The 57,671-nt window shown below is 36.7% G+C and carries 48 protein-coding genes, 1 tRNA gene and 2 riboswitches (2 of these 51 only partly in view); of the genes, 17 read left to right on the forward strand and 32 right to left on the reverse strand.

From position 1 onward, the window contains the following. Positions 1 to 9: the 3' portion of an RNA polymerase sigma factor gene (locus F3J23_RS11895; RefSeq protein ID WP_167028854.1), read on the forward strand. It extends 1,233 nt beyond the left edge of the window; 9 of the gene's 1,242 nt are visible here — the last part of the coding sequence; its start codon lies beyond the left edge, outside the window; it ends in the stop codon at positions 7 to 9. Between the two features lie 75 nt (positions 10 to 84). On the opposite strand, the gene F3J23_RS11900 is transcribed toward F3J23_RS11895, so the two are convergent. Next, positions 85 to 696: a DUF1062 domain-containing protein gene (locus F3J23_RS11900; RefSeq protein WP_167028857.1), complete on the reverse strand. Its 612-nt coding sequence runs from the start codon at positions 694 to 696 to the stop codon at positions 85 to 87. A 457-nt stretch (positions 697 to 1,153) separates the two neighbouring features. Between F3J23_RS11900 and F3J23_RS11905 the strand changes: the two genes are divergently transcribed. Together F3J23_RS11905 and F3J23_RS11910 are read left to right on the forward strand one after the other, a co-directional pair. After that, positions 1,154 to 2,569 (forward strand): aldehyde dehydrogenase family protein, encoded by a 1,416-nt coding sequence (locus F3J23_RS11905; RefSeq protein ID WP_167028860.1) that lies wholly within the window; start codon positions 1,154 to 1,156, stop codon positions 2,567 to 2,569. Between the two features lie 104 nt (positions 2,570 to 2,673). Beyond that, complete coding sequence (locus tag F3J23_RS11910) at positions 2,674 to 3,471, forward strand: helix-turn-helix domain-containing protein (RefSeq protein WP_167028863.1); 798 nt, start codon at positions 2,674 to 2,676, stop codon at positions 3,469 to 3,471. 149 nt (positions 3,472 to 3,620) lie between these two features. Here F3J23_RS11910 and metE read toward each other — a convergent pair whose 3' ends face one another. Beyond that, positions 3,621 to 5,924 carry a 5-methyltetrahydropteroyltriglutamate--homocysteine S-methyltransferase gene (gene metE / locus F3J23_RS11915; RefSeq protein WP_167028866.1) on the reverse strand — a complete coding sequence of 768 codons (2,304 nt, stop codon included), beginning with the start codon at positions 5,922 to 5,924 and terminating at the stop codon, positions 3,621 to 3,623. 173 nt (positions 5,925 to 6,097) lie between these two features. Beyond that, a riboswitch (cobalamin riboswitch) is annotated at positions 6,098 to 6,284 on the reverse strand. A 195-nt stretch (positions 6,285 to 6,479) separates the two neighbouring features. On the opposite strand from metE, the gene F3J23_RS11920 reads away from it, so the two are divergent. After that, the gene (locus F3J23_RS11920) at positions 6,480 to 6,941 is read left to right on the forward strand and encodes an Lrp/AsnC family transcriptional regulator (protein ID WP_167028869.1); all 462 of its coding nucleotides are present in this window, start codon (positions 6,480 to 6,482) and stop codon (positions 6,939 to 6,941) included. A gap of 121 nt (positions 6,942 to 7,062) precedes the next feature. On the opposite strand, the gene F3J23_RS11925 is transcribed toward F3J23_RS11920, so the two are convergent. The 16 genes from F3J23_RS11925 to F3J23_RS12000 form a co-directional block, all read right to left on the reverse strand. Next, on the reverse strand, positions 7,063 to 7,845 hold the full coding sequence (locus F3J23_RS11925) for an enoyl-CoA hydratase/isomerase family protein (protein ID WP_167028872.1): 783 nt from the start codon (positions 7,843 to 7,845) through the stop codon (positions 7,063 to 7,065). A 65-nt stretch (positions 7,846 to 7,910) separates the two neighbouring features. Then, entirely contained in the window at positions 7,911 to 8,795 is an 885-nt protein-coding gene (gene mmsB / locus F3J23_RS11930) for a 3-hydroxyisobutyrate dehydrogenase (RefSeq protein ID WP_167028874.1), read from the reverse strand. Positions 8,796 to 8,910: 115 nt separating this feature from the next. Then, positions 8,911 to 9,999 carry an enoyl-CoA hydratase/isomerase family protein gene (locus F3J23_RS11935; RefSeq protein WP_167028877.1) on the reverse strand — a complete coding sequence of 363 codons (1,089 nt, stop codon included), beginning with the start codon at positions 9,997 to 9,999 and terminating at the stop codon, positions 8,911 to 8,913. A 74-nt stretch (positions 10,000 to 10,073) separates the two neighbouring features. Further along, on the reverse strand, positions 10,074 to 11,234 hold the full coding sequence (locus tag F3J23_RS11940) for an acyl-CoA dehydrogenase family protein (RefSeq protein WP_167028880.1): 1,161 nt from the start codon (positions 11,232 to 11,234) through the stop codon (positions 10,074 to 10,076). Positions 11,235 to 11,316: 82 nt separating this feature from the next. Beyond that, the gene (locus tag F3J23_RS11945; protein WP_167028883.1) at positions 11,317 to 12,813 is read right to left on the reverse strand and encodes a CoA-acylating methylmalonate-semialdehyde dehydrogenase; all 1,497 of its coding nucleotides are present in this window, start codon (positions 12,811 to 12,813) and stop codon (positions 11,317 to 11,319) included. A 105-nt stretch (positions 12,814 to 12,918) separates the two neighbouring features. Beyond that, positions 12,919 to 14,370, reverse strand: a complete 1,452-nt coding sequence (locus F3J23_RS11950; RefSeq protein WP_167028886.1) for a bifunctional 2-methylcitrate dehydratase/aconitate hydratase — start codon at positions 14,368 to 14,370, stop codon at positions 12,919 to 12,921. A 110-nt stretch (positions 14,371 to 14,480) separates the two neighbouring features. Then, positions 14,481 to 15,635, reverse strand: coding sequence for a 2-methylcitrate synthase (gene prpC / locus F3J23_RS11955; RefSeq protein ID WP_167028889.1), 1,155 nt, complete (start codon positions 15,633 to 15,635; stop codon positions 14,481 to 14,483). A 2-nt stretch (positions 15,636 to 15,637) separates the two neighbouring features. After that, entirely contained in the window at positions 15,638 to 16,534 is an 897-nt protein-coding gene (prpB, locus tag F3J23_RS11960) for a methylisocitrate lyase (RefSeq protein ID WP_167028892.1), read from the reverse strand. Between the two features lie 461 nt (positions 16,535 to 16,995). Beyond that, a riboswitch (cobalamin riboswitch) is annotated at positions 16,996 to 17,191 on the reverse strand. A gap of 300 nt (positions 17,192 to 17,491) precedes the next feature. Further along, on the reverse strand, positions 17,492 to 18,616 hold the full coding sequence (locus F3J23_RS11965; protein WP_167028896.1) for an ABC transporter permease: 1,125 nt from the start codon (positions 18,614 to 18,616) through the stop codon (positions 17,492 to 17,494). 23 nt (positions 18,617 to 18,639) lie between these two features. Continuing rightward, positions 18,640 to 19,773, reverse strand: coding sequence for an ABC transporter permease (locus F3J23_RS11970; RefSeq protein WP_167028899.1), 1,134 nt, complete (start codon positions 19,771 to 19,773; stop codon positions 18,640 to 18,642). Positions 19,774 to 19,796: 23 nt separating this feature from the next. Then, positions 19,797 to 20,573, reverse strand: coding sequence for an ABC transporter ATP-binding protein (locus F3J23_RS11975; protein ID WP_167028901.1), 777 nt, complete (start codon positions 20,571 to 20,573; stop codon positions 19,797 to 19,799). 1 nt (position 20,574) lies between these two features. Further along, positions 20,575 to 21,498 (reverse strand): ABC transporter ATP-binding protein, encoded by a 924-nt coding sequence (locus F3J23_RS11980; RefSeq protein WP_167028904.1) that lies wholly within the window; start codon positions 21,496 to 21,498, stop codon positions 20,575 to 20,577. Positions 21,499 to 21,571: 73 nt separating this feature from the next. Beyond that, positions 21,572 to 22,510, reverse strand: coding sequence for an HlyD family secretion protein (locus F3J23_RS11985; protein WP_167028906.1), 939 nt, complete (start codon positions 22,508 to 22,510; stop codon positions 21,572 to 21,574). Between the two features lie 13 nt (positions 22,511 to 22,523). Beyond that, positions 22,524 to 23,819 carry a TolC family protein gene (locus tag F3J23_RS11990; protein WP_228455327.1) on the reverse strand — a complete coding sequence of 432 codons (1,296 nt, stop codon included), beginning with the start codon at positions 23,817 to 23,819 and terminating at the stop codon, positions 22,524 to 22,526. Between the two features lie 89 nt (positions 23,820 to 23,908). Further along, complete coding sequence (locus F3J23_RS11995; protein ID WP_167028909.1) at positions 23,909 to 24,541, reverse strand: TetR/AcrR family transcriptional regulator; 633 nt, start codon at positions 24,539 to 24,541, stop codon at positions 23,909 to 23,911. A gap of 209 nt (positions 24,542 to 24,750) precedes the next feature. Then, complete coding sequence (locus F3J23_RS12000) at positions 24,751 to 25,311, reverse strand: YdeI/OmpD-associated family protein (protein ID WP_167028912.1); 561 nt, start codon at positions 25,309 to 25,311, stop codon at positions 24,751 to 24,753. A 229-nt stretch (positions 25,312 to 25,540) separates the two neighbouring features. Here F3J23_RS12000 and F3J23_RS12005 point away from each other — a divergent pair, with 229 nt between their 5' ends. After that, entirely contained in the window at positions 25,541 to 27,058 is a 1,518-nt protein-coding gene (locus F3J23_RS12005) for a hypothetical protein (protein ID WP_167028915.1), read from the forward strand. Here the strand turns inward: F3J23_RS12005 and F3J23_RS12010 are convergent, their stop codons facing one another. From F3J23_RS12010 to F3J23_RS12030, 5 genes are all read right to left on the reverse strand, one after another. Further along, positions 27,059 to 27,424, reverse strand: a complete 366-nt coding sequence (locus tag F3J23_RS12010; RefSeq protein ID WP_167028918.1) for a hypothetical protein — start codon at positions 27,422 to 27,424, stop codon at positions 27,059 to 27,061. It lies immediately after the preceding gene. A gap of 171 nt (positions 27,425 to 27,595) precedes the next feature. Next, on the reverse strand, positions 27,596 to 28,084 hold the full coding sequence (locus F3J23_RS12015; protein WP_167028921.1) for a hypothetical protein: 489 nt from the start codon (positions 28,082 to 28,084) through the stop codon (positions 27,596 to 27,598). Beyond that, complete coding sequence (locus F3J23_RS12020; protein WP_167028924.1) at positions 28,056 to 31,517, reverse strand: DUF6443 domain-containing protein; 3,462 nt, start codon at positions 31,515 to 31,517, stop codon at positions 28,056 to 28,058. Before F3J23_RS12020 ends, F3J23_RS12015 begins: the two co-directional genes overlap by 29 nt. A gap of 8 nt (positions 31,518 to 31,525) precedes the next feature. Next, on the reverse strand, positions 31,526 to 35,032 hold the full coding sequence (locus F3J23_RS12025; RefSeq protein ID WP_167028927.1) for a DUF5977 domain-containing protein: 3,507 nt from the start codon (positions 35,030 to 35,032) through the stop codon (positions 31,526 to 31,528). 4 nt (positions 35,033 to 35,036) lie between these two features. Beyond that, on the reverse strand, positions 35,037 to 36,644 hold the full coding sequence (locus tag F3J23_RS12030) for a T9SS type A sorting domain-containing protein (RefSeq protein WP_167028930.1): 1,608 nt from the start codon (positions 36,642 to 36,644) through the stop codon (positions 35,037 to 35,039). Between the two features lie 603 nt (positions 36,645 to 37,247). On the opposite strand from F3J23_RS12030, the gene F3J23_RS12035 reads away from it, so the two are divergent. From F3J23_RS12035 to F3J23_RS12045, 3 genes are read left to right on the forward strand one after another with little or no spacing between them, the layout of a single operon-like run. Further along, positions 37,248 to 38,357, forward strand: a complete 1,110-nt coding sequence (locus tag F3J23_RS12035) for a serine hydrolase domain-containing protein (protein ID WP_167028933.1) — start codon at positions 37,248 to 37,250, stop codon at positions 38,355 to 38,357. 38 nt (positions 38,358 to 38,395) lie between these two features. After that, entirely contained in the window at positions 38,396 to 39,022 is a 627-nt protein-coding gene (locus F3J23_RS12040) for a hypothetical protein (RefSeq protein ID WP_167028936.1), read from the forward strand. Positions 39,023 to 39,052: 30 nt separating this feature from the next. Further along, positions 39,053 to 39,823, forward strand: coding sequence for a leucine-rich repeat domain-containing protein (locus F3J23_RS12045; protein WP_167028939.1), 771 nt, complete (start codon positions 39,053 to 39,055; stop codon positions 39,821 to 39,823). 132 nt (positions 39,824 to 39,955) lie between these two features. Here F3J23_RS12045 and F3J23_RS12050 read toward each other — a convergent pair whose 3' ends face one another. Beyond that, the gene (locus F3J23_RS12050) at positions 39,956 to 40,744 is read right to left on the reverse strand and encodes a hypothetical protein (protein ID WP_167028942.1); all 789 of its coding nucleotides are present in this window, start codon (positions 40,742 to 40,744) and stop codon (positions 39,956 to 39,958) included. Positions 40,745 to 41,368: 624 nt separating this feature from the next. Here F3J23_RS12050 and F3J23_RS12055 point away from each other — a divergent pair. The 5 genes from F3J23_RS12055 to F3J23_RS12075 all read left to right on the forward strand — a co-directional run bounded on the left by F3J23_RS12055 (position 41,369) and on the right by F3J23_RS12075 (position 47,637). Then, a complete protein-coding gene (locus tag F3J23_RS12055) occupies positions 41,369 to 41,791 on the forward strand; it encodes a helix-turn-helix domain-containing protein (protein WP_194303852.1) in 423 nt (140 codons plus the stop codon). A gap of 105 nt (positions 41,792 to 41,896) precedes the next feature. Then, positions 41,897 to 42,271 (forward strand): helix-turn-helix domain-containing protein, encoded by a 375-nt coding sequence (locus tag F3J23_RS12060; RefSeq protein WP_167028945.1) that lies wholly within the window; start codon positions 41,897 to 41,899, stop codon positions 42,269 to 42,271. A 14-nt stretch (positions 42,272 to 42,285) separates the two neighbouring features. Then, positions 42,286 to 45,240, forward strand: a complete 2,955-nt coding sequence (locus tag F3J23_RS12065; RefSeq protein WP_167028948.1) for a discoidin domain-containing protein — start codon at positions 42,286 to 42,288, stop codon at positions 45,238 to 45,240. Between the two features lie 45 nt (positions 45,241 to 45,285). Further along, entirely contained in the window at positions 45,286 to 45,831 is a 546-nt protein-coding gene (locus F3J23_RS12070; protein WP_167028951.1) for a hypothetical protein, read from the forward strand. A 231-nt stretch (positions 45,832 to 46,062) separates the two neighbouring features. Beyond that, positions 46,063 to 47,637, forward strand: coding sequence for a Na+/H+ antiporter (locus F3J23_RS12075; protein ID WP_317167724.1), 1,575 nt, complete (start codon positions 46,063 to 46,065; stop codon positions 47,635 to 47,637). A gap of 199 nt (positions 47,638 to 47,836) precedes the next feature. Here the strand turns inward: F3J23_RS12075 and F3J23_RS12080 are convergent, their stop codons facing one another. Then, the gene (locus tag F3J23_RS12080) at positions 47,837 to 48,208 is read right to left on the reverse strand and encodes a winged helix-turn-helix transcriptional regulator (RefSeq protein ID WP_167028957.1); all 372 of its coding nucleotides are present in this window, start codon (positions 48,206 to 48,208) and stop codon (positions 47,837 to 47,839) included. Between the two features lie 93 nt (positions 48,209 to 48,301). On the opposite strand from F3J23_RS12080, the gene F3J23_RS12085 reads away from it, so the two are divergent. Both F3J23_RS12085 and F3J23_RS12090 read left to right on the forward strand, forming a co-directional pair. Then, entirely contained in the window at positions 48,302 to 49,162 is an 861-nt protein-coding gene (locus F3J23_RS12085; RefSeq protein ID WP_167028960.1) for an NAD-dependent epimerase/dehydratase family protein, read from the forward strand. Positions 49,163 to 49,188: 26 nt separating this feature from the next. After that, on the forward strand, positions 49,189 to 50,061 hold the full coding sequence (locus tag F3J23_RS12090; RefSeq protein WP_167028963.1) for a pirin family protein: 873 nt from the start codon (positions 49,189 to 49,191) through the stop codon (positions 50,059 to 50,061). Between the two features lie 237 nt (positions 50,062 to 50,298). Here the strand turns inward: F3J23_RS12090 and F3J23_RS12095 are convergent, their stop codons facing one another. From F3J23_RS12095 to F3J23_RS12115, 5 genes are all read right to left on the reverse strand, one after another. After that, the gene (locus F3J23_RS12095; RefSeq protein ID WP_167028966.1) at positions 50,299 to 51,123 is read right to left on the reverse strand and encodes a GLPGLI family protein; all 825 of its coding nucleotides are present in this window, start codon (positions 51,121 to 51,123) and stop codon (positions 50,299 to 50,301) included. A gap of 126 nt (positions 51,124 to 51,249) precedes the next feature. Further along, entirely contained in the window at positions 51,250 to 51,504 is a 255-nt protein-coding gene (locus F3J23_RS12100) for a hypothetical protein (RefSeq protein ID WP_167028969.1), read from the reverse strand. 566 nt (positions 51,505 to 52,070) lie between these two features. Further along, positions 52,071 to 52,155: transfer RNA gene (locus F3J23_RS12105), tRNA-Ser, on the reverse strand. A gap of 227 nt (positions 52,156 to 52,382) precedes the next feature. Beyond that, complete coding sequence (locus F3J23_RS12110) at positions 52,383 to 52,877, reverse strand: hypothetical protein (protein ID WP_167028972.1); 495 nt, start codon at positions 52,875 to 52,877, stop codon at positions 52,383 to 52,385. A 412-nt stretch (positions 52,878 to 53,289) separates the two neighbouring features. After that, entirely contained in the window at positions 53,290 to 53,793 is a 504-nt protein-coding gene (locus F3J23_RS12115; RefSeq protein ID WP_167028975.1) for a DinB family protein, read from the reverse strand. A 624-nt stretch (positions 53,794 to 54,417) separates the two neighbouring features. Between F3J23_RS12115 and F3J23_RS12120 the strand changes: the two genes are divergently transcribed. Next, positions 54,418 to 55,557, forward strand: a complete 1,140-nt coding sequence (locus tag F3J23_RS12120; protein WP_167028978.1) for a tetratricopeptide repeat protein — start codon at positions 54,418 to 54,420, stop codon at positions 55,555 to 55,557. A 287-nt stretch (positions 55,558 to 55,844) separates the two neighbouring features. Next, positions 55,845 to 56,183, forward strand: coding sequence for a YciI family protein (locus F3J23_RS12125; protein WP_167028981.1), 339 nt, complete (start codon positions 55,845 to 55,847; stop codon positions 56,181 to 56,183). Positions 56,184 to 56,253: 70 nt separating this feature from the next. Here the strand turns inward: F3J23_RS12125 and F3J23_RS12130 are convergent, their stop codons facing one another. After that, positions 56,254 to 56,814 (reverse strand): AAA family ATPase, encoded by a 561-nt coding sequence (locus F3J23_RS12130; RefSeq protein ID WP_167028984.1) that lies wholly within the window; start codon positions 56,812 to 56,814, stop codon positions 56,254 to 56,256. A gap of 64 nt (positions 56,815 to 56,878) precedes the next feature. Further along, positions 56,879 to 57,671, reverse strand: the 3' portion of a protein-coding gene (locus F3J23_RS12135) for an MsnO8 family LLM class oxidoreductase (protein WP_167028987.1). It continues 203 nt past the right edge of the window; only the last 793 of its 996 coding nucleotides appear in the window; its start codon lies beyond the right edge, outside the window; it ends in the stop codon at positions 56,879 to 56,881.

Raw genomic sequence — 57,671 nt, forward strand, 5'->3', positions numbered from 1 at the left:
TCAAAATAAGATGTAATCAAATACAAAAGCCTCCCAACCAATGATCCGGAGGCTTTCCTTTTATTGTTGATAAGATTTTCTATCTCAGTCAATAGGGTAAGTTTTGATCAGCTCTTGTCTTCTGATCTTAATAATATCACCATTTTTAATTTTATATTTCTTTTGTAATGGTTTTTCATTGTGATAAACCGCATCTGCTTCAAGTAACAAGCCCAATTTACATGACGAAAGCTGTAAACATGTCCGGATAACGGTTGAAACTCTTACATTAAAATCAAAAGGACACTGGATTTGGAACACAATCATTTCAGTGTCCGTATCCATCAGATCTTTTATTTGAAGTTCATTATGAAGAATCTCATATTCTACACTTTCCAGCTCTGCTTCTACGTTATTTTTCTTTCTTATTTCCCGGGAAAAAGCATATTCCCAGGCAACTTCCGTATTATTTTCTGAAAATTTATTGAAAAGCTCTTTGCTGATGGATTCGGTTCTGATTCTTGAAAAGACAGTCATATTATAGGTATTATTACATTTTACACATCTGTAAATTAACCATATATCAATATTCTTTTTTTGAGCATTCAGTCTGAATTTATCGCTGCAATGAAATCTCTCGCTGTTACAATGATTGCATTTCTTTTTTAGTAAGGGAGTATTTTTCGCTCTTATCTCCCATATATGTTGTGTACTCATTACTTATAATCGTGCTTAATTCTTTGTTGGATTTTTTCCATATTATTCACGCATTATAAAAGGGCTGACATACATCTGATCTTACCCCAAAGATTATTTCCTAAGGGATTTTTTGATAATAGCTATTGTCAAAACTAAAATAGAAGATACAATACCTTTTACAGGCAATGCAATAAATAATATGATGAAATGAAAACCTGTTCGGGCAGAATTACCCAAACGAAAGAACGATCAGTCTGTGGTTACTGAGACTGATACTAAGCTATAATAAGTTTAAGAGTTGTTCTCAAAACGAGTTATTTACTTGGTTATGGTAAAAGTAGTTAATTTAATCGAACAACAAAGCATTTTTTAATTTTAGTGTTAGAAATGAACCATACAACAAATAAAAATTGAACCATACAACAAACCTGCCTTTTCTGTTTCTGGCGAACTTTGCTGTATTAAAATCATCAAAATGATACAGATTAATAAAATTTACATCAACGGCGAATTTGTTTCGCCCCTTGGAACAGAAACTTTTGATCTTATAAATCCAACCACCAATCTGAAAACCGGAGAAGTGACATTGGGAAATGAAGAAGATACTCAAATGGCTATAGCAGCAGCAAAGAATGCTTTTAAAACTTTTTCAAAAACTACGAAAGAAGAACGCATTGCCTATCTTCAGAAGATGCATGAAGCCGTAAGTAAACGCGAAGAAGAACTGGTATCTGTTATGGTAGATGAATACGGAGGAACATTGCAGTTTTGCAGAATGAGTGTACAAAATGCAATTTCCGCCTTTACAACAACTATTACAATATTAAAATCTTATGATTTTGAAAAAACAGCAGGACATTCTAAAGTTCGTTTTGAGTCTTTAGGTGTGGTGGGAATTATCACTCCATGGAATGCAAGCAACAGTTTCATCTGCAACAAGCTGGCTACCGCTATTGCAGCAGGATGTACAGCCGTTATCAAACCGAGTGAAATGAGCGCCAGACAAACGCAGCTGATCGCAGAATGTTTTCATGAAGCGGGTCTACCAAAAGGAGTTTTTAATATTGTAAACGGCCTCGGAAATATCGTGGGAACAGAAATTACCCATCATCCTGATATTGCTAAAATCTCTTTCACAGGCTCTACTGTTACAGGAAAAGCCATTGCCAAAGGAGCTGTAGACACTATGAAACGGATAACACTTGAACTAGGCGGAAAATCCCCAAATATTATTCTCGAAGATGCAGATCTGAATAAAGCTATTCCCATGGCAGTTTTCGGTGCGTTTATGAATAACGGGCAGGCCTGTATTGCTCCTACCCGTCTGCTTGTCCCACAAAACAAACTAGAGGAGGTGAATGAACTGGCTAAAAAAGCTGCAGAACAGGTAAAAGTAGGAAATCCGGCTGAAGAAGACACACTTGTGGGTCCAATGGTAAGTGCTAAACAATATGACCGCGTACAAAGCTATATCCGATTGGGACAGGAAGAAGGTGCTACCCTGCTTAGCGGTGGTGAAGGAAAGCCCGCAGGTCTTGAAAATGGAAATTTTGTAAAAGCAACCGTATTTACCAATGTTCGTAACGATATGCGTATTGCCAGGGAGGAGATTTTCGGACCTGTCTTGTCTATTATTCCCTATGCCGATGAAGAGGAAGCCATCGCTATTGCCAACGATACTACTTATGGACTGGCCGCCTACATCAGTTCTTCTGATAGGGAGCGTGCAGAAAATATAGCCGCACAAATTGATGCAGGAAGAGTTTGTATCAACGGTTTCTCACATGATCCTTTCGCTCCTTTCGGAGGTTTTAAACAAAGCGGTATCGGGCGTGAGTATGGTGTTTTTGGATTGGAAGCTTATCTGGAACCCAAAGCTATTCTGGCATAATATGTTAATCCTCACAGCTGAATCAATGAATATCCGACTGTGAGGATTATCTTTTCTAAAAAGTTTGTAAGTTTGAATAAAACCCGGTAAAATAAGACTGAATTATGGATGATCATACCATTCCTTTTCCTATCAACTATTCCTGTCATTTTTCAGAATTCAGGGAAGGCGAACAATTTTCACAGGTTCATAGTCTGGGACTGATCCTTTCTGGTGAAATGGAGCTGAATGACGGAATTACAAAAACCGTATTCAAGGAAGGAGAACTTTATTCTTCAAGGAAAAACCGTTTGCTAAAGTTTGCAAAATATCCTCCTAAAAACGGAGAAATAAAAACAGTTTCCATTTATTTTGATGATTCTGTTCTGCATGATTTCAGCCGGGAATATGGATATCAGGCAGAAAAAAAAGAAAATATCCCTGCATTTATAAAACCGGATCATAAAGCGTTGGTTACTTTTATGCATTCTCTTATGGCCTATGAGGAACTTCCTGCTTCGGAGGAACTTCTTCGTATCAAACAAAAGGAAGCACTATTGCTTTTATTGAATTATGATCCTTCGCTTAAAGATGTTTTATTTGATTTTTCTGAGCCTTATAAAATAGATATTGAAACTTTTATGAACAGAAATTTTCATTTCAATGTGAATGTTGAACGCTTTGCTTATCTTACAGGGAGAAGTTTATCTGCATTCAAAAGGGATTTTCAGAAAACTTTTGGTTTACCGCCAAGACAATGGCTTCAGCTCCGAAGGCTGAAAGAAGCCCATTTTCTGCTTACTCAAAAAGGAAGATCAGTTTCTGATATCTATCTGGATCTGGGATTTGAGAACCTATCTCATTTTTCTTTTGCTTTCAAAAAACAGTTTGGTTATCCTCCCAGTACATTGCAGGCTAAATGATCTGTATAAAAAATAACAGGCCACAACTACAATTGTTATCACCACAATTTTGGTTACGAGATCATTTTTAAAGCAAATAAAAACAAACCGCGCTATGAATATCATAACACGGTCTGAACTTTATGGAAACTAATTATTTTTACATACTCTTACACAGCATATTCAATGGAAGCTTCTTTTGCTGCAGCTACCATCGCAATCAGTGCTTTTTCAGTTTCATCCCAATGTCTTGTTTTTAATCCACAGTCGGGATTTACCCAAAGCTGGTTTGCAGGAATTACATTCTGTGCTTTTCTCAACAGTTCAATCATTTCTTCTTTTGACGGAACTCTTGGTGAGTGAATATCATATACTCCGGGTCCTATCTCGTTCGGATATTTGAAATCTGCGAAAGCATTCAGAAGTTCCATTTGTGAACGGGAACATTCTATGGTAATTACATCAGCATCCATATCTGCAATATTTTCAATAATATCATTGAATTCGGAATAGCACATATGGGTATGGATCTGCGTTGCGTCTTCTACCCCGCTTGCTGAGATCCTGAAGGCTTCCACGGCCCATTTCAGGTAATTCTGCCAGTCTGTTTTTCTTAACGGAAGACCTTCTCTTATGGCCGGTTCATCAATCTGAATGATTCTGATTCCTGCTTTTTCAAGATCTACCACTTCATCACGAATTGCCAGCGCAATTTGTTTACAAGTCTCTGAACGAGGCTGGTCATCACGTACAAATGACCATTGCAAAATGGTAACAGGTCCTGTCAGCATCCCTTTTACCCACTTTTCAGTCTGGGATTGTGCGTATTGAGACCAATATACAGTCATCGGATCAGGGCGTGAAACATCACCGAAGATCACCGGAGGCTTTACACAACGGCTTCCGTAGCTTTGCACCCAGCCATTCTTCGTGAATACAAATCCTTTCAGCTGTTCTCCGAAATATTCCACCATATCGTTTCGTTCAAATTCTCCGTGAACCAAAACATCAATACCGATTTCTTCCTGCCAGCGGATCGTTCTTTGGGTCTCTTCTTTCAGTAGAATATCATATTGTTCTGCCGTAAGATCTCCTTTTTTAAATTTTGCTCTCCAGCTTCTTACTTCTGTAGTCTGTGGAAATGAGCCAATGGTTGTTGTCGGAAATAATGGGAGCTGCAATACCTGCTGCTGTTCTTCTTTACGGATTTTAAACGTATTTTTTCTTTGTGCATCTTCTTCTGTAACCGCATTGGCTCTTTGTTTCACTTCTTCATTATGAATAAGGGAAGATGTTTTTCTGCCAGCAACAGCTTTTTTGTTTTCCTCAAAATCAGCAAGGATATTTTCATCAGCGGTTCCGGCTGCAAGCTCTTTTAGATTCACAACTTCTTTTACTTTCTGTTTAGCAAAAGCCAGCCAGTTTTTAATTTCAGGATTAAGATGAGTTTCAAAATCAAGGTCGCATGGTGAGTGAAGCAATGAGCATGACGGAGCTATAAGAACTCTGTCTGATCCTAATTGAGCTGCTGCTTTTTTAATGAAGGAAAGAGATTTTTCATAATCATTTTTCCAGATATTCCTTCCGTCAATAAGCCCTAATGATAAACTCAGACCTTCAGGAACTGCATTCAATACCTCTTCCAGCTGCTCAGGATTTCTTACCAGATCAACATGTAATACATTGACAGGAAGTGAGGCTGCAAGAGATAAGTTATCTTTTAATCCTTCAAAATAAGTTGCAATAATGAACTTCAGTTTCGGGAATTTTTTTCTTATTTCGGAATAAATGTAGCCGTAAGTTTCTTTGGCTTTTTCCGTTAAATCCAGTGCTAAAAATGGTTCATCAAACTGAATCCATTCCGCACCCTGCTCCTGAAGCTTATTTAAAATATCAAAATAAACCGGAAGAAGATTTTGTGCCAGGTCCAATTTATCAAATCCTTCTTCTTTTTCCTTTCCTAACAGAAGATAAGAAACAAGGCCGATAATAACAGGTTTCGCATTAATTCCAGCTTGTTTTGCACCGGCAAATTCATTAAAAATTTTATCTGAACTCAGTTTAAACTGTTGGTTCTTGTAAAATTCGGGAACGATATAATGGTAATTGGTATCAAACCATTTTGTCATTTCCATTGCTGTAATATCCAATCCTTCTTTCTGATATCCTCTTGCCATTGCGAAATAAAGATCCAGTTCAGAGTTATTCTTTTTTAGAACTACTTCATGATAACGGGTCGGGATTGCCCCAACAATTAAGCTCATATCAAGTACCTGATCATAATAGGAGAAGTCATTACACGGAATAAGATCTATTCCAGCTTCTTTCTGAATATTCCAGTTTTGATTACAGATATTTCTTCCCGCAGTAAGAAGTTCTTCCAAAACAATTTTACCTGCCCAATACTGTTCGCAGGCTTTTTTAAGTTCTCTTTTGCTACCAATACGCGGATAGCCCAGAATGTGAGTTTGCATTTTTTTTAACTTTTTGATTAGACTTGATTCTAAAGCTCTTTGAAATGCTTCGTAATGTTCTACGGAAATAAGGTTCTGGAAATAGTGATATACCCGGCAGTACAATTTCCCTTCACGAGAAAATGCATGGAGAATATATCATCTGTATGACCCGAAGCTTCAGACCGCGAAAGCATTGTCAATTCAGTAAAGGCAGGTCTCCTGACTTGTAACGGTTTTCGTCATCCTTCCCGCTTTCGGCAGTGGATATGCAAGGACAAAAACCTTTGGTATGTTACTTACAGTTGCGCGACAGCTCGTGATTTTCACACGATTCCCTATTAATCTACCTTAAGTAAAACCTTTCCTGTTTGATGAAGTATCTATAAAGAACTGTACTTTTACGGGCATTCATTGTCTGCCATAAAAGATTTTAATTTTGTGTAAAATTAGCAATACAGAATAAAACAACAATAACTAATAAATAATTAAGCAAATTAAGCTTCAAAAACAATATAAAAAAGCATAAAATTCTTTATCTTTGATTGTTTTTATCATTTAAAAGAATAATATTCTGTGGAACAACTCGACGAAAAGGATGTACAGCTGCTAAGGCTTCTCCAGAAAAATGCAAAATTAACCGTAAAAGAACTCGCTAAAGAAGTAAACCTCTCTACCTCACCGGTTTTTGAAAGAGTAAAAAGACTGGAACAGGAAGGTTTTATTAAAAGATATGCCGCTGTTCTGGATGCTGAAAAGCTCAACCGCGGGTTTACCGTTTTCTGCCAGATCAAGCTGAAAATTCACGACAGATCTGTAGGCTATGATTTTGTAAAAGAAATTTTAGAAATTGAAGAAGTTGCCGAATGTTACAATATTTCCGGAGATTTTGATTTCCTTTTGAAAGTTCAGGTCCGGGATATGAAGCATTATCAGGATTTTGTATTCAATAAATTGGGATCTGTAGATTCCATAGGAAGTACACACAGCACATTTGTGATGGCTGAGGTAAAAAATAATCATGGACTGACCATTTAAATAATGGAAAATGGAAAACTTCAACAATGAAAGATGAAGAATCGGAAATTAAAAATGATATTCCGATAATCTAACTTTTGTATTAATAGACTCTGGCTTCAATTTTCCATTTTCCACTCAGTTAGTTTCCTTTAAAATCAGGACTTCGTTTTTCTATGAAGGCTCCAATTCCTTCGTTGTGATCTTCTGTTGTAAATAATTCCCCGAATAGAGCTGCTTCCTGCTTTAAACCATCTGTGATATGCAATTCAAATCCTGTATTTAAGGACTGCTTAGCTTTAGCAACGGCAACAGGGCCTCTGGAAGCAATTGTTATTGCTAGTTTCTGAGCTTCGTTCATTAATTCTTCCGGGGCAAAGACATGATTCACAAAACCAAAATCTTTGCAAGCTTCTGCGGAATAAAATTCTCCTGAGAAAACCATTTCTCTTGCTTTATATAAACCAATTGCTCTCGGTAACCGCTGGGTTCCACCAAAGCAAGGTAATAACCCCAGCGTGGTTTCCGGTAATCCGAATTTTGCTTTTCCGCTGGCCAGAATAATATCACATGACAAAGCCAGCTCACAGCCTCCTCCTAACGCAAATCCGTTGACCGCCGCAATGACGGCAAACGGTAATTCTTCAATAGCATTAAAAGCGGTTTGAGCTGCGATTGAAAACTCTTCGGCTTCTTTCGGGGTCATTTGCTGCATGGCTTTGATATCAGCTCCTGCAACAAAAGCTTTTTCTCCGGAACCTGTAATGATCAGTACCCGGATATTTTTATCTGATTTTATCTGATCTGCAAATGATTTCAGTTCTGTCAAAACCTGCTCATTTAATGCATTTAAGGCTTGCGGGCGGTTAATAGTCAATGTTCCGATATGACCATTCTGCTGATATATTAGTGTTTCGAAAATCATTATTTATTTGATTCTTTTAAGTTGATAACTGAGAATGAAAAATTTCCCATTCTTCATTTCTTATTTTATGCTTTTCCATTCAAGAATTGAATGATGCTCGAAAAGTCAATCTTCCCGTTTCCTGCTTCACTCCACATTCTGTATAAATTCAAAGCGGTATTTCCTAAAGGTGTAGATGTTTTGGTTTCCAATCCTGCTTCTGCGGCCAATCCCAGATCCTTTGTCATCAGATCAACAGCAAAACCACCAGAGTAATTTCGGGAAGCAGGGGCATTTTCCATCACTCCGGGATAAGGATTATACACTTCCAGAGACCAGTTTTTCCCTGAGCTTTTCTGCATAATTTCGCTTAAAACATCTGGATCAAGTCCGTGTCTCACCCCAAGGTTGATCGCTTCTGAGGTTCCGATCATATGAATGGCCAGCAGCATATTATTACAGATCTTTGCTACCTGTCCGGCACCGGATTCTCCGGCATGAAATATGTTCTGTCCCATACATTTCAGTATCGGGCGGGCTTTTTCGTAATCTTCCTGTTTACCTCCGACAATAAATGTAAGCGTTCCTGCCTGAGCACCGGCTGTACCGCCTGAAACGGGAGCATCTATCATTTTGCAGCCTTTTGAAACGGCAAGTTTTGCAACAGAACGGGCTGTAACAGCATCAATGGTACTGCTGTCGATCAATAATGTATTGGGTTTAAGGCTGTCAATAAATTCTTCAGAATACAGTTCTGCAACGTGTTTTCCTGAAGGCAGCATCGATATTACTACATCTGCTTCCTTAGCAGCAGACAAAGCAGATTCAGTAACCTGCCCTCCTGCAGCAGCCAATGTTTTTAATGCTTCTTCCGAAAGATCAAAACCTATTACGCTGTGACCTTTCTTTATGAGGTTTACGGCCATCGGACCACCCATATTTCCTAATCCTATGAATGCTATATTTGACATTTTTTAATTAAAAATTGATAGTTAAAATTTGAAAATCATTAATTATAATCACTAATTGGAAACCTTAACGAATTGAAAATTATCTGATAAATGGCTTATTTCCGATCTTCAGTTCTCAGTTTTCCATTATTAATTTTCCAGTTTTTAATGGAACAAAATAGGAGTCTACCCATGCTTCCGTAATCTCTTCCAAGGTTGCCGGAGACCATTTTGGAGACATATCTTTATCTACCAGTAATGCCCGCACTCCTTCTGCGAAATCCGGATGAATACAGCACTGGCAGGATAAATTCAGTTCGGATTGAAAAACTTCTTCCAGACTTAAATCTTTTCCTTCTTTCAACTGTCTGAAAATAATATGTGCAGAACTTGGGGAGCCGGCTTCAAAACTTTTCACCCCATTATTTATCCACTCATCTTTATCATTGTGACCGAGTAGTATTTCTCTGAATTCTTCCAGTGAACTAACTCCTTCAAATTTTCGGATGAATGATTCATGCAATGCTGCCTGGGAATCAGGAATATCATTTTGGGATACATTTTCCAGAATTTCTGAAACTATTTTATAAGGGTTCTCCTTCCAGTCTGCATGATGGAGGGCGTTGAGAATGGTTTCTTTTGAGGAAGATGCTGCATAATAATCTGCAAGACCTAAGAACTTACAGTCAGCACCGTCTAACCTTGCTCCTGTTAATCCCAAATAAATTCCGAATGCGGAAGGCATTTTATTCAAAAACCAGGTTCCGCCCACATCAGGGTACAACCCGATAGTGATTTCAGGCATTGCCAGTTTGCTTCTTTCAGTAACAATTCTGTGTGAAGCTCCTACCATCAGACCGATTCCACCACCCATTACAATTCCATGCCCCCAAACGATAACCGGTTTCGGGTAAGTGTGAATTGCATAATCTACCTGGTATTCTTTTGAAAAGAAATCAAAACAGTCCTGTGGAACCTGTGTTTTGTCAACTGAACGCTGCTCTATAATAGCATCATATAATTTTCTCACATCACCGCCGGCACATAATGCTTTTTCGCCGGCTCCCTGAAGAAATATACAGGCTATTTCGCTGGATGTTTTCCAGTCTTCCAAAACAGTTTTCAATTCTTCTATCATTTCTAATGACAACGAATTGAGTGTTTTTTCTGAATTCAGGGTAATGATTCCGACTTTATTTTTTATTTCTGTTAGCAGTACACTCATTTTTAAATTAGTTAAAAATTGAAACTTAAAATTTGAAAATGTATGATTACCATTTTCCGTCTTTCATGTATTGATTATCGTATTTGTAACGTAGCTCCTTCTTCTAATATTTTTCTTGAGATCACGAGTTTCATAATTTCGTTGGTTCCCTCAACTACCTGATGTACTCTTGCATCACGCATTAGTCTTTCTACTGGAAAATCCTGTGTACAACCGTAACCTCCTAATATCTGAAGCGCTTCATTGCATATATTGAAGCACATGTCCGTGGCCAGTCTTTTTGCCATAGCACAATAAGTTGTAGCATTTTTATCTTTAGAATCAAGCTTGAATGCAGCGAGTTGTACCATTTGACGGGCTGCAACCAGCTCAGTCACCATATCTGCAATTTTAAACTGAAGTGCCTGAAACTGTGCCAATGATTTCCCGAACTGCTGTCTTTCGTGCATATATCGCTGGGCCTGATTAATCGCTCCCTGCGCAGCTCCTACAGAACATGTTCCGATATTAATTCTGCCTCCGTCCAGTCCTTTCAGAGCAATTTTGAATCCTTCTCCCAGCTTACCCAAAAGATATTTCTCATCTACCTCAACATGGTCTAAAAATACAAAACGTGTGGGTTGTGTATTCCAGCCCAGCTTTTTTTCTTTTTCTCCGAAACTGATCCCTTTTGCATCGGAAGGGATTGCAAAAGCACTGATCCCTTTCGTTCCTGATTCTCCTGTACGAGCCATTACGATCAATACATCACTTTCTCCGGCTCCGGAAATAAAGGCTTTAGTTCCATTGATGATGTATTTGCTTCCCTTTTTTACAGCTGTCGTTTTCAGTCCTGCTGCATCTGATCCGGAACCTGGTTCGGTAAGACAGTAAGAACCTAATGTTCTTCCTGAAGCCAGATCCGGACATAGTTCCTGTCTGATTTCATCATTTCCGAATTCATCTATCATCCACGATACCATATTGTGAATGGTAATATATGCTGTGGTGGAAGGACATGCAGAGGCCAGTTCTTCAAATATAATTGCAGCATCTAACCGTGACAATCCCAATCCGCCGGCATCTTCACTTGTATAGACTCCGCAGAATCCCAGTTCGCCAGCTTTGGTAATGGCTTCTCTTGGGAATTCCTTTTGGGCATCCCATTCTGAAGCATACGGAAAAAGCTCTTTTTCAGCAAACTTTCTTGCGGCATCCTGAAATGCCAGCTGTTCTTCACTTAGATTAAACTCCATAGTATTTAATTGATAGTTAAAAATGAAAAGTGGAAAATTGTTACCCGAAAATTGATATCTTCTTTCAACTTTCCACTTTCAACTACTTAAGATTGATCGTCATATTCACACTTCCTCCCGGTACATCTTCTTCGAACCAGCGGGCAGTAACGGTTTTGGTTTCCGTATAGAAACGGACTCCCTGTTTTCCGTAAGAATGTAAATCGCCAAAGAATGATTTTCTCCATCCTGTAAATGAGAAAAACGGCAACGGAACAGGAATAGGAAGGTTAACTCCTATCTGCCCCACTTCAATTTCATGCTGGAATTTTCTTGCAGCTGCTCCTGAGTTTGTAAAAATTGAAGTCCCGTTTCCATAAGGATTTGCATTAATGATTGCTATCGCTTCATCCAGCGTTTCTGCCTTTAATAAAAGCAATGCCGGACCAAAGATTTCTTCTTTGTAAATATCCATATCCACAGATACATTATTAAACAAAGTAGGTCCTACAAAATATCCGCTTTCATAGCCTTCTACTTTACAGTTACTTCCATCCAGAAGTACTTCTGCTCCCTGATCGTAGGCACTTTTGATCAGTCTTAATACTTTCTCTTTGGATTGTTTATTGATCAGAGGACCAAACGCTGCTGATTCATCAGACCAGACACCCGGTTTGATCGTACTTAAAGCGGCTTTGATATCTTCTACCCAATTTTGTGCTTCTCCAACCAACACAGCCACACTGATCGCCATGCAACGTTGTCCGGCAGCACCACATGAAGCTCCCACCAGATTATTGATTACCTGCCCTTTATTGGCATCCGGCATTACTACCATATGATTTTTTGCACCTCCAAATGCCTGTACTCTTTTTAAATTGTCAGTTCCGGTTCGGTAAACATGTTCAGCTACCGGAACAGAACCTACAAAGGAAATCGCCTTGATTTCCGGATGATTCAGAATATGATTAACCTGGTCTTTGGCTCCGTGGACGATATTTAATACCCCTTTAGGAAATCCTGCTTCTAAAAACAGTTCAGCCATTTTCATGGAAGTCATAGGAGTCTGTTCGGAAGGCTTCAGAATAAATGTATTTCCGCATGCTATTGCCATAGGAAACATCCATAAAGGAATCATAGCCGGAAAATTGAATGGCGTGATTCCTGCACACACGCCAAGAGGCTGAATGTAACTGTAAGTATCGACTCCTCTTGCTACATTTTCTACGGTTTCCCCCATCATAAGAGTGGGAATATTACAGGCATGTTCTACAACTTCTATACCTCTCCATACATCTCCCATTGCATCGGCAAAGGTTTTCCCGTTTTCTTTGGAAAGAATTTCTGCAATTTCTTTTTGATGCTCTTTTAAAAGATGCTGGTATTTAAGAAACAGCCTTGCTCTTTCCGGCGTGGCAATCTCTTTCCATGTTTTAAAGGCTGTTTTAGCAGCTTCTATGGCTTCATCTATTTCTGACAGCTCCGTAAGTGGGACTTCTGCCAGAATCTCCTGTGAAGCGGGATTTTCTACAGGAAGATAGTTTTTTGTTGTACTTTCTGTAAAATTTCCATTGATTAATATTTTTACTTTTTGTGACATAGATTTCGTTTGATTGGAAATGGAGAATTGATCATCTTCAAAAAATATGGACTATTTATTAAAAACATTTTTTATTCTCAATCCTCCATTTTTTATTCTAAATTTTTAAATAACTAAAAGGTCTACAAATTCATTGACGTTAAGATTGATCAATGTTTCGTATTCCAGTGTATTTTCCAGTACTGTTTTCTGTTGTTTTTCAGGGAAGATACGGGCAAGATTGACCTTATATTTCCTGATCAGTTCAGGAATTCCTTCTTCTCTTCTTCGTTTGTGACCGATAGGGTATTCTACCACCACTTCATCCAGAACAGTTCCGTCATTAAGTTCTATGGTCATAGCATTCGCTATGGAACGTTTTTCCGGATCGTGATAATCTGTAGTGAACTGAACGTCTTCCACACATTCAATTTTATCGCGAAGAATATCAATTTCCGGATCTGAAGCAATGTTATCTTCATAATCTGCAGCGGTCAGTCTTCCGTAGATCAATGGTACAGCCACCATGTACTGAATGCAGTGATCGCGGTCTGCAGGATTGTTTAACGGTCCTTTTTTATCAATAATCCGTATTGCTGCTTCATGGGTACGGATGGTTAATTTTTTAATATCATTTGCTGTTTTTCCAAGGCCTCTTAATGTGTTGTGTAATGTCATTGCTGCTTCTACTGCTGTCTGTGAATGGAATTCAGCAGGGAAAGAAATTTTAAACAATACATTCTCCATTACGTAAGAACCGTAATCTCTCTGGAATTTGAATTCATTTCCTTTAAAAGAAACATCATAGAATCCCCATGTTTTGGCTGTTAATACAGATGGGTACCCCATTTCTCCTGTTTTAGCAATTAAAGCCAGGCGTACTGCTCTTGATGTAGCATCTCCGGCAGCCCATGATTTGCGTGATCCCGTGTTAGGAGCGTGGCGGTATGTTCTTAAAGACTGTCCATCCACAAAGGCTAACGACACTGCATTGATAATTTCGTCACGGTTAAGTCCGATCAGCTTTCCTACAACTGCTGTGGAAGCCAGTTTCACCAATAATACGTGATCTAATCCTACTTTATTGAAAGAGTTTTCCAAAGCCATTACTCCCTGAATTTCGTGAGCCATGATCATTGCTTCCAGTACCTGTTTCATTTTTAAAGGCGCTTTTCCTTCTGCTATGCTGGTTCTGGATAACCAATCGGCAGTAGCTAAAATTCCGCCAAGATTATCAGAAGGGTGCCCCCATTCTGCTGCCAGCCATGTATCATTGAAATCCAGCCAACGGATAATAGCTCCGATATTGAAGGCTGCCTGAATAGGATCCAGCTGAAATTGTGTACCCGGTACTTTTGCTCCATTTGGAACAACAGTACCTTTTACTACCGGTCCCAGAAGTTTTGTACACGCCGGATAAGTGAGCGCCTCCAGACCACATCCGATTGTATCTAAAAGACAGTAATGAGCAGTCTTCCAGGCTAAATCGTTTTTAATTTCATAGTTTAATACATAATCGGCAATATCTGCCAATACTTTATCAGGTTGTGGTCTTTCGTTTGAAATGTGTGAACTCATTTTTTTATCGTTGAAAAGTTTTAATTTATTGAAAATTGAGAATGAGAAAATTGAAAATACATTGCGCTTCAAAAATTATCGCTTATTGATTTTCAACCTTTTATTTCTCTTTATTTGCGATCGTTGATGGATACAAATTCTTTGTTTTCCGGGCCTGTATAATTGGCACTCGGGCGGATGATTTTTCCATCCTGTCTCTGTTCTATGATATGGGCACTCCATCCTGTTACTCTGGAGATGACGAATAATGGAGTGAACATCAGTGTTGGAACTCCCATCTGGTGATAGGATACGGCAGAGAACCAGTCAAGATTCGGGAACATTTTCTTTTCATTCCACATGATGGTTTCCAGTCTTTCTGCGATATTGTACAGCAGCATATCTCCGGCTTCTTCGGAAAGTTCTTTGGCTACTTTTTTGATGACTACATTCCTTGGATCTGAAATAGTATACACCGGATGTCCAAATCCAATGATCACTTCTTTATTGGCAATACGCTGGCGGATGTCACTTTCTGCTTCGTCCGGAGAATTATAACGGCTCTGGATCTCAAAAGCTACTTCATTAGCTCCACCATGTTTAGGGCCTCTTAAAGCTCCGATGGCTCCGGTAATGGCAGAATAAATATCTGATCCTGTTCCGGCAATCACGCGGCTTGTGAAAGTAGAAGCGTTAAATTCATGTTCTGCATAAAGGTTTAATGAAATCTGCATAGCTCTCACCCATGAATCTGCCGGTTTTTTACCATGTAAAAGGTGAAGGAAGTGTCCTCCGATAGTATCATCATCCGTTTCTACATCAATCTCTTTTCCGTTATGGGTGTAATGGTACCAGTACAAAAGTCCTGAACCAAATGAGGCCAATAGTTTATCTGCAATATCCCTTGCTCCTGCAATATTATGATCATCTTTTTCCGGCTGGATGCTTCCGATGGCAGATACCATTGAACGCATTACATCCATAGGATGAGCTGCTGCAGGGATACTTTTTAAAATATTTCTTACGGAATGAGGTAATCCTCTTAAAGATTTTAATTTGGCTTTATAGTTTTTCAATTGAGCTCCTGTAGGCAGCTGTCCGTAGATCAAAAGGTAAGCAACTTCTTCAAATTCTGCTTTTTCCGCAAGATCCAGAATATCATATCCTCTGTAATGCAGATCATTTCCACTCTTCCCTACACTGCAAAGTGCAGTATTACCTGCTGCTACCCCTGAAAGCGCAACGCTTTTCTTAGGCTTAAATGTTGGTTCACTGTTCGTTGACATTATCAATTATTTTGTTTAAAAAGGTTGTCTAGTTTCTGTTCGTATTCGTAATAACCAATGCTTTGATAGAGTTCTTCTCTGGTCTGCATGGTATTCAGTACATGGGCTTGTGTTCCGTCTTTACGAAGATGTTCATATACGTTCTGAGCAGCTTTGTTGGCTGCACGGAAAGCGGAAAGCGGATAAAGAATTAATCCTACACCTGCATTTTTTAGTTCTTCTACGGTATACAGCTGGATCATACCGAATTCTGTAATGTTGGCCAGAACGGGAATTCCTGTTGCCTCCACAAACTTTTGGTAAAAGCTCAGGTCCGGAACGGCTTCTGCAAAAATGAAATCGGCTCCTGCTTCTTTATAGGCGGCGGCTCTTTCTAATGTTTTTTCCAGTCCTTCATTAGCAAAAGCATCCGTTCGAGCTCCGATTACAAAATTTTCATCGGTACGGGCATCTGCGGCGGCTTTCAATCTGTCTACCATTTCTTCTTTGCTCACTACTTCTTTACCCGGGCGGTGTCCGCAACGTTTTGCTCCCACCTGATCTTCTATATGCAGCGCTGCAGCTCCGGCTTTGATTAGTGATTTTACAGTTCTGGCTACGTTGAATGCAGAGGGACCAAATCCGGTATCAACATCTACCATTAATGGCAGATCACAAACATTGGTGATGCGCTGAACGTCTATTAATACGTCTTCAAGAGTGGTAATTCCTAAATCCGGGATTCCCAAAGATCCTGCTGCAACACCTCCTCCTGAAAGATAGATCGCATTGAACCCTGCCTGCTGCGCCAGAAGTGCATGGTTCGCATTAATAGCTCCTACAATCTGAAGGGGACTTTCTTTTTGCATGGCCTCCCGGAATTTTAAACCGGGGGACTTCAAACTTTCACTTTTAGTCATTATAATATTTTATTGTTGAGTTGAAATTTGTTTACAGATGCTGTATAGAGATAGTTGTTGTTACCCGGATATAATTTTATCAGGGTAAACAATAAATAACAAGAAGAAGACTGATGGATATTTCCTGTTTTTTGTGATTCGGAATGGTGTACAACCCTGCCCGTACAGACCTGTATACTTGTAAGCCTGTTGCTATTCCTGCATAAATAATCGAAATCGGATAGGTACACTTTCTAACTTTTTACATTGATTAAATCCTTATAAAAAGTTCCTGATAAACTTCACAATGCCTGTGAGAAAGAAAAATTATGGTAAAGGAAAATACGGTGAACTATAGTGTAATGAAGAGCATATTGCCCCGTTACCTACCTGCCTCACAAAATAACATGAACTTCAAATCGTTTGACTGCACTGTTATCCATATCGTATCATACCTGACTATAAGCTTCAGACCGCGAAAGCATCGTCAATTCGAAATAGGCAGGTCTCCTGACTTGTAACAGTTTTTATCGTCCTTCCCATATATGAAAATATACAGTGGACCTTTATTTTGATAAAAACCTTTGTTTGTTACTTACAGTTGCGCGACAGTTCGTGATTTGCACACGATTCCCTTTTAATACACAGCTAAGTGTAACCATTTTCGGTTGATAAAGAAGATGTTAAGAACTCCTTGGTGGTAAATATAAGGTTTTTATAAAAACAGCCAAGAGATTTTATGCAAACAATAATTATTTAATGTTAAAGCACTGATAATACTATACTTAAAAAACGATAATTCACAAAACAGATATTATAATTCAGCTAATAACATTAATTTTTTGTTACTAAATTCTTAAGATATGACCTGAAAAAATTCGACAACGTTAAAGAAACCATCTGTTTTACGGCTTTTCACCATGCCTATTTTCTCTTTGAACTGTTCATTGATTTTCATGTTCCAAAATCCGGATATTATCAGCTCGTTTTTCTGTAATTCCAAATGGCAAGACTGTTCAATATAACGGCAAAAATGGCAAGATATCCAAGTTCTGTTCTTACTTCGGCTAATCCGCTGCCTTTCAGGACTACCAGACGGACGACTTTGATAAAATGAGTTACCGGTGTAAGACTTGATAAAACTCTTGCCCATTCAGGCATACTGTCTGTACTGGTGAATAAACCGCTCATCAGCATAAAGATCATCATAAAGAAAAAAGCTATAAACATCGCTTGCAGCTGAGTATCTGCAAAGGTTGAAATCAATAGTCCCAGTCCTAATACTGCTATCAGATAAACCGCAGCAAAAAGGTATAAAACCAGGAGACTTCCTTTGGGAAATATTCCATACACAACGTACATAACGATAAGTCCGACTGAAAATACAATCATTCCCACAATCCAGAAAGGAATGAGCTTTCCGAGGATAAACTGCCATTTCTGAATTGGGGTGACATTGATCTGCTCAATGGTTCCTATTTCTTTTTCTTTCACGATATTAAGAGCGGTGATAAAGCCACCAATCATCGTCAGCAGCAATACCAGAATTCCGGGAACCATAAAATATTTATATTCAGCCCTTGGGTTATACCAGTTGGTATTTGCTACTGAAATTTTTGCAGAAGGTTCAAGTAAAGTACCGTCAGGTAATTTTATATTCACATCAAGATTCCTGTTGAAATCTGCTAAAACAGACATAAGATAAGCTCCTCCCAATGATGATTTTGTTCCGTTGATAGCATCTACGGAGAGATTGAGCTTCTGACTTCCTTCACGCACAAGATTACGTTCAAAACCGGAAGGGATTTCCAGCACCAGATCAGCATCACCGTATTCAATCATTTTTAATCCTTCTTTATAGGAACCAGGGTTACCAATCATTCGGAAATAGCCTGAAGAGGCAATTTTATTTTTCAATTCTCTGGAATAACTGCTGTGATCACGATCTACATAGGCTACATTTACATTTTTCACTTCAAAATTGGCTGCCAGAGGCATAATGATCAGCTGAATGGTCGGCATCATAAACATCATCGCCAGAATGGTTTTATCCCTTATAATCTGACGGAATTCTTTCTGTAGTATAAAGCTTAATATTTTCACTTTGTCTGATTGGTTTTAAGGGTTTACAGCCTGATTTTAAAATTCTTTAATGCAATAAACAATAATCCCGATGCCATTACGACCAAAACAAGTGTTTCTTTCCATACATAACTGAAACCAAGTCCTTTCAGCATCACTCCTTTAATAATTGCATAATAATATTTTGACGGAATAATGTATGAAATCCATTGAAATACTTTGGGCATATTTTCTAATGGAAACATAAAACCTGTAAGTATCAATGTGGGAAGCATCATTCCCATCATAGAGATCATCATTGCGGTCTGTTGTGAATTGGTAATATTGGAAATCAGCAGCCCCAAAGAAAGGCAGGTAATGATAAACAAAATACTTTCTGCAAAGATCAGAACAAGGCTTCCCCGGATTTCTACATCCAAAAGGAATACGGATAACAACAGAATGATAATAAAATCGATCAGTGAAAGTACAAGATATGGAACCGCCTTTGCTATAAGCACCATAATAGGTTTAAATGGTGAAACCAACAATATTTCCATTGTTCCCAGTTCTTTTTCACGAACAACCGCTACAGAGGTAAGTGCTGTACTTACAATCATAAATACCAAGGCAATTACACCCGGAATAAAATTAAGTGATCCGTTTTGCTCTTCGTTATACAATTGCCTTATTTCGGGAATAATCTGATAAGCCGGCTTTTGTGTCGGATTCAGCTCCTGCTGGTAATTGCTGATGATGTTGTTCAGATAATTGGTTACTGTAGTTGCGGTATTGGGATCTGAAGCATCGGCGATCACCTGAATCTGTGTTCCTTCGGTATGATAAAGATCTGAACCAAAATTATTGGGAAATATAACGGCACATTTTATTTCTCCTTCTTTAAATCGTTGTTCTATTTCTTTTTCATTTAAAGCCGGTTTTCTGACCTGAAAATAGGAACTCGACCGGATTTTTGAAATAACCTGCCCCGATTGTACGTCATGGGCATTGTCCAATACGGCAATTCCGATATTTTTCACTTCACTGCTCAATGCAAATCCGAAAAGAAGGATCTGTGCAATAGGCATTCCGAAGAGAATAAGTAAGGTACGCCGGTCACGGAATACGTGATAAAACTCTTTGCGTATAAAGGCAGAAAGCTGAACAATAAGTGTTGAAAAATGGGATCGTTTTTTCATTTTCAATTTCCGGTTTTAAGTCATCAGTTGTCTCCTCTTTTTGCTCCTCTGGCCAGCTGAAAGAAGACCTCATCCATGGTTTCTGCATTGAAGCGCTGTTTCAAATGGGCTGGGCTGTCCAGTGCTTCTACGCGACCGTCTACCATTACACTGATCCTGTTGCAGTATTCAGCTTCATCCATATAATGGGTGGTTACAAATACGGTAATTCCGTTAGCAGCAGCTTCATAGATCATATCCCAGAATTGTCGTCTTGTCACGGGATCTACTCCACCGGTGGGTTCATCCAGAAAAACAATTTTAGGTCTGTGAAAAATAGCTACTGAAAAAGATAGCTTTTGTTTCCAGCCGAGGGGAAGTTCTCCCACCAGTTTTTTGGCTTCTTTCTCCAGTCCTAATGTTGTAACCAGTTCGTTGCTCCGTATTTTTATTTCAGGTCTTGAAACACCATATACTCCACCGTAGAATTCAATATTTTCCAAAATGGTAAGATTGTCGTATAAAGAAAATTTCTGGCTCATATACCCGATATTCTTCTTTATTTTTTCCTGTTGTCTGTAAACATCAAAGCCTGCGACGGAAGCTTCACCTGAGGTAGGATATGAAAGTCCGCACAGGATACGCATTGCTGTCGTTTTACCTGCTCCGTTGGCTCCAAGAAAACCAAATATTTCGCCCTGATTTACATCAAATGATATATTGTCAACTGCTTTAAAATCGCCAAACTGTTTGGTCAGATTTTTACAGATAATTGCTTTTTCTCCTGTTGAAGATTGTGAGGCTGAAATTATTTTTTCCATGTTACTTCGTTTTATTTTCAGTTTCCATCAATTGAATGAAACAGTCTTCAATGGTGGGAGTAACGGCTTTAACTTCCAGTCCGGCCAGCCCTGTCTTTTCTGTAATTTCCTTTACACTTTGTATATCCGCATCATCGGATTTTATGGTAAGGTGCAGATATTCTCCGAAAGCATAGCAGCTTTCCACCTGAGGATCAGCCCGTAAAATCTTAAGCAGCTGATCAATATGATCTGCTTTGGCTGCAAATAGTTTTTTGGGAAAGCTTTTAACGATATTATCCGGTGTATCAATCGACATAATGCTTCCTTCCTGAATCAGTGCGATACGGTCGCAAAGGGTTGCTTCATCCATATACGGTGTTGAAACAACGATACTGATTCCCTGTTTTTTCAGCTTATCCAGCATTTCCCAGAATTCTTTCCGTGAAACAACATCTACTCCTGTGGTGGGTTCATCCAGAAACAGTACATCGGGTTTATGAATCAGGGCGCAGCATAGGGCAAGCTTTTGTTTCATACCACCGGAAAGTTTACCGGCTCTACGATCACTAAATGGCTTTATCTGTTCATAAATATCTTTGATGAGATCATAATTTTCCTCAATGGTTGTATTGAAAACCGTTGCAAAAAATGTAAGGTTCTCTTCAACGGTTAAATCCTGGTACAGCGAAAAACGACCGGGCATATATCCTACCCTGTTTCGGATCTCACGATAATCTTTTACCACATCAAAATCTTCTACCGATGCGGCTCCGCTGTCTGCCAGCAACAGTGTTGTAAGAATCCGGAAAATAGATGTTTTGCCTGCACCATCCGGGCCAATCAGCCCAAACAGTTCACCTTTGGATACTTCAAAAGAAACACCATTAACCGCTCTTACATCACCATACGTTTTAACTATATTTTTTACGCTTACTGAAACCATTGCTAACTGGAAATTTAATGAGTTGAAAATACCGGTCGTTTTCTTTTTTTCTATTCTGTATTTTGAATATCAATTATTTATCATTGAAAATTACTTCTCCGTACATCCCTATTTTCAGATAGCCGTCATTTTTTACTTTCACTTTGATAGCGTATACGAGATTGGCTCTTTCATCTTTGGTCTGAATAGTTTTAGGTGAGAATTCTGATTTGTCTGAGATCCAGATGATCTTTCCCGGATATTCTTTATAGTGATCTTTCCCATTATCAATCCTTACTTTAACCTCTTGTCCGATTTTTATCTCTGATAATTGTGTCCCTGTGATATACGCTTTCAGATCAAGGGTTTCGGTATTGGCTATTTTATACAAGGGTTTTCCTATTACCTGCATTTCACCTTTCAGCGCATAATTGGTGAGTACGGTTCCGTTAATCGGATTAATGATCTGTCCTTTATTGATCTGTTCCTGAAGTTGGGCGGCAGCCTTTTCCATCGGAGCTTTTTCACTTAATATACTTCGGTTTTGTGTATTGGTGTTGTAGGTATTTACATTCAGCTGCTGCTCTGTTACTGCGATCTGTTTTCTTAACTGGTCAATGGAAGCATTGATATCATCCAATTGTTTACGGGTAGCGGCATCTGCTTTAACCAGGTTTTCTGTACGTATCTTTTCTCTCTGCTGCTGGGCAAGCTGTGATTTTTGCACTTCAAGCTGTCTGCGTACGAGTTCTGTCTGATCATTGGGCTTTACGGTTTTCTCACTTAATGCGGCAATACTGGCCTCGGTTTGCTCTTTCTGGAGTTCTACAACCTTCACGTCAATCTGTCCTATATCCTCTCCTGCTTTTAGCTGCTGTCCTTCCTGAACTTTATAAGAAAGCAATACACCGTTCTGCTCTGCCGATACAATTACTTCATCTGCTTCAAAATTTCCGGAAGCATCAAAATCAATTTTTTCTGTACAGGCATTCAGTATGAATGCCGCTGAAATAAATAGAGTCAGTTTTTTCATTTTTTTACGATTATTATTTATTGCCTGTTATAAATTTTTGATTGTATCTCGCCTGTAACAGCTGTATCTCGTGCAGTATTTTGTTCTGCCGCGCCAGATTTTCTGCGTTTACTTTCTGTATATATTCGTGAATGGTTATTACCCCGTTGCTCAATTGAGCTTCAGCGGATTTTACCACCGAAGCACGAAGTGAAATTACTTCTTCATCTTGTCTGATAAGAGTTTGGTATTTCTTTACATTTTCATCCTGCTGAGCGAGATCAATTTTTGTATTCAGCAAAAAAGTTTCTTTATCTGCTTCTACAGCCTGCTGATTGAGAAGCGTTGTACTCTTTTTATTGGATAGTGTATACAAACTGTTTAATGACCAGCTAAACTTTACCCCGGTTACAAACCAGGGACCAAATTTGTTTTCTAAAATATTCAGGGTCGGTCTTCCATATGCTCCCTGAAAGAAGGCACTTACCTGTGGAAGATAGCCTGAACTCAATCCTTTTTTCTCAACTTCATACATCGATTTCTGTAAATCGAATGCTTTCAATTCCGGTCTGTTTATTGTTGACTGAAAACTTTCGGTTTCAGGAATTGATAATTCCGCCACATCGGTTACATCTTTACCGATGAATAATGACAACATCTTCAAATATGCTGCTCTATTAGCTTTGTATTCAGTTCCTGCCATTTCGGTATTGATAATTTCCGCTTTCAGTTCATCAAGATTACTTCTGAATGCTACCCCGTTCTTTAAGGCTGCTTCTGTCTTCTGAATCTGAGTGTTCAGATTGGCTTTGTTGAGATCATTCTGTTTCAATTGTTCATCCATCAGCAAAATGGAAAAGAAAATAGTATTGATCCTGCTGTTGATACTGTAAAGGCTAGTTTCAATATTCTGCACCTGAAGTTCTCTGTTGGCATTAATGAGATCTTTTTGGTTGCGGGTACTTCCACCGTCATATAAAAGCTGGCTGACTTCACCTTGTATTTTATATTGGTCTTTGCTCAGCGTTGGTGGTGTTATTCCCATTATTGCGGCATTGCTCCCAAGGAGGTCACCATAATTCACTACTTCTGACTGATAGGTTGCCTGTCCGGAAAAATTTACCTGCGGGAGAAATTTTTTATTGGCATTCTGAATGTCGAATTCTCCGGTTTTCGTAATCAGATCCAGCTTTTTAATAACCGGATAATTCTCTTTTGCCAGCTGATAGCATTCTTCAAGGGTGAGCTGTCCTGTTTGTGCTTTAATACCTTGCGTCATGCTATACAGCAAAAGAACTGAGGTAACGTATTTTAATCCTTTAATCATCATATTTTGGGGCATTACAATGGTTGGAAATTATTTTAAACAAACCTTAAATGTATGATTTAATCATTTGATTAATTTATAGTCAAAAAAAATTATTCTGCTTTCATCATGCTTTTTATCCAGATAGGAATGAGTCTTTTACGTTCAAGCATCATTTGATTAAATGCTGCATTCTGAAGGCCGGATACTTCCATGATCATTGGTTTTCCAATAAAAGGAAAGATAATTAACCCCATCAAATTCATAAAGAAATGAAAAGGATTAGGTTCTGTTATTCTGCCTTTTTTTACCGCTTCTGTATGCTGCCTGAAAAAAACGGAATTGAGCAAAGTATCTTTCAATGGCAGTTTATGCAGTAATTCCTTGGGATTATTGCGCATTTCAGCAATAATAAAAGTAGGAATTTCCGGTTCCCGGATAATCAGATCGATATAACGGCCTGCCAGTTCTTCGGTTTTTGTTTCCAGTGTCGTTCTTTCATCATTCAAAACAATTCTGATACTTTGTATAAATCCTGACAAGGCTTCCAGGATGATGATCTCAAACAATTTGGCTTTGCTCCGGAAGTAATAGTTCAGTAAGGCAAGGTTGATATCTGCTTCTTCAGCAATATCTCGTGTTCTTGTTGCTGCAAACCCTTTCTTATAGAATACTGTACGGGCAGCTTCTTTGATTTTCTCTTCCGTTGAGGTGTCCAGTTTTTTTGTTTCCTTAGTTTTTGCCATCACATTCAATTCTTTTACAGAACAAAGGTAGATATTTTTTTATAATTTAATCAAAATTTTTAATCAAATGATTAAATTTAAATCATTCAATATAAATAAGATATAAAGCTTCTCTTATTCTTCAGTCTATTTTTTGAAAACAGAGGTGTTGCTTTGGCTTGTAATAAGATGTTCCTTCTGCCCTTTTAGTTCAATATATTTTTTATGAATTACCGGAATTGTTTTGGTCTTTCTTTACGGAACGCATTTTCCACAATTTCATCAATCCTTTTGGTACGGGTTTCCGGTCGTTTTGCAAGTGCAATCCATTGCAGCAACATCTTTTTCATAGATTTGCTTAAATCTAGAAAATAGTCTTTAGAACCGCTGTAATTGGTAAATGCATGATCCAGATCATCAGGTATAATAAGATCTTCCACGGCATCCAGAATAGTCCACGAACCGTTTTCTTTAGCCATTCGGATAGCATCATGCCCCGCCTGCATCATCAGTTTATTTTCTATCAGCTTTTCCACTTTTTCTTTATTGATCTTCGACCAGGTTCCGTTAGGTTTTCGCTTACTGAATAACTGCTTAAAAGAACATTCGTCCACAGTCTTTCTCGTACTGTCTATCCAGCCGAAACATAATGCCTCATCCACCAGTTCACTCCAGCTTACTGTTGGCAATCCTGATTTTTTGGTATTGCAGACAATCCAGACGGACTGCTCAGATAGATGATTCTGCGCTAGCCACTGTCTCCATTCTGTTTTTGAATTTATAACTATCATATTTCCGTTATTGGTTCAATCAAAGATATGACCTGTTTATGACAACAGTTTGTCAGGAGCATATTTACAATCAATAATAATATTAAAAGTAGTCTTTTTTATTATTTTTTTGAAACTACAGACTATTATAATTTAAATTACATAAAACATTGAATTACAAATAATTTAATAGATGTTTTATATATTTGAATAAGAAAAAAACACCTAATTTATCTTTTTAAGACAGCCCATGACACAGCCAAAATATATATTAAACGAAGAAAGCTTTACCCATCTTATTCATTCGAAAGCATTACCTGATGATGACGAATACTCGTTTGATATAGATGACACGGAAATAACCATAAAAAAGCCTGATGACAATGGAGACAGCGGAGGCAGTATTTTGATTATCAAAGATCATATTGCTCTTTATCTGAGCAAGGTAACGGAACAGGGATATGAATTTTTCTTTCCGATGTACAGAGAAAATGAAGAAGATTCATTTCAAACAATAACAGAAAACAGCCCTGAATATATCCTTAATTTTGCAAAAAATATATGGTCAGCTATTGTAGATCATGTAGACACAATGGAAAACGAAAATGGAGATGTTGAAAAAAAATCCTCTTTTAACACGTTTAAAAAACAGTTCGGTATTTATCAGGTTCCTCATGATTTGGAAAAATTATTTGAATTTGAACAAAAACATGGTGCAGAAAATTATGCCGAGAGTTTTTGTCTTTACAGTTTCAATAAGGCCGGACTAAAAACGTACTCGGAAGAGCCGGGCTTTTTAAATTCATTTATAGAGTTTGCAACAGCTACCGGCGGAGGAAGCACGTATGCTTTTTGGGTAATTAGTGAGGATCTGGAGAAATGTCCTATTGTTGTTTTTGGTGATGAAGGCGGAATCCATTTAACTGCTAAAAATATAATGCAACTTATTCACCTTCTTACTTATGATACGGAAATTACTGTAGGCTGGGACAATGCCTATTTTTTTAAAGATGAAGAGTACGCTGCTGAAAGTGAAGAACGGGAAGCCTTTTGGCACTGGGCCAAAGAAAACTTTGACTTTGACCCTATTTCCACAGACGAAGAAGCTGATGCCATTATCAAAACTGCACGGGACAAATATGTTGACAGCTTCTATGATTTTCTCGTCAAATATGATATCGATACAAGTGAGGGGTATGAAGACGTGAAAGCACACAGAAAGCGTTCCACATTTGAGCAAAATTTTGAAATTGGCAAATGTCCTAAGGAACTCCTGCTGTTATATGATTTTCAGGAAAGACATATCAATTATGCACAGTATTTTTATCTGCAAGGTTATGATAAAACTATTTTGAAACAGTGGAATCCACATTCATCATTTATAAGTACGATTTGGCCTTTTGCCCGTGCCAACAGTTTCGGAGCCATATATGCATTATGGGATGACGGAACGGGAAAGGAACTCAACGAAATGCCTGTCATTGTACTAAATGAAGGAAATAGTCCCGATATAATTGCCGGAAATATTTTACAACTCCTTCATCTTCTTACCTTCGATATTGAACCGGTAATTAATGATGAATCCTTTATGCTCTACAACAACAAAGATAGCTTTGCTCCAAGTTTACATACTGAAATGTATTGCAGCTGGCTGAAAAACAATTTCAATCTAGGTGCTGTGGAAGAGCCATTTGAAGAGATTATAGATCCAGCACAGGAAAAATATAGTGATGCTCTCTGGGAATGGGAAAACAATTTAAAGGATTAATTATTTTTGCTGTACATTAAAAACCGTACCTGCGGGATCAGTAATCCAATGCATATTTTCAGGGAGTTCTTCAATTTCATCGCAGGTTTCCACACCATTTAACTGCAGGTATTTTGTTGCTTCTTCTACGTTAGGAACAGTAAGCTGCAGCCAGGTTTCGGAATGGGTATAATTATCCACACAATCCAGCCATATAATATTGTTTCCGAATTTCACTTCATGGGTTCTGGAAACGGTGGGATTATCAATTGGCTTTTCTACCACTTCCAGCTTCAGAATATCCTTGTAGAAGGTAACTGTTTTTTCGTATTTATTTTTTGGAATTTTTATGGCGATATTAATTCCGGCTTCAAATTTTGTATCCATATTATATATTTTGATGGTTATACAAAGTAATTGAACTGATGTGCAAAACCTCTTGTCTTATGGCAAGATTTGATTAAAATCAAATCTTATAAAAAACAAAACCACGCAAATCAGAGATTTGCGTGGTTTTCTAAGGATAATAACTTTCTTCTTAATAGAAAAATATATTCTCTATCTGCATTTACTATTGTAGGAAAGTATTTTCACTTCTTTACCATCAAAGTAAAAACATCTGTAATGAGGATCGCTATAAGAAAAACTCGGTTTTGAGCTATCTATGATCTTCACTTTTTCAACAGAACCATGATAAAAATGTTGTAAATCCATAGACTTATCTTCACTTAATAAGTATATGGTATCATTTTTTATAATTTCAACTCCTTTTATATTAACCATTTTAAAGTTGGGCTCAAAATCTCCCATTTCAATAAAAATACTATCCTTCTTTTTTAAGAAGAAAAGACTAAGATTATTAGATTCTGAAGCATCCATTTTTCTTAAATCTTCTTTATAGGAAGTTATTTCTTTTTTCAATTGGTCATTAATAACAACTTTTTGATAAAGATATTCTTTAGCATTTTCTGTTTTCTGCTTTTTACAGGAAAACAAGACGAGGAGAAGTAAAATAAATTTACTTCCTTCTAAAAGAGGTCGTATCATAATATATAAAATGTGGTCTGTTATCAGGGTTTCCAATATAAATCCAAGGGTTAGCTTTAATCTGCCCGGGATAATTATCAAGCAGATTCTCCTGAGTGGGTCTATCACCTTTTTCAACATTATAATCTATACTTCCATCAGAATTAAACCCTGAAGGAAAATTAATTGCATCATATCTTCCTTTAAGCAGATGATTATTCGTAGGATGATCATAAATCAGCATTTGATGTGAATGCCCGGATCCAACCAAATCATAACCGGAATCTAAATATCGGAATATTGGGCTCAACAATACTTTATCATCAAGGTGATTACTGTTTATTATTGTAACTGAGCCGCTTGAAAACAGCCCATTTTTGGTTAAATGATTAAAGCCCCATTCTTTTTCTGTGTTGGCAGCTAAAAAGTAAAAATAGTTCTTAATCTGCTTTGTTGAGAGAGATGTTTTCTCAAATGTGATTACAGTTTCATTAGGCTTAAATGTCTTAAAATAATCATCTTTAACCAAATCCTGACGGGCATTCTGCATAAATTCTTTGCTTAGTTTTATTACTTTTGAATCATTCCAATTGTATAATCTATCAAATTTTTCTTTGGTTCTTCTTATCAATTCAAACTTCCCGTTTCTATTGACTCTATAATCATCAGTAGGCTCATTTCCATCAGGATCAATAAATCTCATCGGATTATTAAATACATAATTGTATGGACTGTGTCTTGTCATTTTCTCTGCCAAAGGATCTACCGTCCCCCATCTTCCCAACTCCGGCATATACATTCTGGCTCCGTAATCATACATTTTGGTCTCAGCCTGGTATTCTTTCCCATTATAAGCATAACTGTAATTAGGAGACAATGAACCAAAGATATTCACTCCGTTATCACCAAACGTCAATCCGAAAGGATAATAATCATTCGTCCTGTCAACCACTGCATTGTTATTAATTCCTTTGTAGAAGGCCAGACGGATGTTACCCAGATGATCTTTATACTGGTAAATATACTTATTTTGAACAAAATCAAAATAGCCTTCTGTAGTTGGTACAAATTGAAGGACCAAGGTCGGGGGAGCAGGATCAAAGATTATTCCTGAAGATTCCCCGGTATACTGAAACCCATCAAGATAATCTGTCATTGAAGTGACTCTATTATTGTTTCTTCCTGAAAAATAACCGTAGTCCTTATGCAGCTTAACTCCATCCGCTCTGTAAAGATAGGAGATATTCTCCATTAAGTAATTTCCAAATATATCAGAAATTGAGGTCTTCTTCTTTATCCCCTTGGGTAAATTAAGCGGGTTATACGCTATTTCTGAAATCCCTTTATCATCTTGATCGATCATATTACCGTTATTATCATAATGAATAAGTGATCCTGAAGTATCAGGGTAGCCAAAATGGTTCAACGAATAATCTGTAACAGTATCAAGACGGTTCCCTGTATATACATACGATAGATTATCGATCAGCTCTGCTCCTACGTTAGCCGCATTTCTATATCTCTTAAGGCTTGCTATATTTCCATTGAGATCATAGGTTGTACTTTCATTGTAATAATTGTTTTGAGGAACAGAGGCGCTCGGTTCGGAATAGATTCCATCTGTAAGCCTGTTCAGATTATCATATTTGTAATTATATCTTTTAAGAATATTATCACGAGACGTGCGCCAGTCAACTTCCGCAATATTACCATTGAACCTTCCGGAAGACACATTTGAGTAGACAGGGGAAGTATATTTTACTTCATATCCGAATAATTTTCCGTTAAGATTAGCCGGATCATTGATTTTGGTTATCCAGCCACGGATGTTATACGTAAAATCTATCTGCTGAAGTGGTGATGCGGCGGCAATTCCTCCTACTTTTTTGCTTTCCAGCTGAGAAAGTTCATTGTATTTGTTCTGTGCTAAGAATTCTACAGGATTATTGTCTACCTGGTGAGTTTGTACCAATAATCTGTTTTGAGAATCATAAGTGAAATTTTCTGTAATGACTCTGTCGATATCAACATCTAATCTCTTATGTGTAATTATCTTTTGCTGAATAGCTCCTGAAAAATCCAGTTTAGAATCTATTTTTGTACGTCCTCCCAAATGGTTCATGGAATAAGATCCTATGGGCCTTCCTTTTCTGTCAAAGTATGTGTAACTTTTGGTCCACCTATCATCTTCCATATTTTTAATCATATTCATTACCGGAAGCCTGTCTGTACTAAATCCATCGGCATCAATAGCTTCCTTCAATGTAGGTTCCCCTAAAATATCTCCTGGAAAAGGCGGATTGAAGGTATATTGAGGGTATGTATCATAATAGTTCACAGAGAGAATGGTCGGAATCTCATTAATGAAGTAGTTTTCTGTATAATAAACAGTCATTCCGTTACGTGTAAAACCTGTTGCACTTCTGCTTTCCGTAATTACTAGATTATCAATTTCATTTTGTCTTGCTGCTCTTTCTCCTCCTGTTAAGAATCCTGTATAAACAACTCTTCCAAATGTATCATATTTGGTAATCATCCATTTATTTTCCTTCTCTTTTAAATTGGTATCCTGAAACAAAATCAATCTGTCAGCCTTGTCATATACCATATATTCTCTGCCTTTACCCGGAAGTTTCTTTTCTACCAAACGATTTTTATTATCATATTTATACTGATAACAAAGATCATTAAGTACAGAATTAATATCTGTCACTATTGATGCTTTGGGAGGAATCACGAATACAAGCTGATCATATTCGTTATAAACATAATATGTACTGGCACTTTCCGTAGTATTGATCATCTTTTTTACCAATACCACCTGGCCTTTGCTGTTTTTAAATTCTATAGTCTGATTTTCGTCTTCATCCGTAATAATATTTTTATAGAGCTGCCCAGCCGGATAAGCGCCTGTGATGTTTATATCGGAAGAAGTAACTCCATTAATCCAAGCAGTGTTAGAAGTATACTTTTTTACTTCACCATCTGCATTGGCTTCATAACTAAACTGAGCAGGATGCGCCTGCCATGGGGTTCCTGGTTGTATCTGAGATAAAACTCTATCCAAAGGTGAGCTTTCAAGATTTTTGTGTGTAAAAGCCCTGCTATCGCCATGATAGGTCTGAGCAGCTCCCTCAACTCCTGACTGAATTCCACCATTCAGGGTGGACATAGGCACTGGAAGCCAGGAATCTACCTGTCTTCCGAAAACATCAAAAGGTACTGTAGATACCAAATCATTTCCTGATGGTGTTGATTTTATATTAACGGTTTGCTTAACTCTACCTAAACCATCAAAATATTGCACTACTTCTGATTGTTTAGCAGTTGAACTTGTAGTAGTTACTGGCTCAAGGTAAGTTCTGGTATGTATATAGTTTTCAGCGGGACTTACCTGTGCCAGAGAAAGGCCTGATACAAGCAGTGTACTGATAGGAATTATTATTTTCTTCATGGTTTGTATTAGTATTTATCATATTCAAAAGTAAGTGAGATAGGCCCTGATGCTCCTCCTCCGGTAGATCTTAATGTAACCATCCCATAAGATTCGATTGTTACAGACCATGAACTGTTGCCAGATGTCACACTTATGTTTTTGTAATTAGCCGGTCTGCATAATGAGCCAAGGGTACCGATCATTACTCCATCAGACCAGTTAGGAGCAGCCCCACCACTGGTATTGGTAAGCGGTAAACTTAAATATGCACGGAAGCGGTTGGTTGAAATTTCCTGAAATGAAGAATAATAAATATCTGCTAAATAAGTAGGTGTAATTGAACAGACATATGGAGTACAGGTATAATGGGTATTTATATAATTCTGACCATTCAGATTAATTTCATTCTGTGCCTGTTGATCCGCATCTGCCTGGCTGATTGTAGATGAATATTTAAATTCCGGAACGGTATATTCCGCAGATACAGGCAAGGTTCCCGGAGCACAGTTTGTAGTTGAAAAAGTCTGGCTTTTCATACTACTATAATACTTAAGGGGAGCATAATTATATTTAAACTCTTTAATGATGTTTTTATCCTTGTCTAATATCTTTTCCAACCTGTTCGAATTGTCAAATTTATAAAACTCTCTTCCTCCTGTAGGTTTGGACATACTTGTCATTCCTCTTAGCGGATCATAGGTGTAAGTAGTGATAGGATAACCTTTTAATGATGGATTTTTCTTAAATAATTCTAATGCATTTATTAATTCCTGCTCAGATCCACTGTCAAAATCCACATTGGATTTATTTACAATATCCAGGTTTAAATATCCTGTGGGAGTTTGAGGCTGATTTAAAAGCTGCATTAACTGAAGATAGGCTATACCTTCAATCTTTACGATAGGTAAGGTTTGATTATAGCCATAAATCATAACTATCGGAACCCCTTTTTTATCTGTTGCCTGAAGATAATTGGCTTTATCATCCAATAAATCATATCTTATATTTTCAGTTGTCTCATCTACCGGAATATTGTAGTTTGTAAAGTTTACACTTGAATTAAGCTTAGAGCTTCTGATTTTTTTGTAGGCAAACGATCCTGTATAAAATTGATTTTCTTTTAATGAATATTTATTGTCTTTATTTTTTTCAATTTCAATAACAGGATGCATAATATTGGCATTCAGCATCGCGTTATATGTTGTATAATCTTCTCCTACAGTATTGGCGTTATCTGCAAAACCTGGTTTATACAAATTATAGGCATAAAGGTTTTTCTTAATATTTGTTCCTTCAGCGGTAATCGTTTCAATCTGTTCCGGAGAGGTATGCCAAAGATTACCGGATTCTTTGTATTTAATATTCGTTTCTTCTGTAATCTGCTTATTTCCAAAATAATTAATCACTTTTTCTTTCTTCAGTAAGTAAGGAATAATAGGAACATACATTGAGACTCCCGTAGTAGTGCTATAACTGAAAGGCTTATCGATATCAGTATACACATAATAATTGAGATCTGATATTTTACAGGTAGTACAATTAATCGGGTCCACATTATCTAAAAGTTCACTTTCCGGACGCAGAAAACTTTCATATTCATAAATACTCTCTTTTAAAAGTGTATTGTTCGAATCAAATACTTTTTTATTTAATACCTTCCCTCTTTCATTATCTTTATTTACTCTTATAGTTCCTTTTAATTTATAATAATCAGCTGTAAAGAAGTCTTTTAATCCCAGATTATCCGGATTGGTGTAATAGTCAGCAAAAAAATATTCAGTTACCCCTTTATTTGTTTTCTTCTCCTGCACCTGGCTGTAGCTCACCGGATTTTTCTTTACTCCGGATCTAATTATTCCTGATGATTTCCCATTGCTTAATTTATAGGTATAAAAAGTTTCGTACTGATTAGGCCCATCACTTTCTATTTTACTCTTCAATCTTACAAGAGGTTTTGTTGTAAGATTTATATTGGTAAAAATATCTTTTTGCAACGATGATGAATATTCTGAAATCACATTATAATCTACCGGTTCGTAATTGAATTTTGTAAATCCTTTGGTAGGATATATTACTTTTTTTATGGATGTTATATCATACAGGTTATCATTATTATTAAATGAATTGGTTCCTGTCCAATATCCGAAGCCATTTATATAATTGGTACTTTTAGCCGGCAATCCATCTGTTTTACTGTATTCAAAAGTATGTTTCTCACCATTATTCTCTTCAATTGACTCTAAAAAATACCTATAGTTCTGCCCTCCTAACGGAACCTGATTAAATGTAAAACTTCTGTTATTTCCATAGCTATTTAAATTAATGCTGCTTAGATGTAACAAGTTATTACTGTCTTTAAAGTAATTATAGTTGATCTTTAAATTTTTCCCAACTACTTCTATCTCTTTCAGAATAGACCTTTTGGTAAAATTATTAATGTTAGCTGTTGCCGGAAATGGAGTGACAACAAAAGTTCTGTAATCAACAGATCTTGCTCTTGTTACATAGATATTAGCCTGATCCAGCTGAGCTTGCGAAGGAAAACTTGTTGGAAAGACAATATTTGTATTGTTTGAATTGATTAATGTTTTTTCAAAATAAGAATTAAAAATACTTAAATCTCCCTGCTGTTCATATTTCCCTATAATGGTATCCCCATTGTAAGTTTCCACTTTTTTCAACTGCCAGGATATAATATAATTCGCCCTTGTTCCACTAAAAAAATTACGTTCACTTGAACCTAAATAATATTTGCCGCTAATATCAAACTGCGAATAATTTATTTCGAGTTCATTATTAGTTCCTCCGAAATAAAACTTATTTCCTTTGTCATCACTTATGATAATTTCTTTTACAATATTGGTAGAGTTGGCTATTGGGCCTCTGGTAGAGTAACACATAGACTCACTATTATTACTTACAACAGGGTAAACAAGCTGTACCTTTAGTTTAGCATTTTCACAGTAAACAATCGGGTTTCTGTTATTATCAAAAGTAAAATATCCGCTGTATCCAAAGAAATCAAAATAAAACTTATCAGGATTAAAATCGGATGTTACGTTGTTGTTTGTAGGATTAAACAGTAATTGCTTTTTTGTATATCCATTAATTATATTTGATTTTGGAAGTATACAATCTGTTGTTGCCTGTTGCCTTTCCTGTTCGGTTCCGGCATGAATACCATAATTGTAATTATTTTCATCTGCAATAAAATAATTGGTTAGAAGATAATTTCCTTTTACCTCTCTTGTTATCTGGCCAAATAAATTTCCGTACCAGTTTAGCCCGTAAATACTCTCGTCAGATTTAGGGTCAAATCCCGAAAAGCTATTGGTTATCTCATTCTTTAATTTAAGATTTCCGAGAGATATTTCAAATAGAGGGATATTTACATTTAAAAGTCCCTTATATAAATCATTATTTGTTGAAACTTTATCAATAAGAAGTTGGCTTTCCGAAGGCCTATCCTGTGCAATTATATTGGTGTTCAGGCTTAATCCTAATAATAGGATCATAACTTTATTTTTCTTCATTTTTCTATTTCTTAATCAGTTTAGCATTTGCCGTTTTATTCGTATCTGTTTTTATCGTAATTAAATAAGCTCCCTGAATGAGCGACTGGGTATTAATCTTAGTCACCTTATTCTTTGTTTTCAGATTCTGGATCTGTCTTCCACTCATATCATACAGCAGAATATCTGCATCTTTGAAATCAAAACCGATTTCTACATACGCATAATCGGATACAGGGTTCGGGTAGATCTTGATATCATATTTCTCAATCAACTGATCTACTTGTTTATCTCCAAGCTTCACAATCTTCCAGTTTTCTTTGCCTAACTCTTCTGCACTCGTTCCTGCTAAAATGATGGAACCGTCTTTATTTAGCTTTAAATCGGAAAGTCTTTCTTCTTTTTTTCTTGATTCTCCGGCGATGTGTTTTCTCCACTGTTCGTTTCCGTTTTGATCTAAATACAGCATCCAGAAAGTTTCATCATCTTTCTCTATTCTTCCTTCTGCCTGGGTATAACCTCCCAACAGAATGCCTTTTGACTTCCTGCTTCCATCTTCCAGCTCCCCGCTGATCACATTCATTCCCATCAGGACGTCTCGGTTCTTGAAGTTGTAGGATTTCTGCCACTGCTCTTCTCCTCTTTCGTTTAAGGAAATCAGCCAAAGGTCTGTGCCTTCTTCAATGCCTACTGTTTTATTGCCGGATCTTTCGGATCTGGATTCTCCTCCAACAAGGTAACCTGTTGAAGTTAATGCCAGTGTTCTTAGATGATCATCTCCTTTGCCCCCGAAGTTCTTTTCCCATTCTACTTTTCCATTTTTATCTAGTTTGATGATCCAGTAATCACCTTCCCCGAAATTGCTGCTGGATTTGGAATGAGAGACAAGCTTTGCACTGCTTCCAGCATCCTGCTCCCCGCTTCCCACCTTCACCTCAGAGCTTCTGGAATAAACTCCCACTAAGGCTCCGCCATCTTTTGTAGGAATCATCTTTTCGACTTCATCCAACCCTTTTCCGCCTAAAATTAATTGGGACAGCTCTTTTCCGTTTTTGTCGAGTCTTGTGATCCAGACATCTTTGGATCCATAGCCTTTTGAAGCGTTTTGTACATTACCGGCTACAAAAAATCCTAAATCCGTGGTTTGAATAACAGCTCTGGCTTCTTCATCGGAAGGGGTGCCTAATGTTTTCTGCCATAATTCATCGCCAAATTCATTGATTCGGATCAGCCAGATATCGGAACCGCCTTTGGATTCTTCTTTTTTATCTAATCCTTTTCCGGAGTAAGAGGTTCCGGCTAATAGAAATCCGCCATCCTGAGTGGTAACGGTGGCTGACAGGTAATCATGGTTAGATCCTGAGAAATATTTTTCCCAGGCCTGGTCTCCCTGCTGGTTGAGTTTTACCAGGTGGAAATCGTAACCGTTGTTTGGTTTAGTTCCAGCCTCCTGCTTCCCTCTTCCTGATTGTATGGCGCTTCCGGTGATAAGATACTGCTGATCGATAGTAGTGATAACCTGTGAAAGGAAATCCTGGGTAGAGGATTTGATATCTTTTTGCCAGACCACTTCCTGGGCAGATAACATGAGGCAGGTGCATATCAGAAATGCACTGCTGTAAAGCTTTTTCATAAGTTATTAGTTTTTTTGAAAAAAAATTTTTCCGAAGTTAATATTTTTCTTTAGCTAGGGAAATATTAAACAATATTAATAAACATGAGTTTTATCATATCATTTTGAGACAAAAGAATTCTCTCCTGTACAATAGGTAACCTGTCTTAAAAACAAGAGCAGGTGAAAGGTAAAATTTGCAACTTCATCTGCCAAAAGTGTATAAAAATTATTTTCATTTTTTACTATGCGTATCATTCCTGCTCTATCATCATTAATTATTCTTAAGGTAAATTTTCCAACAACCGATACTATTGAGATTCCTATGGATAGATACAATCAGTGTTAACTTTAAATTACCCACAAATAAAATCATAAAAATAATTTTCAAAAAAATAAAGTCAACTATATAGTTGACTTTATTTTTTTATATATTTACACAATCAAATTAATTATGCATATGAATATTGACCTTACAAAAGAGCTAAGCCACAAAGCAACCCGTAGCAGGCGGAAAAAAATCCATAGCCGAACATCTCATGAAGCCGGTCAATTCTGTGAAAAAACAGAAAAGATTCCTCTTCATAAAAGATTCAACCAAAAATTTCTTAATCTCTCAAATCCATGAAAAAATTAATTCAGTTATTTTTAATAGCATGCATCATTATCGGATCTACTACCATACCTTTTCACGCAATGGGAAGGAAAGATTCTCCCCAGGATACAGTAGAAAAAATTATTGCTGAGGAAACGGCAAAACTGATGAAGCTTTCAGATTATAAGGCTGTTTCAGGTGTCATTTACCTAAAGGGCAAAGTCTATCAATTTCACTATGGCAGGCTTAGCAACGGAAAGAAGCCCAATAACAGCACTATATACGAAATAGGTTCGCTTACCAAAACCTATACCGGACTACTGCTCTCCCAAGCAGTCTACGACCATAAAATCAACCTGGATGATGATGTGAGAAACTACCTGGATAACAAATATCCTAATCTCGTTTTGGCAGACGGTCAGCCAATTACTTTTCGGCATTTAATTACCCACACCTCTGGACTCCCTCTAACTATGAATTGTAGTCATCTTAACCAAAGCGTTGCTAAACAGATCACCTGCTTTAAGAATTATAATCGAAAAGACTTTTTCGAGGCATTAAAAACCGTGCAGCTTGTTGATACTTCAGGTAAAAACTATCATTACTCGGGCGTAGGCACAGAACTGGTCGGTTATATATTAGAGAACATCTATCATATGAAGCATATGGACCTGCTCCAAAAGTATGTATTTTCCCGTTCCGGCGAAAAGCAGACTTTTTTAGAACTGATTCAGCAAAAAAATACCAATCTGTCCATTGGCAAAAATAGTGAAGGAATGCCAACACCAATAATCAATGGGTTCTATGATTATTCGGGAGGCATGAAATCTTCAACATCTTCTATGCTTAGTTACATTAAAATGTATATGGAAAGCAATGATCCTGTAGTAAAACAAACCATGAGTTTACTTACCGGGGATATGCAGTACGGAAGGGCTTATGCCTGGAATACATATGAATACAACAAGCAAAAGAAAATGCTGTACCATAATGGCAGCACGTTTGGCCACTCTTCATGGATTGCACTTTATCCTAATCAGAAAACTGGAATTTTTATTGTAACCAATGTGGTAACGGCAGATTCTCAGAGCAAACTGAACGAATTGTCTAATCGTATCATCGACAGACTCAACATTTAAAGCATAATCTGTCAAACATCATATCTAAATAATAAACCATGCAAAGAATCAATCCATTTATACCCCAGCATTCTTGTTCTATTTTATTCTTTTTATTTGTCTTTTCCTTTGCTATAAAAGCACAGAGCAAGACAGAGCTTATTTTGCCCGCATCTTCTTTTAATAAAGAGGAAGCTTACAAAATGCTTGAAGAGGGGACCAATAGTATCCAGGGCCGCATTTCGTTAAAAAAAAGAGGTTATGTTAATTATCCCGGTTATCAGGATCAAGTCCTGCTCTATCCTGTAACTCCACATCTTTTAGAATATCTGGAGCTTAAGAAAAAATACAACAGTAAAAGAAAGATGGCAGCCATGGCAAAAGAAGCGGCTATGGCAAGGATAGAGACAAAAACTATTGACAATAGGGGGAATTTTGAATTTATAAATTTAAAACCGGGCAAATACTATATTGTAAGTTGGGTTACCTGGGAGAAAGTAAGACGCAATGAAGTACAATCAGGCCCTGTACAGGTAGCCGGCTATAATATGCTGGGAGTAGCAATGGGTACAAGCTACCTTCCTACTGAGACCAGATATGATGCAACAGCTTATGAAAAAGAGATCGGTGAATTTGTTGAGGTAGCAGGAAGCAACAAAACAGCTACAATAGACATAGCAAGATAAATAATAATCGTTAATTGTAAACATAAATATATGAAGCTCTTACCTATCATTTTAACAGCGTTGTTATCCTTTTTGCATATGGGCTATTCACGGGCTCAAACCCTATCATTTCCAGATGAGAACTTTAAAAATGTCTTGATTGAGCAAGGCTTTGATACCAATAAAGATGGTAAAATTCAGAAATCTGAAGTAGCTCAAATTAAGTCCTTGTCAGTTGCTAATTCTGATATTACTTCATTGGTGGGAATTAAAAACTTCATCAACCTTGAAGAGCTAGGATTTAATGATAATAAGCTCAAAACAGTGGATCTTGAAGGCATGCAGCACCTTAAAATAGTTCATGGATTCAATAATGAGCTTACAGAGGCAAAATTGAAAGGATGTACCGGACTGCAAGCCCTTGTTTTGTATAATAATAAGCTGGCTTCTATTGATTTAACAGGCCTTACGGCATTAACCAAAATTGTATTAGCTATTAATAAGCTGCGCAGTATTGATCTGAGTAATAAGCCTAAGCTGGAAGAAGTATTGCTTTTCCGCAACCAGCTTACTCAATTTAAGGCTAATGAGTTACCAGAACTTAAAGAATTATGGCTTAGCGACAATCTGATTGAAGAAATTGACCTCCGGCATTTTGCAAAACTTATAACAGTAAAGCTTATAGATAATCCTCTGAGAAAAATAAATGTAACAGGGCTTGCTTCACTCGAAACCCTTAATTGTGAAGCAATATCGCGTACCAATTATCTAAACCAGCTCAATACCTGCGGGCTTATCAGCCTTAAAGAATGCAAGTGGTGATCATAAAAGAGGCTGCCTCCCTTTGAGACAGCCTCTTATTAGATAGGAATATGGGTACATTACAAGCAAATACCATCCTCTATAAATTTTCTATCTGAATTATAAATAACTAATGTACGATCATAAGATGATCTAAGAAGCATTTTCATCTTTTGTTATCTCTATCTGAACTGCTCCTGAAACCGCTGCTGCACCTAACCCAATACCAATTGCTGCTCCAACAGGCCCTCCAACAGCACCTCCAATGGCACCTCCAACGGCTGCTCCTACAACATCTCCAATAATACCTCCGAAAATCCTTGCAAACCATTTCCCTTTTGCCACAAATGAAGGCCTGTCATTGGGAAATCTATTGATCCAATAATGGGTACTATATCTTGCTATTACAATAATCCCGAGTAAATTCTGCTTTTCCTGACTAGACACCGCTGCATTCATATATTCTTCTTCAATATTAATAAGCCCATTTTCAATTTCATCTACTGAAGCATAGGAATTCTGATTAAAGAATACTACTAATTTATATAGTTCAGCCTTATAAGCATCAGAAAAATTATATTTAACGGATAATGCATCCAAACCATCGGCTGTAAAAGGAGCTGCTAAAGAAGTAGCAACGATAGTATTTAAAGCTGAGTTTGTAATCAGATCTGTATTGTATCCTTTTGATTTGAAAAATGATTTAGCTGAAGCCTTCACCACATCTACAGATTCTACATTAGAATTATACATTGTTGTTAAAAACTCATTATGTAATATTCCCAATTGTTCATGAGGGTTTGTAATCTTACTGGATAGTTTTTGGGAGTTTTGGACCGTTAAATGATTCTCTGTCTGTCTTAATGACTCGCTATTATTATCTGTATTACAGGAACCTACTACAAATAATGGGATTAAAAAAAGCAATTTTAGATTTTTCATGTTATTATTTTTTGGGTTGTTAATTTTCTTTTTAAATATCAATAGGAATATCACAACAATGTATAAAAGTAAATACCATCAATACCAATTTAACATGTAGTTTCATCATTCATATACTTGATGTAGAACAATATTAATTTAATTCCTATTCAGAGTCATAGTAATAATTGATAAGTGTAATTGATTAACAATTAAGTGTAGACAAAAATTGAATAAATGTAACTCTGAAAATTTGAATTTAAAATTAGTTCTGAAGCATAAAAATAGAGACATCTACATCAAAGATTTAGGAGATTCTCTCGTAAGAAAGATATCCGAAATACATATTTTCTACTTAAAAATCTACATAAAACAATATTAATTTTATTGATTTTCACATTTCTTTGAATTTTATTTTACAAAACAACAATTAATACCTTAAAAAAAATAAGCACATGAAAATCAAATAATTAAAATATTACAATTAACATTTTTTTTCAAAAAAAATACATTTAATTAATGATAATTAACAATACTTTCTATTGTCTTATCTTAAAATATAAATAGTTTTAATCAACAACTCAACATTTATTTGGGAGGAGATCAAACGAAAGTAAAACTACTTTTTAACAACGAATTTTTTTGATGAAAATAAATCTAAAAGAAATCAATATCGGGCACCTTATTAACATGCAGGTAGAAAGCAGTGGTATAGAAATGGTTCGGATTTGCAATTTTTTGAAATGTGAAGAGCAGGAAGTGATCAAAATGTATGAACAAAGTGACCTTTCCGCAGATCTTCTTTTAAAATGGTCCAAATTGCTCAAATATGATTTCTTCAGATTGTACTCACAGCATCTTATCTTCTATTCTCCACAAAAGAATATTGCTGAAAATCATATAAAAGAGAATAATATACTGCCGAGTTTTAGAAAGAGTTTGTACACATCCGAGATGATCAAGTTCATTATTGAATTAATACAAACAGAAGAAAAAAGTATAAAAGAAATTATTGAAGAATACAATATTCCAAGAACAACATTGTATAGATGGCTTGAAAAATATTAGACTCAATTATAATTCAGATAAAATAAGACCAATTATATCTTTAAATGCACTAGTAGGTATTGAATAAGATTACACCAACATACTAACAACCAACAAAATTATAATATGAAATCATCTAAACCTGCCTATAAGAAAATATATGAAGATATGTTAAGAATAAAATTTCCGGATAAAAAGAAAGACTGTGAAACAATTCTCACAAAAGCCTGTTTATCAGAATTTGATGTTCTTCAGATAGAAAATATACTTTTTAAAAAGCGAAAATCCCATATGGATCTCAAAGATAAAAGACTTAGGTCTTATACTCAGGATACCATTTTACAGATTTTAACCTACCAGAAAATCCATGAATTAAATAACACGCAATTGGCCGCACACTATGGTTTAAGCAGAAATACGGTAACCAGCTGGAAAAAAAGATTTCTCCTTATAAAAGTTTATAACAAAAATGATATTCATATAAACAATTCTTCCCTTTAAATTAAATCAATTTTATGAAAAAAAAGTATTACCCCCCTCCTATAGTTTATTCTATAGTTTTAATTGTTCTTTCACTTTGCTCCTCATTACATGCTCAAACGACGAGTAGCAATGCAATTTTAAATGGAAACTTTGGTACTGATACCACTACAGGCGGAAATTTAAACAACTGGACCACCAATGGAACAGGAACCGATCCTGCTACAAGTTTTAACTGGTTTGCAGTGAATGGTGGAGCCGTTGCATTTTTTGATGGGGCAGAAGGCCTCAATCTTACCCAGGCTAATGTTCCTTTTAAAACCTCAACAACCCACAAGTACGCCACCTTTTCGGTGAAAATATCCCCTGTTAATGCTAATGGAGTTCCGGTGAATACATCATGGGGAAAAATTAGTTTTTGGCTGGAAGGACCATCAGGATTTATAAAACTGTTTTCTGTTTTTAATCCCGTAACGGCCACCACCAATTCACCAACCGTTAACGTAACGGAAATCAATCCGGCTATCGTGCAAAAGCTAGCGGTAAATAACAATTTTGCAGCCCGCAGCTTTGCCACCGGGGCTTATTCAACGGTTGACGTAACAGTAGATACTGATCTGCTACCTAATTCAGGTATTGTCTTAATCCAGCGTAATAATGGAACCGCAAGCGGTCCCAATGGAACAGCGGGAACAGATGATTTTTTTGTGGATGATGTTTCTTATACCCATTTGATATGGCCGGATACTGATGGTGATGGAATTGATGATTATGTAGATATTGATGATGATAATGATGGAATTGTAGATGCAGTTGAGAGCCCGGCTTGCTACTTTACCGCCAACGAATGGAATACAGGAGCTAAGCCGCAAAGTGTAGTAACAATAAGTTCTTCGTTAACTACCACTAATGGCTTCTTCGATCAATTAACAGATGGGGTTAATAACGTGAATGCTGTTACTTTTTCAAATACGCCGGCTCAACCGATCCAAAATGCAAATGTCTACTTATTTGATTTTGCTTATCCTGTAAGGCTGGATGCTTTATACTTACAGTTTAACACAGCAACACAATTTGCAGGAACCACAAAAATCCAAGGTTCTAATACCAATAATGGTACAGATTGGGTAGATCTCTCTGCTGCCATTGTACAAACTGCAGGAACCAATACTACGGCAAATGGAGCTGTAAGTGTAACCACTTCTATTAAATACCCGGTCACACTTAATACAACTACTGCTTTCAAGTATATCAGAATTACGGGAGTCGCAGCAAGTAATATTGCGGCACAGAATGCATCTGAAGTGTATTTTGATTTTAATACTTCAACATATATTCCTTCCATGTATCCAAAATCAGGCTGTACAGGCGCTGATACAGACGGAGATGGAGTCCCTAATCAACTGGATTTGGATAGTGACGGAGACGGATGTCCTGATTTAAAAGAAGCGGGAGTAAGCCCATTAACCGATATATTCACTCCATCTGCAACAAACAACGTGGGAGGAAGCTATGGAATTGCAAACCCTGCTAACAGCCAGCTTAATCCGGCAGCTGCAGACACTAATAATGACGGGCTTAATGATAGTGTAGACCCTGATCTTAACGGAATGACGGATTACACTTCCACATACACCTCTTATGCCATTAATTCATTTATAAACACCTGTACTGATACAGATAATGACGGAATACCAGATTATCTTGATTTAGATGATGATAATGATGGGGTTCTCGATAAGGTAGAATGCCCCGGAATATTTGGTAATATGGCTACCAACGGAGGATTTTCAACAACAGCAGCCAATCTTCCTAATTGGTATATGGGATTCTCAGCGACAGCACTTCCTATTGTAGAACCATTTACTCCTACTGTAATGCCTATTACAAATACCGGAGGGGTATATAATTATGGTATCGGAGGTGGTAATCAGGTTAATTCACAACTTACCGGAGGTCTTTTTGATCAGAATGATGGAGTTAACACCGCAACAGGTCTCCAATATATATTGCAGGAACAAGACCCCCAAAGACCGGTGGTTAATAAACTATCTGCTCCTCTGGTAGCTGGAGCAACTTATAATTATACTTTTGATCTGGGGCTTCGTGGCGGTTCAGGTAGTACTAATAAATATATTGTAATGCTCTACAATGCAGATACTCAAAAACCTGAAAAAATATTAGAAATGGGGATAATGAATACATTGCCCGGAACTTCAAATAACCCAAGCTATAAAAACTTCAGTGGAAGCTTTGTTCCGGCATTATCAGGAAATTATGATCTATTATTTTATCCTTCAGTATCCGGAGGAGTTGCTGATGACTTTGTAATTGACAGAGTAGCTGTAGCCGGAGCATCTACAAGTGCATGTGATACGGATGGAGATGGTATTCCTAATTACCTGGACAATGACAGTGACAATGACGGCTGTTCAGATGCTTTTGAAGCCGGTGTTGTTGCTTATATCACAGCCAACGGAGGAACTGTCAGTCCCGGAACATTAAATAATCCATCTGCAACATTATCTCCGAATGCTACCGTAGGAAACAATACCCCAGCCGATTACGGAGCAAACGGATTCTACAACATGATAGAGAATAACGATACTTCATCAGCTACCTATAATGGAACTTACACCTATGCTAATGCAATTAATGCAGCTATTGCCACTTGCCTTCTGGCATGTTATAAATCAGCTGTTACTGCAGGAACTATTTTACCTACTCTGTATGGTATTACTGCTTTAGGAAGAGCAGGAGAAAATACAGGAAGCTGGCCTGGAGTAAGAAAAGGCGGATGGATAGCACTTGAAGCCAAAACTAAAGGGTTTGTACCGAACAGGCTTACCACTGCACAGATTAATGCAATTCCGGCAGCCAATCTGGCAGAAGGAATGATGGTCTACAATATTACTTTAGACTGTCTGTATATCAACACAGATGGAACTGCAGCAGGATGGAAATGCTTTAACACACAAACCTGCCCTTAATAGTGATCTGGCAGAATATATTTTAACTTACAAAACAACAAACAAATGATTAACATAATAAATAAAACAAATCTTGTTATTCTTTTAGTTGCCGGCATCATGGCTTCAGCTCAGGTAGCCATAGGAAAATCTTCCATTACCAGTACTTCAGTTTCATTAGAATTTGAAACCGGCAATAAAGGGATCATCCTTCCCTGGGTTACAAATACAGGAGCAGTTACGGGAGCTGTGAACGGAACCATTGCATATGATCTTTCAGACCATAAAGTAAAAGTAAAATACGCTTCAGGCTGGAAAGATCTTTCTGTAGACACTACAGGAACAACAGTAGATCCGATAACGAGTACAGATGGAGTTTTAATACAGAATCCATTAACTGAACAATCCGGAGCGAAAACTGCCATTGGAACACTGGGACCGGATCCTGGAATTCTGGTACTGGAAGATACTAATAAAGCAATGATTTTGCCTAAAGTTGCCAGCCCTCATCTCAATATAATTAATCCTGCTCCAGGGATGATGGTATATGATACAACAGCGAAACAGCTGGCCGTTTTTAATGGTAGTGTGTGGAGTTTCTGGAAACCTTGATATAGTATCATAAATATAATCCAATAGTTTTAGCCCCTTTTGGGGCTATTTCTATAATAGTGTGGCATGAGAAGAATATATCAAAACCGCACCATTGATACTCAGACAATTCTCTGATTGGCAAATTGATAAGATGTTAACATCCTGATCTGTTTTTTTGTAATATATTTAAAAAGTTTAATAATGTGCTTCAAGTCATAATTGCACTGGATATAAATTTGTATGCAAACAATGCTTCCTTTTTTTCTGGCAATCGTAACAGTTATCGTATTGCTGAACATGCTGGCTTCAAAACTAAAAGTCGCCTACCCGATATTGTTGGTGATAGGTGGTCTGTTTATAGGCTTTATTCCTGGTCTCCCTGTTATCCATATCAAACCGGATCTGATATTTCTGGTATTCCTTCCTCCTTTGTTGTTTTTTTCCGCAGGTGCCGCATCCTTTAAGGAAATGCGCAAGTGGTGGCGGATGATTGGAAGCTTTGCATTTCTGGTCGTATTTATTACGGCACTTGCGGTAGCTGTGGCTGCCAATTACTTTATCCCCGGCTTTTCTATAGGCCTTGGCTTTTTGCTTGGCGGCATTGTCTCACCACCAGATGCGGTAAGCACAGCTGCTATAACAAGATTTGTAAAAATTCCTAAAGTGCTTACTACCGTATTAGAAGGAGAAAGTCTTGTGAATGATGCTTCCTCACTTATTATTTTCCGTTTCGCACTAATAGCTGTGGGAACAGGCCAGTTCATTTGGCAGGATGCCACGCTCAGTTTTTTCTGGATGGTTCTTGGAGGTACAGGTATCGGACTGCTGTTAGGCTGGTTTTTTGTACAAATGCATAAACTACTACCTACGGATGCTCCTACAGATACGGTTTTTATTCTCATAGAGCCGTATATTATGTATTTGATCGCAGAACATGTACACAGCTCCGGAGTATTGGCCGTAGTAGCAGGCAGCTTATATATTTCCAAAAAATGGCTCGTTTTTCTAAGCAGTACCAGCCGCTTAAGAGTAGTTAACGTTTGGCAAAGCCTTATTTTTTTGTTAAACGGGATTGTTTTTTTCATTATTGGTTTAGCATTGCCGGATATCGTAAAGGGATTGAGAGCAGAAGGCATATCCTTAAGTACTGCTATTGGCTATGGAGTATTGATAACTGTGGTATTGATTGTTATCCGAATTATCTGCTGTTATGCTGCGCAAGCTGCTACTTTGATTTTCAGGAGAAAATCACTGCCTGCGGAAATTCCGTGGCGGGCATATCTGGTACCTTTGATTATGGGCTGGACTGGCATGCGTGGTGTTGTATCATTGGCAGCCGCGTTGTCAATACCTGTTATGTATAATGGTATAGCATTTCCACAGCGCAATCTTATCTTGCTGATAACATTTGTGGTCATATTCCTCACCTTGGTGATTCAGGGGCTTACCTTGCCTATCTTTATCAGAAAATCCAAAGTATTTGAACATCTCGTGCTTATAGATTCTCAGGAAGACGAACAGGAGAAAAAAATAAAAAACGGATTAAGAAAAGAAGTATATACGTTTTTGAAGAACAGATACGATGACGGGCATCTGCAAAACAGTGTTCTATTTCAAAAAATGATGCAGTATTGGGAAGAAAACGAAAAAGCCGATGATGATGAATGGATGAACGAGGAAACAAGACAGATTTACATAGAGTCACTCGATGCACAGCGAAAGTATCTTTCCGAGCTCAACAAACAACCGGATATAGACGAAGATCTTATTCGCCGGCAATTATATCTGTTAGACTTACAGGAAGAGCGTATGAAATTAGGATAGCAGCAACGAAATGACATCAATCAGATCAAAGTACTAAAATATCACCAGTAAGATTTGAATAAATCATTGATAGCACCTTTACTATTTATTCTTTTCAGATGATGGGATTGTAATCTCAGAATCAGTACTGCCTTATTTTTTGTGGTTAAATATAGAGTGAACCTATTTTGGGACGACTCGGTATTATCGATATTTACAATTATTTTTTATCTTGTTCAAACATGACTTCTCTATGCCGCATCCCCCATTGTACCAGAGCCTGAATAACATTATTGGCTTCTTTACCATAATCGGTGATAGAATAATTTACGGTAATAGGCTTGGTATCCATTACCTCACGACGAACCATTTTATTAAATTCCAAAGCTTTTAGTTCTTTTGAGAGCATTCTTGCCGAAATCCCTTCAATATCTTTCTCCATTTTTTTAAAGGTATTGTCAATCCCTGTTCTTGTCATCAGATAATGAACTATGAGTAAACTCCATTTATTGCCCAGCATATCCAAAGCATCTTGCATTGATCTTATGCCTGCTGTACAAGAAACAGGATCAGTTTTCGGTTTTTTTATCATATCGCTTACTTTTAAGTTACTAGTTACCTTTTGTTTACTCATAACAAATATATAGATTATTGACTGTACCTTTAAGTAATAAAAAAATCAAAAATGAAAAAAACAGTACTAATAACAGGAGGTAATAGTTTTATTGCAAAACATTTAAAACCCATGTTATTACAAAATTATAACGTAAAACTTTTAAGCCGGAATCCACAAAACAGCAATGAATACATATGGGATCTGGATGACTGGAGTATGGATGAGGCAGCCTTAGACGATGTGGAATACATTGTACATTTGGCAGGTTCCAAACTCAACGATGGCACTCCTCTCACAAAAGAAAGAATGAAACTGATATATGATACAAGAATCGGAGCAGCAGATTTTTTGAGAGAAAAGCTAAAAGCCCGCAATCAAAAATTAATAGGATTTGTTTCTGCTTCTGCTATTGGTTATTATGGATTTACCGATTCTACTTTGGAAATTGATGAAAATGGAGCAAAAGGAATAGGCTTTTCTGCCGACTTATGTGAAGATTGGGAAAAATCAGCCGACAGATTCAAAGCAGAACAGGTAGCCAGTCATGTATCTAAAATAAGAGTCTCCCTGGCATTGGGCAATAATGGAGGTATCTTTCCCATGTATAAGGAAATGATAAAGACAAATCCAAAGGCTGCGGCACAAGATAATACCGATTCTTTCGCCTGGAATCATGTGGAAGATATGGCGGGTATTTTCGATTTTGCTGTAACCCATAATTTGGATGGTGTTTATAACTCTGTAGCTCCAGTACCCGCTTCATTACAGGATGTGTTTAAAGCCATTTCAAACAATACTGCCGGGACAAACTATAATATTACTCCTTATGAAGGGAAGCACTTGGTGGCACACAAAATCATCAATGCAGGTTACCAATTCAAATATCCAACGATTGAAATGACTGTAAATAATCTTATAGTAACGGCATAATCAATAATCACAACAAAAAACAAATTATGAGCAATAGAAAAATAGAAAAAATATTGACCCCCAAACATTTCAATTGGGTAGGTGATGCGTTTTATACTACTTCATTTATTGGCAAAGATATACCCCGCACGAGAATGTCTCCGTTTTTTGCGGTAGGTTATAATGCGGACATTCATTTTAGTGCCAGGGAAATACCGAGAGGTGTAGGTGCACATCCTCATAAGGGATTTGAAACGGTAACCATAGCCTATAAGGGAAAAATAGAACATAAAGATAGTAAAGGAAACCATGGTGTCATAAGTGAAGGAGATGTACAATGGATGACAGCAGGTTCAGGAATTTTACATCAGGAATATCATGAAAAAGAATTTTCGAAAACTGGCGGAACTTTTCAAATGGTACAGATCTGGGTAAATCTACCCGCTAAAGACAAGGAAACTTCTCCTAAATATCAAAACTTATTATTTAATCAAATGACCCGGGTACCTGTAAGCGATAATGGTAGTTATATCAATGTAATTACTGGCAATTACCTGGGAAACAAAGGAAAAGGGAGTACTTTCTCACCTTTAGATATGTATAATGCTTATTTGAAAAAGGGAACAAAAGCTGATTTTACTTTTTCCAATATCTGGAACGCTGCAATCTTAGTAATAGAAGGAAGTGTAACAGTAAACAGCGATATCCTTTTGTCCAAAGACAGTTTTGCTATGTTTGAAAATAATGGTGGTGATACCTTTAACCTGGAATCCAGTAGTGATGACACCATCGTATTAGTAATGAGTGGAGAACCTTTAAACGAGCCTATAGCCCATTATGGCCCCTTTGTGATGAATACACAGGAGCAGCTGGCAAAAGCTTTTGAAGACTTTCAGAACGGAAAATTTGGGACATTATAATCTTCCACAAAATATGATGTCCACATTTTTTCAAAAACACAATGTGCCACGAATATGCCACAAAAATTAGGCGTATTTTTGAAAGCTTCAGCGATTCCCGTAAACAAAAAAATCCTGCAAATCATTAATTTTGCAGGATTTATATATTTTCTGATGCATTTTTCCAATATTTAAAATATACTTTAATTTATATGTAAAAGTGTGCTGCCTAAAAAGTATTAAGAAAATAAAATTTCATTACTCTAATTCAATAGGGTTATAACCTTTTTTATCAGTTTCACTTATTTTTGGTCTGTTTTGCCCCTCTGAAAATACAGTACCCATTTTTTCTAATTCATATTTAATATTGTCTCTGTAATTTGTGGTTGCTTGAGTTAATTCTTTTTTTGTGACTAACTTAGCATTTTGATAGTGTCTTTTATTTACTGTTATTATTTTTCCCTTCAACTTGCCACTTGATACCGATTTTACAAGTTCAAAATCATAATCCCCTGTTTTATCTGTTATTTTAACAATTAAACCTGGAAGACCACTAAATTTGTATGGTCCGTAAGGAAAAGGAACTTCCATTGAATACCAAGCTGTCCAATCTCTTCCCTTATAATGAACCTCTGCTTTTTTACAATGAATAGAATTAATTACTTTGGTTTCATCAATTAACTTCCAATCACGAATTACAGGGGTATTATAAGATAAGAGAGCAGTTCCAACTGACTCATAAAATTCCGAATTATCATTTGTCTGGATAATTAAAAATTTAAATTTTGATGATGGCAACCCTCTCATGTCAATATTAAAATTACTCCTATTTTTATTATACTGCTCCATGAAAAGAGAGTCAAATTTTAGCCTGTTTTCACTAATAAAAAAAGCACGTTTATCACTTATTTGCATTGTGAAAAGTTCCTTGTAAACCTTATCTCGATTTAGAGTATTAGGTTTGTATTGAAGTAAGTAGGTAAATTCTCCCCTTAATGAATCACCAGTAGCTGTTTGAGAAAACAAAAAAGAGAAAAAAAATAAAAATAGAATTGTTAAAGTTTGTTTCTTTGTGAAATTCATTACTGTTTTTTAAAAAAAATAATAAATCGTTCAAACAAGATTTATTATTTGAACAATTTTTTTGATTAATAATCATGACTTCTTTCCTGTTGAGTTTGAAGAAATGGCTAACTGATAAATCAGAAATTATAGTTGACAATAATTATCTTGAATTTTTTCTGCCCACTCTATCCATTGACTAGCAGTCCAGTCCTGACAAGTATATGCAGATGTACAACTTGCCTGAAATGTTCCACATTGCATTTGAAGTTTTTTCTTAGCTTTCTTAGTGCTTTTAGTAACCGTAGCTTCTTTTGCTTTAGAATTTACCTTCTCCACGTTTCCTTTTGCATTTGTAAAACCTGCTATACTAACCATAGCAATAAATAATAATTTTTTCATGATTGTAATAAATTTATAAAATTGATTAGCTAATATAAGATTACAAATCAATCAAATGAGAAAAATTTTATTATGTTAATTCACTCACTTAAAGCAAGTTAAATAGTTTAAATTAAAATATATAATTTATTTAATTACATTTCACACGAAAATGAAATATTTATTATAACATTGATTTGTTTATAGAATAAAATATTTTTTTATAATTATTAATTTACAGTAGTGTTATTGTGAGAACTGTGGCTTTATCCAGAATATGAAGTCTCGTTTCTAATTATAAGCTACCCTTTAATATATGATTCAACAACCTAAATGAACAACAAACCCCTTCCGTTATTACAGTTTTGGTAATACCCCTCTTTTTGAAATCAGATTTGTCTCTATCTATCTGAAAAAGGATAAAATATTTTTAGTTTGGACATCTTTAGAGATACAGCAATCAGTTTTGAACCTGAAAATTCACTAAATGAGATGCTGAGATAAGAAATGTAGGAAATTGTGGGGAAGAAACTTTATTAAAAAACAAAACCCACTGATAGTCAGTGGGTTTTATTTTTTAATACTTGCGGAGAGTGAGGGATTCGAACCCCCGGACCTGTTACAGTCAACAGTTTTCAAGACTGCCGCAATCGACCACTCTGCCAACTCTCCCTAAACTCCGGATATACCGTTGTTTTCAGTGGTGCAAATATAGAAAGTTTTTTATTACTGGCAAAATATTTTTTCAATAAAATTCGTATTCCTGTAGTTCTGATGGATATTTCCTTCTTGTCAAAAAAATAAAACCACCCTTTATTACCTCAACACCAGTGAATTAAAAACCAGAAATTCAAATCCATTTTAAATCAATATTTTTTCAATTCACGATCATTTATTTTCTATCCGTAGTAATATTCAGTAGTCATATCTCCGCTAAAGACCGGATACTCCTCCTGTTTTTTCATATTCAGTTCAAATAATCTTTCCCCTTCTTTATTTCCTCCACGTATTTCCAGAGCATACCATCCATTTTCCAGATTGAAAGTTACACTGTTCTCATCATTGATGGATGTAACATCTCTTAAATAACCTATACCTACTACTTTCACTTCGTTATTGGCAGTTTGAAATACCCAGCCTCCTGATTGAACCGCTTCTTCATCATGATTTAAAATTCGTTCATTATTTACAGAAACACGAAATGAATAATACCCCTCTTCTACCCCGATTATTGGAATAGCAATTCCCCGCTTTGTAATTTCATCTCCATGTTCATTTTCCACGAAATATTTCAGAATGTTATTGCCCGGCAGGTTATGTTCCTGCAGATATTTTGCTAAAAGCTGCGGGCTATATATCACAAAGCCTTTAAGTTCAGAAAATATTTTTTTCATATATAGTCGGATTGGATTTTCAATTTACTTCAATAATGCTGATGAAACCAACGTTTTCCTTTACCTGTTTCACATCATAATAGAGCACACATATTGTTTATCATTCATGGTGATACACAAATATAAAACCGTTATTCCTATCCAAAAAATTTTAATACACCAATCTGAAATTTTGTCGTAGTTCTACGACTTTTTTCAAACAACTCCAAAATAAATGATTAAAAATAAAAAACAACAATCTGTATATCAGTAAAATAATACGTAATTCATAAACAAATATTAAACATATTTTTACACCAAATAGGGAAATACAACAGAACAATACCATTGTTATGATAAAGACTATCATGAAAAAAACAGCCGCAGATTTTCTTATGCAACCGTTTTAAATTAAGAACAACTGATTTAGAAATTATAACTTCACACTCATATCCTGAACTTCTTCAGCCGAAAATCCATAGATCTGAGGGGTCTTTACATCAAGCAGATTCAGATAGATATAAATTTCGGCTCTATGGTGGATCTCATGTTCTATCATTGCCCGCAGCCATTTCCATATTGAAATTTCATTGTTGGCAGGGGTTAAACATTTACGGTTAAGATCCTCATCGGAAAGCTTGTTGATGATTTCCATGGTTTGACGATGCATTTCATTAAAAAACTGAACGGTATTTTCATAGCCGTCCGCAAGCTCCTTTCCACATCCGGGATAAGCACTTTTTCTGCCTGAAATAGTTTCTCCGTACATATATCTTTCGATCGCGGCGATATGCCTGATCTGATCACCGATGGTAAATTTTCCCGGTTTATAAGAAAAATCTATATGTTCTGGAGGAACAACAGCAATAATACGATTGGTTCTCTCTCTTATCTTCTCATAATAATCGATGAATGATTTAACAGATCTTATTTCCATTTTTTAACTGCTTTTAGCCAAATGATAAATTCATTTTATACTGTGAAGATAAGAAAATCCTGAGATGCAGATTTCCAATTTCCAATATATATTAAACCTTTTTAAACTTATTTTCTAAATAAGTTTAAAAAGGTTCCAAGTGTATAAAAAAATTGAAATACAATTTAAACGATCTCTAAGATTGTACAAACAAACTGTTTTCCTAACGCAATGTTTTCAATTTTAAAACTGTTGATTGTAAGTGAGCAAAGAATAGAATCAACTTCGTTGATTAGTCGAAGCTTGGGTATAAGCATACCGCTTCATCAGCAACAAAGTCACATCATTTTGCTCCCTTACAATAAAGGGTAATTATCCATAAACTTTGCATTAATAATTTTTAACACACACTTAAGTTCACATAAGATGAAAATCTTTGATTTTCAACAAGACTTTAGTGTACTTCTTATACACAAAGCATATAGCTTAAATAGCTTAAGTTTTTAAAATGCTTTTGTGCCTTTTCTGGTTTAGTAAAAAAGTTTAAACAGACTTATTATTTAAATTTATAAAAATCCCTAATAAGGGAGTATAAAATTTGGAAACTTACTAAATATCCGATATTTTAGTTGAAAAATAATCGTGATGAAAATATGGCTCTCTCTGTTTGCCTTTCTTTTGGGCTTCAAAAATACAGCAGCACAATCAACAAAAGCAGACAGCGAAAAATTACTCGAATATTATGAAACCCAACGCTATGCTGATGCTGCCGGTTATCTTCAAAGCATATATCCGGAAAATACTCAGGATGTAAAAGCCCTCTCACAAATAGCTTACTGTAATATGATGGCAGGAAAACTCCCGGAAGCAGAGAAAAGCTATTTGAAAATCAACACCATTCAGCCAGATAATTTACCGACACTTTTTAGCCTTGCCAGCATCAATTCCAGACGGGGAAATGTTTCCAATGCAAAATCTTATCTTCAGCAAATCATTCATCTGGACAGTCTTAACTTCAATGCTTATAAGCAACTGGCAGGCTATGCCGATACTCCTGAGATGAGACTCAAACTTCTAAAAAAAGCCAATGCGCTAAATAATACAGATCCTGATGTTGCTTACGATCTTTCTATGACTTACAAAGAACTCAGGCAAAACCAGCCTGCTTATGATATTTTAAAAACCGCTATTGCTGCCGACCCGGAAAACTTCACCCTGCGACAAGCTCAATTACCGATTGCCAATCTTTTGGGCAAATACACGGAAGTTATTGAAACAGGTGAAAAACTATTGAAAAACCGCGCCGATGCTAATGTAATGAATGATATGGGACAGGCATATTTTTATGTAAAAGATTACAAGAATTGCATTGTCCTTTATAAAGCCCTGGAAGAAATGGAGGTACAGAATGAAGGTACTTTATATTTTATGACATTAAGCTACCGTGAGTTGAAAGATTATGATAATGCTGCAATTTATGCTCAAAAAACTATTAATGAAGCTATTTCAGAACACACCACACTTTATTATGCTGCACTGGCCGGAATTTATGAAGCCAAGAATCAGTATAATGATGCTTTAACAGCTTATAAAAGAGGATTAACCTTTGGAACCAGTAATATCATTTATTATCGTTTGGGGCTTTTATATGATTTAAATCTGAAACAGCCTAAAAATGCGGCCACTTATTACCAGCTATATCTTAAAAACAAACCGGATCAGGAAAAGGAAAAAGAACAGATTGCCTATGCCAGAGACCGTATTACCAGTTCAAATGGTAAATAAAATCCGTTGTATAAGTAAATGTAAAATGTACCATACTTTAGTTTCCACATTTTTAAAAACAAAAGTATGTGATGATCGTCACAGGCAAAACAGTTATTGATCCTGTAATTTTGTCATCAATAAAAACAAGGTTTATGGAATACACCAACAAAAATGCAGCAGGAATATTATCAGGTTTCTGAATGAAGAAAATTTTGAAAAAGTGAATTACATTTTTTAAAAGACATAGTGTCCCCGCTCCAAAGCTTCAATCGTCATTAGGATAAATAACAAAAAATGATTTTACAATGAAAGAATTCGCATTGATTTTCAGATTGAAAGACATTTCCGACTTCAAACCAACACCTGAACAGATCCAAGAACGGATGAACTGGCTGGGAAGTATTGCTGCACAGAATAAACTGGCAGATAAAGGAAACACTCTTTTACCCGCTCCCGGAACTGCCAAAACCGTAAAAGCTGATCATATTGTAACAGATGGGCCTTATACTGAAATTAAAGAATTTATCAGCGGCTATATTATTGTAAGAGCAGAATCTATTGATGAGGCTGTTGAAATGGCCAAAGGGAACCCTATTTTTAAAATCGGAGGAAATATTGAAATACGTGAAGTTTTAAAAGTGTGATAAGGAGCTGTTATTGAAAACGAAAAAAGCAGGTGATTTACATTAAAAACATCTCGAAAAAAACCATAGTTTATGCCTTTGACTGAACAATATCAAGAATACATCGCATTCTATTTTCAATGGTATCTTTCGGAATTTCAATGAGGTGATAGCCATAGTCTCCATATACTTTTTTCATTTGTTCAAAAGTGAGAATAGCTGTTTCAAAAGTCTGTTTTCTTTCCTGATCATTTTCGTAAATCTCTTTCCAGGGCGGAAGGATCAATACATTGTTATTGTAGGTCATTTCTTTGGCTTTCAGCTCCATTTCTTTAGATATAGGAATATTTTCCAGTTTGAGATAGCCAATGCTGTCCGGTATTCCGCGGTCAAAGAATACAGGTCTCATATCATCAGTCTCAATCATCGTTTGATAAGTTTGTAAAGAGGCTTCAAACATCATATCAGCAAAAAGTCTTTTATTCATCCAGGGTAACCCTTCCCCACCGGAATCCATCTGTTCTTTAATAATTCGTCGTCCTTCTTCAGGTACAGTTGTAAACCCCTGATGGTTCAATGCTTTTATCAAAGTGGTCTTCCCCGAGCCAGGGCCGCCGGTAATAATCCAGAGTTTTGAATGATTCTGTTTCATGAAATTCAATTATTTTTGACACTCAATAAATTCATACAAAAACAGGAATATCCTCTCTGCAGAACTACTTGTTATTTTCAATAATGTGCCTGTAAGTCGCGATGCGGTCTTCTTCCCTATACATGTTACACAATATAAGGATATCGTCTGTATGGTATTTTTCCGAAATTTGCTGTAATCTTTGAGCAATAGATTGTGGAGTTTCTATAACAATTCTGTCTAAGATTGTAAAAAATTCTTCCTCATCTTCACTTCCTGATATTTTTTGTTCTACCATTTCGGGAGAAAAAACTGCATTGGGGCCAACTAATTTACGTGATTGTAAAAACTGATAAGCCATTCCATAAGCATTTCGTCTGGCATCTTCTATATTTTCTGCTACCGATACGGCAATGGCAATTTGCAAAAATGGATCAGAAGTATATTGAGTATTATCGAACTCTCTGACGTAGGCTTTTGTATTTTCTGCCCCACTTTCACTGTTCATAAACGCTGCAAATGAATATCCTACTCCATGTTTAGCGGCTTCCATAGCAGATGTCATACCAGAGCCCAGCCAGATGATTTCCGGTAACTGTTCTAAGTTTGCAGGTTGTGCTATAAGTTCTCCGTATAATCCTTTTTCTTCTTTTAAATACTGAATAATTTCTTCCAGCTTTGTTTCCAGATTGGATAAAATGACCGGTTTATGATTATTAAGTGCCATAACAGCATCTTTTAAACCGCCGGGAGCTTTTCCCAATCCGAGAATGAAACGTCCGGGATATAAAGTTCCCAGTAGTTTAGTCCACTCTGCTACTTTATAAGCAGAATAGTTTCTCATCATGATTCCGGCTGTGCCCACTTTGATACGCTTT

Source organism: Chryseobacterium sp. Tr-659 (genome assembly GCF_011752975.1).
Classification (GTDB): domain Bacteria; phylum Bacteroidota; class Bacteroidia; order Flavobacteriales; family Weeksellaceae; genus Chryseobacterium.

Coding starts and splice junctions, on each gene's coding strand:
- F3J23_RS12010 (WP_167028918.1), bottom strand. CDS start 27,424: ATGGATACAAAATTTGAAGCCGGAATTAATATCGCCATAAAAATTCCA.
- F3J23_RS11990 (WP_228455327.1), bottom strand. CDS start 23,819: ATGATGATTAAAGGATTAAAATACGTTACCTCAGTTCTTTTGCTGTAT.
- F3J23_RS12110 (WP_167028972.1), bottom strand. CDS start 52,877: ATGAAAAAAATATTTTCTGAACTTAAAGGCTTTGTGATATATAGCCCG.
- F3J23_RS12065 (WP_167028948.1), top strand. CDS start 42,286: ATGAAAAAAAAGTATTACCCCCCTCCTATAGTTTATTCTATAGTTTTA.
- F3J23_RS12055 (WP_194303852.1), top strand. CDS start 41,369: ATGAAAATAAATCTAAAAGAAATCAATATCGGGCACCTTATTAACATG.
- F3J23_RS12040 (WP_167028936.1), top strand. CDS start 38,396: ATGCAAAGAATCAATCCATTTATACCCCAGCATTCTTGTTCTATTTTA.
- F3J23_RS12115 (WP_167028975.1), bottom strand. CDS start 53,793: ATGGAAATAAGATCTGTTAAATCATTCATCGATTATTATGAGAAGATA.
- F3J23_RS11905 (WP_167028860.1), top strand. CDS start 1,154: ATGATACAGATTAATAAAATTTACATCAACGGCGAATTTGTTTCGCCC.
- prpB (WP_167028892.1), bottom strand. CDS start 16,534: ATGACTAAAAGTGAAAGTTTGAAGTCCCCCGGTTTAAAATTCCGGGAG.
- F3J23_RS12080 (WP_167028957.1), bottom strand. CDS start 48,208: ATGATAAAAAAACCGAAAACTGATCCTGTTTCTTGTACAGCAGGCATA.
- F3J23_RS11925 (WP_167028872.1), bottom strand. CDS start 7,845: ATGATTTTCGAAACACTAATATATCAGCAGAATGGTCATATCGGAACA.
- F3J23_RS12100 (WP_167028969.1), bottom strand. CDS start 51,504: ATGAAAAAATTATTATTTATTGCTATGGTTAGTATAGCAGGTTTTACA.
- F3J23_RS12035 (WP_167028933.1), top strand. CDS start 37,248: ATGAAAAAATTAATTCAGTTATTTTTAATAGCATGCATCATTATCGGA.
- F3J23_RS11985 (WP_167028906.1), bottom strand. CDS start 22,510: ATGAAAAAACTGACTCTATTTATTTCAGCGGCATTCATACTGAATGCC.
- prpC (WP_167028889.1), bottom strand. CDS start 15,635: ATGTCAACGAACAGTGAACCAACATTTAAGCCTAAGAAAAGCGTTGCG.
- F3J23_RS12005 (WP_167028915.1), top strand. CDS start 25,541: ATGACACAGCCAAAATATATATTAAACGAAGAAAGCTTTACCCATCTT.
- F3J23_RS12120 (WP_167028978.1), top strand. CDS start 54,418: ATGAAAATATGGCTCTCTCTGTTTGCCTTTCTTTTGGGCTTCAAAAAT.
- F3J23_RS12075 (WP_317167724.1), top strand. CDS start 46,063: ATGCTTCCTTTTTTTCTGGCAATCGTAACAGTTATCGTATTGCTGAAC.
- F3J23_RS11970 (WP_167028899.1), bottom strand. CDS start 19,773: ATGAAAAAACGATCCCATTTTTCAACACTTATTGTTCAGCTTTCTGCC.
- F3J23_RS11935 (WP_167028877.1), bottom strand. CDS start 9,999: ATGAGTGTACTGCTAACAGAAATAAAAAATAAAGTCGGAATCATTACC.
- F3J23_RS12085 (WP_167028960.1), top strand. CDS start 48,302: ATGAAAAAAACAGTACTAATAACAGGAGGTAATAGTTTTATTGCAAAA.
- F3J23_RS11980 (WP_167028904.1), bottom strand. CDS start 21,498: ATGGTTTCAGTAAGCGTAAAAAATATAGTTAAAACGTATGGTGATGTA.
- F3J23_RS12090 (WP_167028963.1), top strand. CDS start 49,189: ATGAGCAATAGAAAAATAGAAAAAATATTGACCCCCAAACATTTCAAT.
- F3J23_RS12015 (WP_167028921.1), bottom strand. CDS start 28,084: ATGATACGACCTCTTTTAGAAGGAAGTAAATTTATTTTACTTCTCCTC.
- F3J23_RS12000 (WP_167028912.1), bottom strand. CDS start 25,311: ATGATAGTTATAAATTCAAAAACAGAATGGAGACAGTGGCTAGCGCAG.
- F3J23_RS12030 (WP_167028930.1), bottom strand. CDS start 36,644: ATGAAAAAGCTTTACAGCAGTGCATTTCTGATATGCACCTGCCTCATG.
- metE (WP_167028866.1), bottom strand. CDS start 5,924: ATGCAAACTCACATTCTGGGCTATCCGCGTATTGGTAGCAAAAGAGAA.
- F3J23_RS11940 (WP_167028880.1), bottom strand. CDS start 11,234: ATGGAGTTTAATCTAAGTGAAGAACAGCTGGCATTTCAGGATGCCGCA.
- F3J23_RS12045 (WP_167028939.1), top strand. CDS start 39,053: ATGAAGCTCTTACCTATCATTTTAACAGCGTTGTTATCCTTTTTGCAT.
- F3J23_RS11910 (WP_167028863.1), top strand. CDS start 2,674: ATGGATGATCATACCATTCCTTTTCCTATCAACTATTCCTGTCATTTT.
- F3J23_RS12070 (WP_167028951.1), top strand. CDS start 45,286: ATGATTAACATAATAAATAAAACAAATCTTGTTATTCTTTTAGTTGCC.
- mmsB (WP_167028874.1), bottom strand. CDS start 8,795: ATGTCAAATATAGCATTCATAGGATTAGGAAATATGGGTGGTCCGATG.
- F3J23_RS12130 (WP_167028984.1), bottom strand. CDS start 56,814: ATGAAACAGAATCATTCAAAACTCTGGATTATTACCGGCGGCCCTGGC.
- F3J23_RS11950 (WP_167028886.1), bottom strand. CDS start 14,370: ATGAGTTCACACATTTCAAACGAAAGACCACAACCTGATAAAGTATTG.
- F3J23_RS11900 (WP_167028857.1), bottom strand. CDS start 696: ATGAGTACACAACATATATGGGAGATAAGAGCGAAAAATACTCCCTTA.
- F3J23_RS12025 (WP_167028927.1), bottom strand. CDS start 35,032: ATGAAGAAAAATAAAGTTATGATCCTATTATTAGGATTAAGCCTGAAC.
- F3J23_RS11995 (WP_167028909.1), bottom strand. CDS start 24,541: ATGGCAAAAACTAAGGAAACAAAAAAACTGGACACCTCAACGGAAGAG.
- F3J23_RS12020 (WP_167028924.1), bottom strand. CDS start 31,517: ATGAAGAAAATAATAATTCCTATCAGTACACTGCTTGTATCAGGCCTT.
- F3J23_RS11945 (WP_167028883.1), bottom strand. CDS start 12,813: ATGTCACAAAAAGTAAAAATATTAATCAATGGAAATTTTACAGAAAGT.
- F3J23_RS12060 (WP_167028945.1), top strand. CDS start 41,897: ATGAAATCATCTAAACCTGCCTATAAGAAAATATATGAAGATATGTTA.
- F3J23_RS12050 (WP_167028942.1), bottom strand. CDS start 40,744: ATGAAAAATCTAAAATTGCTTTTTTTAATCCCATTATTTGTAGTAGGT.
- F3J23_RS12125 (WP_167028981.1), top strand. CDS start 55,845: ATGAAAGAATTCGCATTGATTTTCAGATTGAAAGACATTTCCGACTTC.
- F3J23_RS12095 (WP_167028966.1), bottom strand. CDS start 51,123: ATGAATTTCACAAAGAAACAAACTTTAACAATTCTATTTTTATTTTTT.
- F3J23_RS11975 (WP_167028901.1), bottom strand. CDS start 20,573: ATGGAAAAAATAATTTCAGCCTCACAATCTTCAACAGGAGAAAAAGCA.